The 57,671-nt window shown below is 36.5% G+C and carries 28 protein-coding genes (2 of these 28 only partly in view); 3 read left to right on the forward strand and 25 right to left on the reverse strand.

Features of this window, described 5'->3' with window-relative positions; translation table 11 throughout:
• The 12 genes from D7004_RS01660 to D7004_RS01715 all read right to left on the reverse strand — a co-directional run.
• On the reverse strand, nt 1–1,085 hold the beginning of the coding sequence (locus D7004_RS01660) for an alpha-L-rhamnosidase (RefSeq protein ID WP_123204133.1). It extends 1,690 nt beyond the left edge of the window; 1,085 of the gene's 2,775 nt are visible here — the first part of the coding sequence; the start codon lies at nt 1,083–1,085; its stop codon lies beyond the left edge, outside the window.
• A 27-nt stretch (nt 1,086–1,112) separates the two neighbouring features.
• A complete protein-coding gene (locus D7004_RS01665; RefSeq protein ID WP_123204134.1) occupies nt 1,113–2,798 on the reverse strand; it encodes an alpha-L-fucosidase in 1,686 nt (561 codons plus the stop codon).
• 38 nt (nt 2,799–2,836) lie between these two features.
• Nucleotides 2,837–5,290, reverse strand: a complete 2,454-nt coding sequence (locus D7004_RS01670) for a glycoside hydrolase family 95 protein (RefSeq protein WP_123204135.1) — start codon at nt 5,288–5,290, stop codon at nt 2,837–2,839.
• A 179-nt stretch (nt 5,291–5,469) separates the two neighbouring features.
• Nucleotides 5,470–7,176 (reverse strand): RagB/SusD family nutrient uptake outer membrane protein, encoded by a 1,707-nt coding sequence (locus D7004_RS01675; protein WP_123204136.1) that lies wholly within the window; start codon nt 7,174–7,176, stop codon nt 5,470–5,472.
• 25 nt (nt 7,177–7,201) lie between these two features.
• Nucleotides 7,202–10,288, reverse strand: coding sequence for a SusC/RagA family TonB-linked outer membrane protein (locus D7004_RS01680; protein WP_123204137.1), 3,087 nt, complete (start codon nt 10,286–10,288; stop codon nt 7,202–7,204).
• 109 nt (nt 10,289–10,397) lie between these two features.
• On the reverse strand, nt 10,398–12,545 hold the full coding sequence (locus tag D7004_RS01685; protein ID WP_123204138.1) for a glycoside hydrolase family 31 protein: 2,148 nt from the start codon (nt 12,543–12,545) through the stop codon (nt 10,398–10,400).
• Between the two features lie 4 nt (nt 12,546–12,549).
• Complete coding sequence (locus D7004_RS01690; protein WP_123204139.1) at nt 12,550–15,051, reverse strand: glycosyl hydrolase; 2,502 nt, start codon at nt 15,049–15,051, stop codon at nt 12,550–12,552.
• 308 nt (nt 15,052–15,359) lie between these two features.
• Complete coding sequence (locus tag D7004_RS01695) at nt 15,360–16,229, reverse strand: AraC family transcriptional regulator (protein WP_123204140.1); 870 nt, start codon at nt 16,227–16,229, stop codon at nt 15,360–15,362.
• Nucleotides 16,230–16,290: 61 nt separating this feature from the next.
• Entirely contained in the window at nt 16,291–17,721 is a 1,431-nt protein-coding gene (locus D7004_RS01700; RefSeq protein WP_123204141.1) for an arabinose isomerase, read from the reverse strand.
• Between the two features lie 30 nt (nt 17,722–17,751).
• Nucleotides 17,752–21,009 (reverse strand): family 78 glycoside hydrolase catalytic domain, encoded by a 3,258-nt coding sequence (locus tag D7004_RS01705; protein WP_123204142.1) that lies wholly within the window; start codon nt 21,007–21,009, stop codon nt 17,752–17,754.
• 229 nt (nt 21,010–21,238) lie between these two features.
• Complete coding sequence (locus D7004_RS01710; protein ID WP_123204143.1) at nt 21,239–22,711, reverse strand: RagB/SusD family nutrient uptake outer membrane protein; 1,473 nt, start codon at nt 22,709–22,711, stop codon at nt 21,239–21,241.
• A gap of 17 nt (nt 22,712–22,728) precedes the next feature.
• The gene (locus D7004_RS01715) at nt 22,729–25,845 is read right to left on the reverse strand and encodes a SusC/RagA family TonB-linked outer membrane protein (protein ID WP_123204144.1); all 3,117 of its coding nucleotides are present in this window, start codon (nt 25,843–25,845) and stop codon (nt 22,729–22,731) included.
• Between the two features lie 194 nt (nt 25,846–26,039).
• On the opposite strand from D7004_RS01715, the gene D7004_RS01720 reads away from it, so the two are divergent.
• Nucleotides 26,040–26,942 (forward strand): AraC family transcriptional regulator, encoded by a 903-nt coding sequence (locus D7004_RS01720; protein ID WP_123204145.1) that lies wholly within the window; start codon nt 26,040–26,042, stop codon nt 26,940–26,942.
• 15 nt (nt 26,943–26,957) lie between these two features.
• On the opposite strand, the gene D7004_RS01725 is transcribed toward D7004_RS01720, so the two are convergent.
• From D7004_RS01725 to D7004_RS01775, 11 genes are all read right to left on the reverse strand, one after another.
• On the reverse strand, nt 26,958–27,830 hold the full coding sequence (locus tag D7004_RS01725) for an aldo/keto reductase (RefSeq protein WP_123204146.1): 873 nt from the start codon (nt 27,828–27,830) through the stop codon (nt 26,958–26,960).
• A 140-nt stretch (nt 27,831–27,970) separates the two neighbouring features.
• The gene (locus D7004_RS01730) at nt 27,971–30,955 is read right to left on the reverse strand and encodes a glycoside hydrolase family 2 protein (protein ID WP_123204147.1); all 2,985 of its coding nucleotides are present in this window, start codon (nt 30,953–30,955) and stop codon (nt 27,971–27,973) included.
• 37 nt (nt 30,956–30,992) lie between these two features.
• Entirely contained in the window at nt 30,993–33,746 is a 2,754-nt protein-coding gene (locus tag D7004_RS01735; protein ID WP_123204148.1) for a glycoside hydrolase family 2 protein, read from the reverse strand.
• 86 nt (nt 33,747–33,832) lie between these two features.
• Nucleotides 33,833–36,679: a beta-galactosidase GalA gene (gene galA, locus D7004_RS01740; RefSeq protein WP_123204149.1), complete on the reverse strand. Its 2,847-nt coding sequence runs from the start codon at nt 36,677–36,679 to the stop codon at nt 33,833–33,835.
• A gap of 14 nt (nt 36,680–36,693) precedes the next feature.
• Nucleotides 36,694–38,358: an alpha-L-arabinofuranosidase gene (locus tag D7004_RS01745; protein ID WP_123204150.1), complete on the reverse strand. Its 1,665-nt coding sequence runs from the start codon at nt 38,356–38,358 to the stop codon at nt 36,694–36,696.
• A 6-nt stretch (nt 38,359–38,364) separates the two neighbouring features.
• Nucleotides 38,365–40,122, reverse strand: a complete 1,758-nt coding sequence (locus D7004_RS01750; RefSeq protein ID WP_123204151.1) for an alpha-L-arabinofuranosidase — start codon at nt 40,120–40,122, stop codon at nt 38,365–38,367.
• A gap of 166 nt (nt 40,123–40,288) precedes the next feature.
• The gene (locus D7004_RS01755; protein WP_123204152.1) at nt 40,289–41,503 is read right to left on the reverse strand and encodes a glycan-binding surface protein; all 1,215 of its coding nucleotides are present in this window, start codon (nt 41,501–41,503) and stop codon (nt 40,289–40,291) included.
• A gap of 29 nt (nt 41,504–41,532) precedes the next feature.
• Nucleotides 41,533–43,116 carry a RagB/SusD family nutrient uptake outer membrane protein gene (locus D7004_RS01760; protein WP_123204153.1) on the reverse strand — a complete coding sequence of 528 codons (1,584 nt, stop codon included), beginning with the start codon at nt 43,114–43,116 and terminating at the stop codon, nt 41,533–41,535.
• Between the two features lie 17 nt (nt 43,117–43,133).
• Nucleotides 43,134–46,298 (reverse strand): SusC/RagA family TonB-linked outer membrane protein, encoded by a 3,165-nt coding sequence (locus tag D7004_RS01765; protein WP_123204154.1) that lies wholly within the window; start codon nt 46,296–46,298, stop codon nt 43,134–43,136.
• A gap of 40 nt (nt 46,299–46,338) precedes the next feature.
• Nucleotides 46,339–49,182, reverse strand: a complete 2,844-nt coding sequence (locus D7004_RS01770; protein WP_123204155.1) for a TIM-barrel domain-containing protein — start codon at nt 49,180–49,182, stop codon at nt 46,339–46,341.
• Nucleotides 49,183–49,350: 168 nt separating this feature from the next.
• Entirely contained in the window at nt 49,351–53,472 is a 4,122-nt protein-coding gene (locus tag D7004_RS01775; protein ID WP_123204156.1) for a hybrid sensor histidine kinase/response regulator transcription factor, read from the reverse strand.
• Nucleotides 53,473–53,754: 282 nt separating this feature from the next.
• Between D7004_RS01775 and D7004_RS01780 the strand changes: the two genes are divergently transcribed.
• Nucleotides 53,755–54,114 carry a response regulator transcription factor gene (locus tag D7004_RS01780; protein WP_123204157.1) on the forward strand — a complete coding sequence of 120 codons (360 nt, stop codon included), beginning with the start codon at nt 53,755–53,757 and terminating at the stop codon, nt 54,112–54,114.
• Nucleotides 54,115–54,119: 5 nt separating this feature from the next.
• Here the strand turns inward: D7004_RS01780 and D7004_RS01785 are convergent, their stop codons facing one another.
• Nucleotides 54,120–54,851 carry a sensor histidine kinase gene (locus D7004_RS01785; protein ID WP_123204158.1) on the reverse strand — a complete coding sequence of 244 codons (732 nt, stop codon included), beginning with the start codon at nt 54,849–54,851 and terminating at the stop codon, nt 54,120–54,122.
• A 44-nt stretch (nt 54,852–54,895) separates the two neighbouring features.
• A complete protein-coding gene (locus tag D7004_RS20790) occupies nt 54,896–55,936 on the reverse strand; it encodes a GAF domain-containing protein (protein WP_123204159.1) in 1,041 nt (346 codons plus the stop codon).
• Nucleotides 55,937–56,210: 274 nt separating this feature from the next.
• Here D7004_RS20790 and D7004_RS01795 point away from each other — a divergent pair, with 274 nt between their 5' ends.
• Nucleotides 56,211–57,671, forward strand: the 5' portion of a protein-coding gene (locus D7004_RS01795; protein ID WP_123204160.1) for a cryptochrome/photolyase family protein. 87 nt of this gene lie beyond the right edge of the window; 1,461 of the gene's 1,548 nt are visible here — the first part of the coding sequence; it begins with the start codon at nt 56,211–56,213; the stop codon falls past the right edge of the window.

Below are 57,671 nucleotides of genomic sequence, written 5' to 3' on the forward strand. Positions count from 1 at the left end.
GCTTTAAAATTATTAAATAGTTTTAGAGGCTCTTGCGCCTGTACATCTAATTTTTCGGGCCCACCAACAACCGCAGCATTTCTCCAGGCTTTGTCGTCGAACCGCGGTGTATCCCATCCTATTGGAAGCAAATTTGCATCATAATCTTCGCCACCATAAATACTTGAAAAAGTAATTGGACCAGCGATTGTTTTCCAGGAATTATCACTTACAACATCTTCAGTTGAACCATCATTATATTCGAATGCGATTCTACAAATCATTTTTGGATAACCAAAAGCGCCAGTTAATTTTCGATACCTCTCTGATAAAACATAATAAAATCCATTACCTAACATCACCCCAAAAGCATTTGAACCAGATTTGATTTGCTTAGTGATATCGAAAGCAACATACTGCGCATGCTTATCATATTTTGTCCATCCTGGATCTAAAAAATGGTCTCCCACTTTTGTACCATTTAACGAAAGTTCAAAATGACCTAAGCCAGAAATAAAGACTGTGGCTTTTTTAACCTGTTTTTTTACAACCACTTCTTTTCTTAACAAAGGAAGAATGTTGTTTTTTCCTTTAGTTCCTAAGTCGCCCAGTTCGGGTTGAGCCGGAACGATGATTTCTGATTCAGGGAGTTTTTCGTAGCCAATCCATTGTGCTTTCTTCCAATCATCTTTAACAAATAACCCGGTTTGCCATGCCGAAATTTTGCTCCAGCTACTAACACCTCCGGTTTTATCCCAAACCATAACCTTCCAGAAATAATTTTTTGCGGGCAAAAGTGTTTTGCCGCTGTATCTAATTTGAATGGAACCATCTGAAGTTACTTTTTTTGTGTCCCAAATGTTACCCGTATTTTTAGCTAGTAAAAGCGAATCATCAGCTACTAAAATTCGATAGGCGCCTTGCATTACATTTCTTTTACTACTTTTTATCTGCCAGTTTAATATTGGTTTTGGCACATCTACACCAACTGGGCGTTTTTTGTATTCGCAGAGCAAATTGCCAACGGTTAAACCTTGAGCATTTGCATTTATCCCTGCAAATAAAACAAAACTTAGCAGGAAAAGTATTTTTGATTGGAATTTCATTTTATATATTTTATTAGGAAATATCTACTATTCGCTGCCATAAAGCTGCCATTCTAAAAGTGTTGGTTGTGTATTTTGATTGTGAATGGTTAGCTTGAAATACCTTGCTTTAACTGGTGTAAAATTTTTAATCATACCAATACCACCAGTAGTTACTTTTAGCACAGGTAACCAGTTGTTTCCCTGTTTGTACTCTAAAGTTATATCTTGTTTCTTATCTTCCCAAGGGTGCCAAGGTTCATCAACAATAAGCGTTGAAATATCAAAAACTGTATTTAAATCGATTTCCAAAACAGCATCTTTTTGTCCTTTAACAGCCTCCCATTTTGTTAATCTGTTACCATCCAAAAGGTTTTTAGCGGTGGCGTTTGGCTGTTCAGATGATGCCGTAATTTTTTTTCCTGATACCGGAGATGGAGCTACATTTGGTTCGCCAAGAAATTCTAAAACAACTACTGTATTTATTGTATCAGGAAGCTGCTTTGGCAACATCACCTCCATGTTTTTACCGATCCTTTTTGTCTGCAATAGTTTAGTAGAATCGCTCAATAAATAAGCTTTTGTAACTTTATTCAACATCGGAACTTTTAATTTTCCATCGGCAGGATTATCGAAAATATGCAGGTAAAGTTTTTGCTGTTTTCGGGTTGCTCTACCCCAAGATAGAAAAGGAAACGGACTAGCTGTTGTTCCATACACCGATTCTTTATTAATTTTAAGCCAGTTACCAATTTCAGCAAGGCGTGTTATACTTGCCTCTGGGATTTCTCCATGAGCATCAGGACCAACATTTAACAGAAAGTTGCCGCCCTTACTTACCACATCGGTTAGGTTACGAATAAGTGTTTTAGCGCTTTTCCAATCTTTATCGGTTGATTTAAATCCCCAGGTATCATTAATGGTCATACATGCTTCCCAATTTCTGCCGGGAAAACCTGTTGAAGGAACAAATTGTTCAGGTGTTTCCGTATCGCCATCAAAGCCACCACCTAACCTATTGTTGGTAATTAAGTTTGGATGTTGTTTTACTATTGCATCGAATTTTGCGGCCCGTTCCGGGGTCATATTTTGGGGTGTATCCCACCATAAAATATCGGGTTCGCCATAGTTTGATAAAATTTCTTTTACCTGAGGGATGGATATTTTATCTAAATACGCATCAAAACTTCCTTTTTGAGCTTCATCCCAAGAGCCACCGCTCGCTGCGCCACCGGGATGTACCCAATCTTGAGCCTGAGAATAATAAAACCCAATTTTTATTCCTGCTTTCTTACAGGCTTCAACCAAAGGTTTTAAAATATCTTTTTTATAGGGTGATGCATCCATAATATCCCAATCGGTTACTTTAGAATCAAACATCGCAAAACCATCATGGTGTTTAGATGTAATGATGATGTACTTCATCCCTGCATCCTTTGCCATTTTAACCCAGGCTTCTGGATTGTATTTATCGGGATTGAACTGTGGCGCATAACTTTGGTATTCTTTTACCGGTATTTTCGCTGTATTCATAATCCACTCTCCAATACCCTTTACTGGCTTGTCCTTATAAACTCCGGCTGGAACAGAATAAATGCCCCAATGGATGAACATGCCGAATTTAGCCTCTTTCCACCACTCCATTTTTTTATCATCCTTTGATGAAGGAATATTTTGCGAGAATACCTTTAAAAAGCATGCAATTGCGATGAAGGTTAAAGTCAGTTTTTTCATTGTGTGTTTGTTTTTTTTAGGCAGATTTAGCAAGAAATTTACAAGGCTGATAAATTCAAAACCTGACCTGCTTTTGTATTAAATTCGTATAAATAACCAAGTGCCATTTTTGATTTTTTAATAACTTTTACGCCATTGGTTTTTAATTGTTGGGCGGATAGAACCTTACAAATGCCAGATTTTTTAGCTACAATTTTAGTTGCTGCAAGTTTTCCATTTGCCCATTCAATATCCACAGTGTAGGCTCCACGGGCTATTAAACCATTAATTTTTCCGTTTTGCCATACTTTTGGCAAAGCAGGAAGCAGATGTATATAACCATCCTGACTTTGAAGAAGCATTTCTGCAAGACCAGATGTTCCACCAAAATTTCCATCAATTTGAAATGGTGGATGCGCATCAAACATATTCGGATAAATACCGCCACCGCCTCCATAATTTGTATCGTTTTCGCGGGTTATTCTGAATAAGTTTCGGTAAAGTTTATAAGCATGATCACCATCTAAAAGCCTTGCCCACATATTTACTTTCCATGCTAAACTCCAACCTGTACCATCATCGCCACGTAACTCTAATGTTCTTTTAGCTGCATCAGATAATTTTGGCGTACTTAATGGAGAAATTTGATTTGCAGGATACAAAGCATACAAATGCGAAACATGTCTGTGATGAGGATCCGGAGATTCATAATCCTTATTCCACTCTTGCAATTGGCCTTTGCTGCCAATTTGGTAAGGCAATAATTTAGCCTTCTTCGCAATTAAGGTATCACGAAAAGCTTTATCTATGTTTAAAATTTTGCTTGCCGCAATCAGGTTATCAAAAAGATCTTTTATGATTCCAAGATCCATGGTGGTTGCTACGGAAACCTGACCAACCTTCTTAGGACCATAAATAAAATCATTTTCTGGTGAGAAAGATGGTGCGGTTACTAAATTTCCATTCTTATCTGGAACAAGCCAATCTAATGTAAAAAGAGCAGCACCCTTCATTAGAGGATAAGCCGTTTTGGCTAGGAATTCTTTATCTTGAGTGAAGGCATAATGTTCCCATAAATGTCGGGTGAGCCAATCGCCGCCCATTGGCCAGTTCGCCCATTTCGGGTCGCCAGAACCAAGGTCGCCCACAGGATTTGCCAATGCCCAAATATCACTGTTATGGTGTGTTACCCAACCTTTAGTTTTGTAAAACGAATTTGAAACCTTACTTCCTGTAACAGAAAGATTTTTTATTAAACCGAAAAGTGGTGTGTGCATTTCTGACAGATTGCAATTTTCTGCCATCCAGTAATTCATTTGCACATTAATATTTGTGGTGTAATTAGAACTCCAAGGTGGTCGCATTTCTTTATTCCAAATGCCTTGTAAATTTGCGGGTACACCGGCAACTCTCGAACTGCTAATTAATAAATATCTGCCGTACTGAAAATACAGGGCTTCTAATTCCGAATCGGTTTCGCCTTTGGTGTAAGCTTCTAACCTTTCATCGGTAGGTATATTTGATTTAGATTTTTCGCCAGCATTTAGTTTCAGGCTAACGCGATTAAAATATTTTTGAAAATCTTTGAGGTGAGCAGCCAACAAATCATTCCAAGTTTTGGTTGTTGCTAAATCCAGCTTTTCTTTGGCAATTTTTTGTGCATCTAAATTTGGGCAATTGTTAAAGCCATTAAAACCAGTTGCAGCAGAAATAAAAATCAATACTTCAGTTGCATTGTTAACACTAATTCCTGCGGTATCCAATTTAACAACACCATCATTACTAATTGCTTTAACCAGTAATTCATAGGGCATTCCGGCACAATCCTGATCTGTTCCATATCGAACTGGGTCTTTGGTGTTGTTAACATATACCGGATCGGCATGTACTGGCGCTCTTCCACCTAAGGCTAAAATATTTCCAGATAGTACATTTTTAGCAAACCGAATTTGAGAATTGGTGCTAATGAAAAGGTTGAGCATTTTTGGTTTGCTTGCCGAAATCTTCATCACAATAACCTGATCTGGTGCGCTTGAAAAAACCTCTCTTTTATAACTAACGCCATTAACTTCAAAACTGGTGGTTGCTACGGCACGTTGAATATCTAAATCTCGTTTGTAAGCAGTTGCTTGTACATTACCAAAATTTTGTGCGATTTTTAAATCTCCCAAAGGCAAAAAACTTTCAGAATAAACACCTTGCATTTTCTGCGTGAGCTTTCTTGCCAAATCATAATCTTCTTTAAATAGGGCTTCTCTAACCTGAGCTAAATAACTGAAAGCATTTGGGTTTACGTTCTCTTTTACGGGTCCGCCCGACCATAGTGTAGCTTCGTTTAGTTGCAGTAATTCTTCGTTTACACCTCCAAAAACCATTGCGCCTAACCGACCATTGCCAATGGGAAGTGCTTCTGTCCATTGAGCGGCTGGTTTTGCATACCAAAGTTGCTGGGCAAATGTTTGGCTAGCATAAAAAACGAAAAGCAACAAGCTAAAGAAAGAAAATTTGTTCATAGGGTAATTTATTATATGATTATAAAATAAGCAGGAAAGACCTTAAGATATGATTTTTATGTTTAAATATTTAATTGGATTTACCAAACAACAGACTCAGGATTTAAACCTGAATCTGTTGTTTATTACAAATTAAACAAGCATTTTTCAACAATCTCGTTAAATCTTCCCGGCATATTTTAATAACCAGGGTTTTGAGGAAACGAGCCTCTATTTAAATCTATTTGTGTTTGAGGAATTGGCCTTAATAAATATTTAGCATCCAGGATGGTTTTACCTGCCTGGGCAGCTTTTAATTCATCATTGTACAATAAAGAGCGGGTAAGCAATTTATTAGTTGCTACACTTCCAACTGTTTCATACATACGTTTTAGTTCATACCATCTAAACTCTTCTCCAACCAATTCTTTGGCTCGTTCTTCTAATATTGCATCTAAAGTAACTGAACCAGTATATTGCATTTCTGTTGCGTAAAGTACACCTGTTAATGGGTTTGTTCCGGTTTTAGCAGCTCTTGTGCGTAACACATTCATGTAAGCTAAAGCTTTACCTTGATTGTTTAACTTCACATAAGCTTCTGCTGCAAGCAAATACGTTTCTGCCAGGCGGAAAACATACGTATCTCTAGCGCCACCATTATCTACATAACCACTTACAAAAGGATCTCGGAATTTCTTGAATTGTGGATAGTTGCGTACACCATTAAGAAAAGGTGATGTTCTGTATTCATCAGGATTGATTACAATGTATTTTCTTAAGGCTTTTTGAGCAGCCGTAAAAGGCACAGTTGGATAATAAATTAAAGTATCGCCAACGGCAAATGATTTTCCGTTAAACGAACCTGCTACCTGAGTTAATACGGCATCGTAAACTGTTGCCAAATAACGACTATCGCTGTTTTTATTAAATAAACTGAAAAAGTAAGGGTCTGGTGCTATAGCATTATTTGTTTTGCCATAAAATACACTTCTGCCTAAAAGTGCTGAGTTTTGCACATCCCAAAGAAACCATTGTTGCAATGTATTTCCACCACCGTTAAACAAAGCATTTGTACTGTATTGAACAGAAAAAATTACCTCATTATTGCTTTGATAATTGGGAACAGTTGGGTCAAACAAATCAGAAAATTTTGGTTTCAAGGCATAAGTACCCGATGCAATTACAGTTTCTGCAAGAGCTGCTGCCTGAGTAAAATCGGCATTGCCTCCACCGTAAGTTTTATAGCCTCTTGTTAAATATACTTTCGCAAGCAAGTGTTGTGCAAAACCTTTTGTAACACGACCAAAATCTGTTGTTGTAGCGGGTAAAACTGCAATTGCTTCGTTTAAATCTTTAATCACCTGGTCGTAAACATCTTTTTCTGGCGCTCGGGTGTATGCAAGTGTAACGCCAGTTGTCCTGGTAAGAACAATAGGCACATCACCAAAAGTTTCTGCTAAGTAATAATAATAAAATGCTCGTAATGCTTTTGCTTCTGCAACTCTTGTATTTACCGTTGCTGCACTACCATCAGTAACTTGTGTAGCCCAGTATATGGTATTGTTCGCAATATTTATGGCTGTATACATTTGCGCATAAAAAGCAGAATTCCCATTTTGGGAATTAAGGTTGATATTATACAGGTTTTCTCCACTATTATCATTAATATTAGCCGTACTGTAAGTATCCGTACCTAAATTAAAAAACGTGGGGAAATTAATTACACCTCTTAAAGTGGCGTAATTGGATTTTGCTAAATCTTCGAAACCAGCAAACTTGTTGTAATAGGTTTCGGCGGTGCGGTTTGCAGGATTGTATTCATCTGTAAATTTTTTACAGCCGGTTATGCTAAGCAGCAAGGCTGATGCACCAATGAGTATGTATTTTGTGCTTATATTTTTCATCATATCTTAATTAAATTATGACTGCTATTTATAGAGTTAATGTTAAACCGAACATGAAAGTTCGTGTTCTAAAATCCTGATTAAGGAAAGAGTTGCCACTTGGATTTTCAGGATCCCAACCAACAAATTTTGAGAATATGAAAGGATTGAATGCATTAGCGTAGACTCTAAGCCCTTGAATACCTACTTTATTTAACATTGTTCTTGGCAAAGTGTAGCCGAGCGTCATGTTACTGATTTTAGTATAAGAACTGTTCTGAAATTGCGCAACAGTTCTGGCATCTCCATCTGTTTCAATAGCCGTATTTGCCCAGGTGTTGCTTGGGTTGGTTGGTGTCCAGTAATCTCTGTCGAATGCACCAAAACGTGCCCTAGTTTGATCACCATTCATCACTTGCTCTAGGAATACGCTGTTTTCATAAGATCCCTGACGGGTGTAAAGTGTTATGCTGAAATCAAAATTTGCATAATTCATGGTACTCGTTAAACCACCAAACCATTTCGGCATATCACTGCCAATAATTTGCCTATCGCTTGGATCGATTTTACCATCTGGAACACCATTTGGTCCACTTATGTCTTCAATTTTATATTGTCCGGGAATTCTGCCATAGCTTTTAGCCGCAGCAAGTTCTTCGTTCTGCCAAACGCCTGTAATTTTATAACGGTAAACTACCCTTGATTTCTGACCTATGAAAAATCCATTTCCGATATCATCTTTTCCATCACCATACAGTTCAAGAAGTTTATTATTGTTAATGGCAAAGTTAAAATTAGTATTCCATGTAAATTTATCAGAGCGAATGTTTACTGTATTAATACCCACTTCAATACCTTGATTACGAATGGTGCCAAGATTGGTCGTTGTATTAGGGTAACCATTTGCATCAGGAATTCTTTGGCTCAACACGGTTCCATTTGTAGTTTTACGATAAAGATCTACCTGCAAACCAATTCTGTTTTTAAACATTTGCATATCTAATCCTAAATTGTATTCGTCTGTTTTTTCCCATGTTAAATCCTGATTTCCAAATGCGGGGGCAAATCCGTTAGCACCACTTCCATTAAAATCATATACCGTTTGGTTTAATTTAGATTGTGTTACGTATGGAAGAAAATATGGATCTCTTAATGAAGCATTACCAGACTTGCCATAAGACAATCTAAGTTTCAATAAATCTATTGCTTTTACATTGCTAAAAAAGTTTTCTTTACTAATTATCCAAGCAAATGCACCCGATGGAAAGTAACCCCATTTATGTCCTGGTGCAAATATCGAATTACCATCGGCACGAAAAGTTGCCGTAAATAGGTATTTATCATTGTAGGTATAATTTGCCCTGCCATAAACGGAGGTAATATTTTGCAGGCTATAACCACTACCTACGGTAATAACTGGTGCAATACCGTTAACCGTTGTGGCCGACTGTAAATTATACCATAGAGAATTAAATGGAAGCCCCGTCGCCGAGTTTGAAGTGAAATCCTGCTGATGGTATTCAAACGAATTACCAACAGTTACATCAAATTTATGTTTACCTATTTCGTTATTATAAACCAATAAGTTATCCCAGGTATAATTAACAAACTGATTTGCAGCAGTTGATGCACTATTAGGCAAAGTACCCAATCTGGATTTTGAAAACGTATCGTTAAACTGTCCTTGTTTTTGTATCGTTATATCCGGACTGAAAGAGGTACGAACTTTTAGCCCTTTTATAATATTTGCTTCTGCATAAACATTTGGTAAAACATGCAGGTACTGTTGCTGCCTGATTTCGTTTCTGAAATCAAACAATGGATTGGTAATTTGTGCCTCAGATTCATAAGCAAAAAAGCGTTCCGATCCATCAGCATTGTAAGCACTACCAGTTGGGCGAAGGCGATAGGCACTTCTAAACGCTTCACCACTACTTGGGTGTATATCGGCAAAGGTCGTATACATGGATGCGCCAGCTTTGAAAGTTTTGTTTATCGTTTTATCCAAACCAGCCTTTAAAGTATATTTCTTAGTACTTTCGGCTTTCATTGTTCCCTGATAAAGCTGATATCCCGCAGCAATAAAGTAATTGGTTTTATCATCGCCTCCGCTGATTGATAAATTTTGATTTGATGAAATACCGTTTCTTTTAATTAAATCTATCCAATCTGTGTAAGTACCATTAGCAATGTTACTTAATTCAGTTGCTGAAAAAATAGTATTGTCTGCAATAGGTGTTGTTGGGATGGGTTGATTATTCCTGATTGCCGTAGCTCTTGGTAATTCATAAAAATAATCACGAACATAATTTACAAAAGTTGGTCCATCCATCACCGGAGGCAAATTGTAAGGATTTACAATACCGATAAAAGCATCATAAGTTATTTTTGTAGCACCTTTAGAACCTCGTTTTGTAGTAACCAAAATAACACCATTCGAACCCCTTGAACCATAAATGGCAGTAGATGAAACATCTTTTAACACATCAATACGTTCGATATCAGCAGGATTAATGTCATTAATAGGATTGGTTGCGCTACCATTTTGCGCAACCGGAATTCCATCAATAACATAAAGTGGCTGTGTACTTCCTGTAATTGAATTTGCACCTCTAATTTCGATACTAAAATCAGAACCCGGCTTTCCTGAGTTACGCCTGATATCAACACCTGGTAGCCTACCTTGCATGGCTTCTTGAGCACCAGTAGCACGTGCCCTGGTAATTTCTTCAGATTGCAACGAGTTTACAGCACCGGTAAGGTCTATTTTTTTCTTGGTGCCATAACCGATTACTACTACATCACTTAGGTCGTTTTGACTTTCTGATAGTGATACATTAACCGTTGTTCTATTTCCAACAGTAATCTCGCTTGGGGTTGAACCTACAAGCGTGAATACCAAAACAGATGTTGGCGATGCAGAAATAACATATTTTCCATTTGTATCGGTAGAGGTTGCGGTTTGCGCTCCCTTTACCCGAACGGAAACACCAGGAATTGGTTCTCCTTTTGTATCGGTTACTTTGCCCGTAATGTTGGTTTGGGCAAAAGCATAACCGAGTAGCAGAAATAACTGCAGTGCCACTACAGCTGCCAACTTGCAGCCTCGGAAACAATAAAGTTTAAGTTTACTCATAATTATTATTTGGTTAGTTAAAAATTTAAGAAGATTAAATCGGGTTGTTAATTCTCATTTACCTGTATTATATTGGTTTAAATAGTCTTATTGTTCGGTTCAATTTGCCTTAAAGCGTCATCATCTTATAGGTTATTTTCTTGGTTGTGTTGGGTTTGCCTTTTTCAGCGTTGGTAATACTTCCAACACATTTACCTTTAACTTTTGAAATTTTGACTGTTCTAATCGAGAAATCACCTTTTTCATAATTATAGGTCTCACCATCATCATCGTAATACTGGTATGTTGCCGGTTTTGAGCCATAGTATCGAAATTCGATATCTACTTTTTCATCTGGTTTTGGTGCGTGAAGCAATGGTTTCATCATGGGTATAATTCCACCATCTTTAACATAAACCGGAATTTTATCTAAACCAGGATTTGTTGTTATTACTTCGCCATCGCCGACATACTTTCCGGTGTAAAAATCAAACCATTTTCCTTTAGGTAAAATAACGGTCCTGCTTTTTTGCCCGGTAAACATTGGTGCTACAAGTAGGTTTTCGCCTGCCATGTATTGGTCTTTAATCTCTTTTACCATTGCTTTTGCATATGGGTTTTCTTCCAGATTATCGTTTTTCTTTTCTTGTATAGGGGTGATATTTTGGAAACCATTTTCTAAATTCATGGCCCTGAAAGGTGGAATACCTTCGAAATGATATTTAGCAAATTCGCTGTACCAATAAGGCATCATTTGCATTCGTAATAGCGCAAATTCTTTAATTATTGGGGCAACTTCGGGGAATGTCCATGGTTTGGTACCACTTGCCCAAGCATTAATCATTGCCATTGGAGAAAAAACATTTGATTGAAAACGCCTTACCCATTCTTCAGGACTATTGGATGCCCTTACTTCGGGTGTCCATAAAACACCTGCGAAACCACTATTAATTAAAGCGGTGATAAAATCCTGGTGGTTGTAATAGTCGTTGTAGATAACGTAAGGAAAAGAAACGCCACCTGCATTCGAACCTCTAACCAAACCATAAGTTCGCAGATTTTTTTGCTGATACAATTCTGTAGTATATCGTTGCATTAACACGCCATAGGTTTGGCGCATTTGCTCGGCCGATGTTTGTGAAGGAAAAGTTGCCAAATCAGGCCATAAATAGCCATCACCACCATCTACTTCATCAATTTTATATCCGCTGATGCCGATGTCAACTTTGTTTTTATTTAATGCAGTAAACAAAATATTTTTGCCACTATCTGTATTTATATCTGGCACTACACCAGCCCAAACCGTGTGCGATGCCGTGTAAGGAAGCAGTTTTTTATAAAACGGGGCATCAGGCGAAACGTAGGGATTTATCCATAAATTTATGCGGATATTTTTCTTTAGCAAGTCAGCAACCATTTTTGCTGGCTCCGGAAACCTTTTTTTATCCCATTCGAATGTATTTGGATAAGATTTGCTTTGCCAACCAGGTTCAAGTCCGATAAAATCAAGCGGATAACCTCTTTGTTCAAAATCTGCAGCTTCTTTAAATACTTCGGCAGCATTGGTAAGTCGCTCCATACGTTGTGTAAAGCCCAAGCCCCAACGTGGCGGCAAACAACCACCGCCGTTAAAAAGATTGAAGCGTTGCACAGCATTCATAGGCGTTGGACCGCCTATAACATAAATTTCTACACCTTCTGCCGGCACAAGAATTTCAACACCATCAGAATATGGGTGAGGATTCCAATTCGGGTCTGTATTTCTATCCTGAACTTCGGGTGGATTTTTACTATCTCTTTGTACCGAAGCACCTGCGTAAACTTTTAAGTAGCGAGCACTATTTATAAAAATTCCGTAACCTTTCGATGAAACATAAAAAGGTGTTGGCGCATGCGTTCTACCATTATCAGTTCCGTTGTAATGATCTACATGAAGCTCGAGAATTTTACCTCTTTGGTTTACAGATTTGAAGTTTAATCCGAAGCCAAAAAGTTGCTCTGTTTTATCTAAAGGAAACTTTAAATAAGTTTTTCCATCAATTATTTTTGCTGTAATTTCTGATTTTAAAAGTGGAAATTTTGATTGCTCCAGCTTCATTAAACCATTATGATAAGGCGAAACGCCAGAAGCTGTTAACAGATTGTATTGCTCTGGTTTACCGACGGTTGCCTTCCAAATACCAGGTTCTACCTCCTGCCAATCCATTTTTTGTGCATGAAGTTGTGTGCAAACAAAACAGATTAAAATACTGTAAGAAATGTAACGCATTATGCTCATTTGATTACAATTTATTTTCTGAATGAATAATTTTTACCGGACCTAATAACCCTGAAGAAATTAATGGCGAATCTTTAGTGAAGTAATTCCAGGTGGTGAAGGTGAATCTTCCTTTTGATGGACGAGGCTTATTGTTCAAGAACCAATCTGGAAATTCTTTTAAAAACGAACCGCTGTTCATGTGACCAGGAAGCCATTCCATATCGGCTGGTTCCTGCTCATCGCCAATCAATCTATTCGCCCAAACATTTGTAACGGCAATTTCTAATTTGTTATTTGATTTTTTCAGCAGTCCGGCCGGAATTTGAATGTTCCACGGTGCCGTCCACACTACACCAAGTTCAACATTATTTAATTTTACACTTGCAATATGTTTTACTGTTCCTAAATCAATTAAAAGGTTTTTACTATTCTCTTTACTTAAATATGTGGCGTTGAAAACTTTTGTGTAAAGTGCAGTTCCACTATAATATTTAATGCCATTTTCTTCATTTTTAGTCCAGTCGGTTAAGCTATTAAAGCGTACTGGTTTTACTGGTCCACCCCATGCCGCATCAAATTTCACATCCCAACTTCCATCTAAAGTTGCAAGTGATTGTGATGCAGGAAAATTAACAGCGTTCGATTTTTTAACAGCTGGTTTCCTGAAAACGATAAAAAAGCTTTGAGAATCTTCGAAATTTAATTGAATGCTGGTAGCACCATTTTGCTCATCAAATTGAGGCAAATCTTTCATTTCTCCTGTTACCGGGTTCCATAATTCTGGCTGTTTGCCAACAACTTTAAAGCTGCATTTTGCAGCTCCCAAAGAACGATTTGTATTGGCTACGAAAAAAATATCCATATCACCATCGCTTCTTCGAATGTGTTTCAAATCAACGTTCCCGGTTTGCTCTGCTACGAAAAAATCATCTTTTGTATCATTGATATGTCCCCATTGCAACAAAGCCTGGCATCGTTTCCAATACTCAACCATTGCTTTACCAGGCTCCCACCAGGTTTGGGTACGATCGAAATGGGTTCCCCATTGCCCCATAGTTGCACCAGGCTTATATTTCTCATCCCAAGGTTGTTGCACAAAACGATGCAGTATTAACTGATTTACACCGGCACAAAACGCGGCATCGCCCATAGATTTTAACCAGGCAGGGGTTTCATCCCATTTACTATCTGTTGGGTCGCCGGTAAATCCTTCTGCTTCAATAATATTTTGCCCTGATTTTCTTAGCGCAGCAACAGTTGGGTCTAACTCGTACGGACTATATTTTCCTTTGTGCGTCCAAAACTCAGTCATCACCTTGCCCACATAAGGCATTACATCATCTTGTCGCCATGGTCCGCCATAAGGTTCGGCTAAGAAAGTAAGGTTAGCTGCCTTTAGTTTTTTTGCAATGGTAGCGAAATATACATCGCGGTATAAATCTTTAATTGTGGCACTAAAATCTTCTCTAAATTTTAAAGAGTCTTGCTTGCTTCCAATGGTACGTTTGGCAAAAGAAGCCAAATACGGAACCAAATCGTATCCTCTTCTTGATGAAAATTCTGACCTCATTTTTGGTGTCCAATTTGGTTCGCCAGCTTCGTAACTATCAAAATGAACATGAGTAAAACTACTGCCAACAAATTCGCCTATGTACTTTTTAATTTCTCCAACAACATGGTCGAGGTGAAAAGCCACAGCCTCTTCACTCATTTTATCGCATTCTAAACCAGTAGCTTTCCATTGCGATGGCTGAATAAGTGTACCGCTTGTAGTATGTCCGAATCGATAAATAACCCAATCGCCTGCGGGTGCATCCCATTCCAATTGCCCATCGACCTGCATTTTACTGGTTAAATCAATAATTTTATCTTTTGGAACAATACCTGAAGCCGGCAAAGCCAAAAGTGCAATATCTTTATAATAGGTATTTCTGGCTTTAATTTCTGGTTTTTCGACCTTATTGGTCTCCGGGTTATACATTGGAAAAGGACTCTTTCCTCTCGGATTAACTTTTGGCTTACCAATATTTATGCTGATATGTGTGTTCCCTTTAACTTTTACTTCGTTGTAGCAAATTTCTTGCATAGAAAGCTCGGGTGTAATCCAAGGACCACCGCTTGATTCGTATGATGGACCATTGAACATGCCAAAATCCATACCCAAACGCTTTGATTCACTAGCTGCATGTTTTACCAAATCCCACCAAGGCTCGGTCCAGGAAATTATTTCGGGCGTTGGGCTTTTATTTATTTCTCCTGCCCATGGTGTGGTTACATCGGCCAAACTAAACATTGTTGTTCTATTGAAACCTTCCTTCTTAAGCGCCTCCAAATCTTTAGTAATGCCCGATTTACTCAAATTAGCACCCATCCACATCCACAAAACACCAGGTTTTGCGCTTTCAGGCGGATTTAAAAACACTTGTTCAGGATTATCAGCACTTTTTACTTGTGCATGAACAGGTACAGTGAATCCAATAATTATGATTGATAAAAGAAGTTTTATGCGTTTAAGTTTACTCATAATGTAGCCAGGTATTGATTTTAAGCTTGAGGGCGATAATTTGAATTTTACACCAACAGATGTTTATCACTTTTAGAAATTTTTATAAACAGTATGTCCGAAATATATTTCAACAACCGCTATTTAACTTCTAGCTTAAGCAACCTAATTATTGGGATTAAAAGTTCCTTTTTAATGAGGTAAATATCTGGTTAGGTGTTATCTACTTTCAAAGAAACAAGATTTTAGCATCAGAAATTTGCTCAGATTGACTACTTATTAAATGATTTTACCATAAAAGCATATCAATATTAACATCTGTGTTAATTTCATTTGATATTATGCTGTTGCCTGTAATCTTTTGGGGTCATACCTGTTATGGTTTTAAAGTTTTTATGCAGGCACGAAAAGTTATTGAATCCAGATTCATGGCATATATTCTTCATATTCAGCTTATTATCTAAAATTAACTTACAGGCGTAGCCAACACGCATATCTGCCAAGAAATTCATAAAGGTTTTACCAGTTCGGGTTTTGAAATACCGGCAAAAAGAACTTACTGACATACCAGCAATGCTTGCTACCTCTTCCAGTTCGATTTTATTTTTGAAATTGCTGATTACAAAATTGTAGATGTTATCCATTCTTTCGTTTTCGTATTCTTTAAAATCTTGTTTAAAGCCTATGCTTGCCAAGATAGTATGCTCTGGCATTTTACTAATGGCGTTAAGGCAATCTAAAAGTTGAATAATCCTAACAATGCCTTGAGAATTGTAAACCGATTCAATTTTAGCAGCAATTGCAGTTGCATCTTTAGCTTTAATCAAGATACCTCTTTTTGCCAGCTCCATTAAAGAACGAAGACTGCTTGATTCTGGAAGCATTAAAAACCTATCGCCTAAAAAATTATCAAAAAAATGAATTACGGTAGAATATGGCTCATGATTTTCTTTATCATTTAAAAAACAGCTGTCATACTTCCAATAATGGGGCAAGTCGCTGCCAATTAAAACCACATCTCCTGGTCCAAAATTCCTGATGTTATCGCCTACAAACTGAGTACCGGTACCTTTATGAAAAGTAATTAGCTCGATTTGTTTATGGTAATGCCACCTGTTGTTGATGTTCGCATAAAAATCTTTCCTTACACTAAAAGATTGACTTTCTACATTAATTATATTTAAGTGTTGTGGTTTCATAGTATTTTATTTTATAAAAGTTTGGGTTTAAACGGCAAGGTTTTTAAAACCCAAACTGTTGCTAACAGACTTTTACAACGGGCATATTTAATAACTGACCAAGTTTTTCAATCTTATCAGCTATATGTCCTATCCCTACTGCACAATGGTGTGCTGGTCCGTTTTCATTCCATGCATTTACAAATTTTCTGGCGCCAATGCTAAATTTATACCGGCTGTTGGTGTTGCCAATTTGTAAAATTGGTCCGCTAACCGATTCGCCTTCGGCTACTAAAAGCATCAATTTTCCGTCCTTAGTTTCGGCAACGGAAAGCAAGGTTACCGGTCCGTTTTTAACCGACATTTCTACAGAAAGACCGCTGCCAACTTTACCATGATATACTTTTAATGGTTTAACTTTAGTTTTTCCTTCGGCAATGGCAATATGCCCTGGTCCATCATGCCCCATCAATACCACATCATCTTTAAAATCCATAGCATAATATTCTGTAAATGACCCACCTGCACCAAAACTATCCATGATTTTCATAGCCTGTGCATTTTTAATTTCATATTCGCCAGCAACCGGAATTCCTCTGGCTGTTAATAAAGAATTGCCTAAAATGATTGAGCTTATGGTATCTTCATTATCTTGATTACCGGTGCCTTTGTAGTAATAAGCCATGGAACCCAGCTTGTATTTTTCAACCAGTTTATCGAGGGCAACTGATGTTCTGGCTGCATCATTCAAAGCATGCAAAGCACAATCTTCTTCAATTTCGAATTGAGTTTTAAAGTGAGCAACCCTATCGCTAATCTCAATTTCGGTTATTGATTTTCTTAGTGCAGCCAATTCATCAACTTCTAAAAGTTCTATATGGCCGCCAAAGTGAGCGTATTGCTTAGTGATATCTGTATATATATCGAGCATACCGCTATAATAATGCCCCATGCAACCCAGCCTATTGTACGACATGATGTTGGCAACTCTTGCTGCCTCTATCCACTGAGCAACCTCTTGCCAGCATTCTTCATCATTATGCAGCATGCCTGTTACCTGGTAAAATTGAATACCTGTTCTATTAAACACATTTGCAATTTCGGGTACCGGGCAAGCCGAACAATAGGCCAACCACTCTGCGGTCATTTTTACCCTATCATCCATTTGATTAAATTTTTCATAATCAATAGCAGGTTCGGGAGAGATATTTAAAATTATTACAGGAACTTTAGCACGCTGAACAATAGGTAAAACGGTTGATGATAATGCGTAAGTACTTACATATAAGAAGATTATATCAACATTTTCTGTTCTAAATTTATCGCCGGCATCAAAGGCTTTATCGATATTATCAACTAATCCCAGGTTAAGAACATTAGGATGGATAGATGAAATCTTTTCTTCAACCACAGAAAGATAACCCTTTAAACGAGTTTCTAATCCTTCAAATTGATCCCAATAGGTATCTAAACCGATAGCAAATAAACCAACCTTAAACGTATTTTTATTCATGATAGATGTGTAATTCAATGGGTAGATAAATCAGGATTTATTTTTTATAAGAAAGTGATAGTTCCCTGATTTGGCTTCAAAAACCAAATTATCACCTTCTGATTTTATAAATTTTAATCCTTTAGCAGTGTTTACAGGCAAGCCGCCTTCAGTTAATAAATTAACATCGGTACAAGGAATGTAAATTGTGGCACTTGTATTAACAGGGATTTTAACATCGAGATTTATACCACCTGCATTGCGTTTCCAGCTGCAATTGATATCTCCGCTGATGGATTTGAATTCGCCGTTAACCCAATTAAGTTCATTTAACAAGGCTGGTTTAATCTGTATTTTTCTAAATCCTGGTCCGGTTTCATCTGGACTAATACCCACTAAATCGTTAAAAAACCATTCATTAATTTGGCCAGACATGAAATGATTTTGTGAGCCAAAATCGCCCACACCAGCATCCCATTTTTCGGTTAAGCTTGTTGCACCTTTTTTAATTTGGTAGCCATAACCAGGTTTATCAGATTGGTTGTTCATATCATAAACGACATCCGAACGACCACCATCTGCCAAAGCCCGCAATAAAAAGCGATAACCAATCTCACCAGAATTAAAACTGTTATTGTTTTTACGAATAGAATCTACCAAAGAATTAAAAAGTTTGCTACGATTTTCAGGTTCGACAATATTTAAAAATAAAGGCATAGCCGATGTTGTGTTAGACCCGGTAGCATACAAGCCAGTTTCTTTATTAAAAAATTTGTCGTTAAAAGATTTTCGGATTTGCTCGCTCGATTTCTTAAAATCAGTAGCATCTTCTTCTTTACCCAATTGTTTAGCAATATTGTACATAATTAGGTTATCATAATAATATATTGCCGTACCGGTAAAAGGTTCTGGCGTAAGTTGAGAACCCCAAGCAGGTTTTGGTCCGATATCATACCAATCGCCTAAACCAGTTGTGATGATATTATTTTTTGCTGTTGATGCTAAAAAGTTTACATAGCCTTTCATTCTATCGTAATAGCGCTCAAGCAGCGAAATATCTCCAGAAAATAAATATTGCTGCCATGGAACAATGATAAATGAGCTTCCCCATTCTGTTGAATTGCGAAAGCCATTGCTTAATTCAGAAGAACCTGCAATAAAATATTCAGGAGCAATGTTAGGTACAAAACCATTTTGTTCTTGTGCATCGGCCATATCGCTCATGGTTTTTCTAAAAAGTGGCGACATATCAAAATTGTATCTTAACGATGGTCCGTTTAAATGATTTTCTTCTAACCAGCCCATTTTTTCGCGGTGCGGGCAATCTGTCATCAGGCTTTGCATATTGCTTCTTTGTGCCCACCTAACCAAATCATATATTTGGTTAAATAACTGATTAGAAGTTGCAAAACTACCAGTTGGTGTAGATGATGAATGAACAATTAAATCTTCCAGTTCGATTACGGCAGGCAACTTAGTGCCTTTATTTGCAGGAAATAATTCAACCTGTACATATCTTGCTCCCTGATAAAAGAACTTTGGTTTCCATGATTCTTGTTTGCCACCTTTAAGTGTGTATTGCCACCAAGCCGGTCGGACACCATCTTGAGTAGCTGATTTTCTATCTACCAGCCCGTCGGTTCCTAAAAGTTCTGACGGAATCATGCGAACATAATCACCTTTATTTCCCGTAACAGTAAGTTTAGGCATCATGGAAGCGTTCTGCCCAAAGTCGTAAATCCATACATTATCTTTAATCCGGGTAACTTTAACTGCTTTCTTTGTGTCGATAACTTTAACCTGCGGTGCAGCAGATGATAAGCCTTTCAACTTTCCTCCCGGACCTCCAGTTTCAATAGCGCCTGTCCAATTGGTGTTGGTTTTAAAATTTGGTTTATTCCATCCGGCAATTTCCAGATTGGCATTGTAATCTTCGCCACCAAACATGTTTGAATAAGTAATTGGCCCAGGTGAAACCTTCCATGTTTTATCGGTGCCGATGGTTTTTACACTACCATCAGCATATTCTAAACGCAGCTGTGCTATGGCTTTTAATGGTCCATAAGCATTTAAAAATTTTACGTAACGTATAGAATCAGGTTGAATGTTGTACATCCCATTGCCCAAAATAATCCCGATAGCGTTGGTACCTGATAGAAGTTTGCTGGTGATATCGTATGTGTTGTACAGAATGGTTTTTTTATATTCTGTCCACCCTGGAGCAAGTAAATCGTTACCTACTTTGTTTCCATTAATGCTCAATTCAAATTCAGACATGCCACTAATAAAAACTACCGCTCTAAGCAGATTTTTATTCACCTGGAAATCTTTTCGCAAAGCCATTGATGAATAATTCGGTAGCGATTTGCGATCTTGAGGTTCATCGGTTAAATTCTTTTTCGACCAACCACTTTCTTCATTACTATCAGAAGCCTGAACTGCTTTATCAGCTGCAATATTTTTTCCGTTAGAGAACACTTCGATTTGCCTTAAAGCAAATTGATAATTTTTATCTCTACCCCATAATTTACTAGCAGTTAACCTGATAAATCTTCCTGACGCATTTTTTAAAGGGATTGAAACCGGTTTCCATCCGGGATTTCTAAAGCCTGATTCTGTATAATCTACTAAAGTTACAGCATTGTTAAATTTTTCGTTATCAGCCATTTCTACTTTAAAGTGAGATGGAAAACCATAACCCGCTCTATCTTCAAAAAACATTGGGGTTAGCCTAACCGCTGATATTGATGCAGTTTTGCCCAAATCAACCTGTACCCATTTTGTTTTTGTTTGCGATGAGCTACGCTCTGCCCGATAACCGAAAGGCGTAAGAGAAAATTTTTCTGCACCTTTTGCACTTATCCAGTTTGCAGACCAATCTTTATCATTTAAAATTCCCATTATCCAACTGGCTGGCAAACTCCATTTAGATACGTTTCCATGATTATCCCAAACCCTAACCTTCCAAAAATACTTTCTACCCGATTTTAAATTTAAACCCGCATATTTAATAAAAGCCATTTGGCTCGAAGCAACCTTTTCCGAATTCCACAAATCGCCATTGTTTTTTTCTAGGTTTTGCGCTGTGCTTGATACAATGATTTGATAGGCAGTTTGCTCAACATCTCTGCTATCTAAATCTGACTTAATGATATAGCTCAAACCCGGTTGTTGCACATCAACCCCCATTGGATTGCTATACAATTCGCATTTTAAATTTATGGGTTCTAACGTAACAGGTTTGGCAAAGCAAACAGCATACACCATTAAAAGCAGAATGGCTATAGAATATTTTCGAAGTTGATGCATTATAATATGTTTATGTTATTAAAATAAAAAGTATCGTGAGACTATACCATAAATCAATTTATCTTTAAATCTTGTCATGTTGAGCTTGTCGAAACGCCTCAAAAGCTAGTTTTTTAAGTCCTTCGGCAGGCTCAGGATGACAAGTCTTATCTATGATACAACCTCATGACGATAATCTTTATTTTTAAAATTTATTAGCCAAAGGCGACAATAACCCCTTTACTATTCACTAAAAAAACGGACTCAACGCTGCTTCAGAAGCTGGCAATGGGAACAATGTCCTGATGGTTGTGTATGAACCAGGTGATGGCGTTATACCTGCAGGAAAATAATAGCTTAATGGGTTTGCTTTAAATCGCACACCAAAAGCTTTCATTACTTCATCGGCTTTGCCTGTTCTTACTAAATCCAACCATCTTTTGTTTTCAAAAGCTAGTTCTACCCTTCTTTCGGCTAAAATTGCATCTCTAACAGCTGTTTGTCCGGCAGCAACACTTGGCGCTAAACCGGTACGAGGATTTGCTCTTACCTGGTTTAAATAAGTTAGCGCCTCGCCTGGTCTGTTTTGCTCATTTGCAGCTTCAGCTAAAAACAGTAATACTTCTGCATAACGGTAAACCGGCCAGTTATCATTTGTATTGTTGGTGTTTGCATGAGCATGCGCATATTTTTTAATGTATGGATAAGTAACTCCGCTTGCGGTTAAGAAACCGATTGAAGCATCTTTACGTTTATCACCTGCCTCGTAAGCAGCAATAATATCGGGTGTTGGTAGGTTAAATCCTTGTATGGTTCTTGGTACCTCTGCAATTCCCGTTACAGCAGTAATTTCGGCAGCAGAAATGGGCTGAATTAAGAAAGTATAAAAGAAGTTACTAGCTAAACCTTCTGGGCCTTCTTTAAACTGAACCTCAAAAACCGATTCGCTATTATTTTTTTGTGAAGGATTGAAAACATTGTTATAATCCGATACAAGGCTATATCCGGTTACTTCTTTCAATATCGCTTCAGCCTCTGCCCATCTTTTTAGTACGATGTAAACATTTCCCAGCAAAGTTTTGGCCGCACCAGATGTTGCACGACCTGCCTCTTGCGCTGCTTTATTTGGCAATAATGTAGCAGCTTGTTTAGCATCAGCAATAATTTGTGTATAAACAGCATCTACTGATGATAATGGAAGTGAAGTTTCATCTAAAGTTTTAACAGGTTTTAAATGCAGAGGAACCTGACCAAAATATTGTACCAAATCGAAATAAGCAAAAGCCCTTAAAAAATAAGCCTGACCTTTAATGTTATTTTTTGATGCAGCATTAAATTCTACCGCATCTATAGGATCCAAAACCTGATTTGCTCTTGCGATAATTGTATAATCTGTAAAGTATTTATTTGCGGTAACCGGACTATTGGCATCATCGGTAAAATCTTTAATGTATTCCGATTGAATAGAACCTCTATCATTTGGATTATATTTATATGTCGTATTATCCGAGCGCTGCTCTCCCATTGCCCAAGCCCCGTTGTTACCGCTATATAGACCTCTTAAAGGAGCATAAGCGCCATTTATGGCCTGTTGAAAATCACTCTCAGATTTAAAGAATGTTGTGGTACTTAATGCTGTTTTTTGAGGGACTTCTAAAAAAGCTTTCTTACATCCTGCCAACGCTATTAACAAGATGGATGATAAGATTATATATTTTTTCATGATTATCTGATTAAAATTTATTTAAGATTTACATTGATACCAAGCGTAAAAGTTCTTGGTACCGGATAAGCTGAATAGTCTAAACCTTGCTTTAATGAGCTTGGTGCATTACCATTTAGGTCGGTACCAATTTCAGGGTTTATACCATCGTAATTTGTAAATGTAAATGCTTGTTGAACACTGGTATATAACCTAACACTTTTTAACCAGGTGATTTTTTCTGTTGGCAAAGTATAACCCAGCGTTATATTTTTTATGGTTAAGTAACTTCCATCTTGTACGAAACGAGTATGAAATTGAGCACGATCATCTCCGGTTGAGGCAGTAGTTTTACCATATTTACCTGCTCCAGGATTTTGAGGCGAACGCCATCTATCTTTTACTTCTTTAAGTACATTAAATACACCATCTAAGTTGGTTGTGCCTTCGTCCATCATTCTGGCAATATCATTACCATAAGAACCACTAGCTACAATTGCTAAATCGAAGTTTTTGTAAGCAAAGCTATTGGTAAAACCAAAAACGAATTTCGGGAACGGATTTCCGATTACGGTTCTGTCACCTTCTGCATCACCATATTTTATAACACCATCGCCATTTAAATCTCTAAATTTTATGGTTCCTACTTGTGAGTTTACACTTTTTGGAGAGCTATTGAAATCTGCCTGATCTTTGTAAACACCATCCTGAATCAAGCCCCAAAACTGGCCAAGTCTTTCTCCAACTCTGGTAATTGTACGAGCCGTACCATCAGAAACATATAAATCGTTACTCAAAGAAGATAAAGCAAGTACTTTATTATCACTAAAAGCAATATTGAAATTTGTATTCCATTTAAAGTTGCCAACTAAATTGTTGGATGTAATCGCAAATTCATGTCCCCAGAATTTAATTGAACCAACGTTTCCGGTAAATGACGAAAAGCCTGATTCACGCGGTACTGGTAGAGAAAATAATAAATTTGAGGTTTTTTTAGTGTAATAGTCGTAAGTAAAATTGATTCGATTATTGAATAAAGCTAAATCAACACCAAAATCAAATTGTTTCGTCGATTCCCAGGCTAGTTCTGTATTTCCTAATCTGGTAACCGCAGAGCCACTGCTAATTGTAGAGCCGAAAGGATTATTTACACCACCAGCTACCGTTGCATATTGTTCGTAATTACCTAAATTATTATTTCCGGTTGTACCATAACTACCGCGAATTTTTAGGAAAGAAATTGGTTTAATGCCCTTTAAAAAAGATTCTTCACTAACTACCCAACCAGCAGAAACAGATGGGAAATTACCATATTTTTGATCTATTCCAAAACGCGAAGAACCATCTCGGCGAATACTCGCTGCGAATAAATACTTGCCTTTGTAGTTGTAATTAAATTTCGCTAAAAATGAAACTAAACTCCATTCCTGAATATCAGAAGTTGAATTGTTTTTCACCAAGGCTGCACCTATGGTTTCAATCCTGTCATCAGGAAAGTTAGAACCACTTATGGTGCTATAATCACTACGGTATTTTTGTTTGGTAAAACCACCTAAAATATCAAAATTATGATCTTTTATTTGCTTAGAATAACCAATGGTATTTTCTGACAGCCATGAAAGATATTGATAATTAGAATCGAATAAACTAGCCGTTAAAGAACTTGGAGAAGATGCAAAAGCTCTTGATGCTGTTGAAGGCTGAAACGAATGGAATAAGGATTGAGCAAAATCTACATTGATACTCGATTTTAAAATAAGCTTACTGATTGGCTCATATTCTACATAACCATTTGATAAAATTCTATTGTCTTTACTTTTATTGGTAATGTCCTGAATAGACCTAACCCAGTTTGGTGTAGGAAATGAGGTAATGCCAGGTGTTGTTACCGATACCGGATAGCTTCCATCTGGGTTTTGATAATTTAATATTGGCGGAGTTAGTAAAGCATTGTTAATTAAACCGCCACCACCAAAAAATGTTCCATCAGTAGATGGAGAATTGTTAACCGTATGTGTTGGTGCTAAGTTAAAACCTAACCTAACTTTATCATTTAATTTAAAAGTTGAGTTAATACGTACCGAAAATCTTTCGTAGTTAGAATTTAGTAAAACACCATCCTGCTTTAGATAACCAGCAACTATAGCATTGCTAAAATTTTCTTTATTGGTATTTATGGATACGCTGTAATTTGTTATTGGCGCAGAACGTAACATGGCATCGTACCAATCGTAACCTTCGCCATATTGCGCTGGATTTTGTAGTGCTGTAGGTACCGGCTGACCCAAATCTTCGAAATATTCTTTTTTGAATTGAGCCCATTCGGTACCATTCATCATATCAGGACGACCTTTTTGCGGCACTTTTTGTGTACCCGTGTAAGCACTTGCAGAAATGTTTGTTTGTCCTGATTTGGCACTTTTTGTAGTTACCACCACAACACCAAAAGCCGCTCTAGAACCATATAATGATGTAGATGCTGCATCTTTTAAAACGGTAATGTTTTCAATCTCATCGGGGTTAATGTTACTGATATCTCCGGCAATTGGAAAACCATCTACAACATATAAAGGTGCAGAACCTGTTGTAATTGAAGCCCCACCACGAATACGAACCTGTAAACCCTGCCCAGGTTTACCCGATGCCTGATTAATCTGTACACCAGCCAATTTTCCCTGAAGTTTCTGTGTAATTTGAGCAGCAGGAATATCCTGAAGTTCTTTTGAATTAACCGTTTGTAATGCTCCGGTTGAACTCCTTTGCGTGGTACTTCCATAAGCAACCACAACAACATCATCTAAAGATTGGCTCTGTTCAGTAAGTTTTGCATTAATAACGGTTTTGTTATCAACCTTTATTTCACTTGCTTTGTAACCGATAAAAGAAAACACCAAAACGGCATTGTTATCAGGAACAACAATTTTATAATTTCCGTTCCCATCAGTACTCGCCGTGTTTTGGCTACCTTTAACAGAAATACTTACGCCAGGTAATACATCACCCGTGTTAGAGGTTACTTTTCCGGAAACGGTAATGGATTGTGATTGCGCCCGTAGAGGCTCAGAAATTAGAAAGAAACACGCGGTTGCGCAGATGCCAATTAAGTAATTGAGCATAACCTTCCTAAAAAGGTTTTTAATTGTAAAAATCTCCATAAATTGTTTAGTATTTGGTTAGCAACTATTTGATTTAGTTATTATCATAAAATTATGAGTTGCGATTCCGGTAGAAATACACGATTTGATAATTCCGTTATAAATTTTGACTTTTACATATCATTTAAAAAGGAGTTCGCTAATTTGAGAAAATTATCGTTTGAAATAAGTTGCATTAATTCGGATTAAAGAATATGAATAACTACTTTAAATACCTTCCTGTAAGTGATGAGGAAAAAATTTGGGGCCTGTATGTATTAAATGCAGGCTGTACCCGAATCGAACCAGAACAGGCTTATCCCTATAAAAATCATCCTTCTCACCACAATTTTACGTGGGATAATGGCCGCGTATTAAACGAATTTCAGCTTATCTACATTACAAAAGGTCAGGGTACTTTCGAATCAGAATCTGCTGGTAAACAAGAAATTGCAGCAGGTAATATTATTCTTTTGTTTCCGGGAGAAAGGCATCGTTATAAACCAAATAGAGAAACCGGTTGGGATGAATACTGGATTGGTTTTAAAGGCGGAATTGTAGAAAATTTAATTTCGAACAACTTTTTTAATAAAGAAATACCCATTACAGATTTAGGTTTTAATGAGCGAATTTTGAGTTCGTTGCTGGAGATTATAGAACGATCTAAAGAGGAGAAATCTGGCTACCAATCATTAATTTCTGGAGCTGTTTTATATTTGTTAGGGCATATACACAGCAGTACCAAGCAAATTGGCTTTGATGGGAAAGAAGAATTGGTGAAAATGATAGATAAAGCCAGGTTAATTTTACGGGCTAACATCGACGAAAATATATCACCAGAACAAGTTGCCTGCGAACTTAAATTGAGCTATTCGTATTTTAGAAAAGTATTTAAAACTTACGTAGGCATATCTCCCGGGCAATATTTAATTCAATTAAAAATACAAAGAGCGAAAGAACATTTGTTAAACCCAGAGAAATCAATCAAACAAATTGCTTATGATTTAAACTTTGAATCTAACTTTTATTTCTCTAAAATTTTTAAAGATAAAACCGGACTTACGCCCAACCAATACCGCGATATGCAGAATATAAAAATGAAATCTGCAAAAGTTTGATCGCTAAAAAAACCGCTAAGGTACAGCTACGCCAGCACTAGCAGACCATAATGTAAACCATTCTTGCAATTCTAATTGTACTGAAGTTGCTTTCATTAATTTTGCAATTCGGCTTTTATCAGCAGTACCAAAAACTGGTAAAATACCTGCCGGATGATTTAAAATCCAGGCAAGAAATATAACATCAACAGGTACATCATATTTAACTGAAAGTGTTGTAGCCATTTTAATTAAACGTTGAGATTGCTCATTATCATTTTTAAACACCGAACCCAATGGAGACCAACACATTGGCGTGATATTGTTCGTTTGCATATGTGCTAAACTGCCATCAAGCATTGCATTAAAATCGGTTATAGAAAACTTGATTTGGTTATAGTTTATTTTAATTTTCGTGTTTATTAAATCAGTTTGTTCAGGTGTAAAATTTGAAACACCAAAATCTAAAATTTTACCATCGTTTTTAAGCTTTTCAATCGCCTCGGCAATTTCATCTGCCCTCATCAACGGACTAGGGCGATGAAGCAATAATAAATCAAGATAATCGGTTTTTAAGTTTTTTAAAGATTGTTCAACCGACCAGATGATGTATGATGCTGAATAATCGTAATGCTTTATTACATTTTTTCGGCTTGCAGATTCCATTTGAATGCCGCATTTAGAAATCAATTGTATCTTATTTCTTTCTATTTTACTTTCGTTAAGCGCTATACCAAATGCAGCTTCTGTTGTATAATCGCCGTAAATATCTGCATGATCAAATGTTGTGATACCATTTTCAATGCAACAGTTCATCAATTCTATCATCTGTTTGGTGTCGCAATCTTTACCCCAAACACCCCAAGTCATGGTGCCTGCAATTATTTTCGAAAATGGTGCTTTAGTCATGATTATTTATCCTTAGTAAAGAATTTTGATATCTTGTTTATTTCAAAATTCAAGTCAAAACTAATTAAAGAAAAGCTTCGAAGTTAGAATTTTTAAATAAAAAACTATCTAAGAAATAAAAACTTGGGCTATTGATGATTTTACTTAATTGCCAAACTCATCATATTTAAAACGTATTGTACCGCAGCTTCATCATACCTAATACCATAAAAACCATCTTCCCCATAACCTTTTGCCAACCTTCCGGAGGTAAGCAATTGAGATACAATTAGCTTTCCTTTACCCTTGCCAAAGCCAATAAGTGCTACAGGCGTTTGTGTAAGATTTTTTGCTGAATTGGCCAAAGGAATAAAACTATCGGCAAGCCCATTTTTTGAATCCAGGTAGTTTTTATTTAAATCTGTGATCAAAACCGGCGTATTTAAATTTAACGATGTTGAAAGTGATGGAGCATCTTGCACCAGAAAATAAATCTTATCCTTTAACTTCTTTTTAATCGTTTCATTATTCGGCAACATAGAAAATTCATAAAAACCCTGTAGTTCATAAGCATAATATGGCGCAGTTTTAACTTTTTGCTCTTCGGCCCCTCTTAATTTCCACTGGGTTACAAATGCATCGGCACTCAACCCTTTAAATTCCATATCGGCTGCAGGCACGATAAGCCCTCCACGTAAACCATTCCAAATTCTGGTGTAATCATCTGGCAAATTATGCCAGAGCGCATTATTTAACCTATCGGGATGGATGTAACTTTCGGGCTCAGCAGTTTCTTTAAATTTTAACGAAACGCCATTAAAAAGCTGATAAACATTCACCTTAGGATTATAAACACTAGCAACTCCTTGCAAAGGCCCAAGATCGCCAGCATTTTTTGGATATCCCTGTCCTAGAGGCCGATCACCAACATCAAGCATTACTACAGATTTTCCTTTGGAAATTGAATTTTCCAACACACCAGAAAACAAAGTATTACCGTTAGCAAATTCATCCCAATCTGCTTTTGAGGTTAAAAGTAAATTAGCAGAAGGATTGCTCAAATCAACAGTTTTTATATTTAAATGATTGAGAAAATGCTTCAGCTCTTCTTCTTTTTGAGAAATGCCGACAATTACATTTTTAATATTTTCTGGAATTTTAGCTTTAAAAACATGAATTTTCCATTTGGAGATTACCGGATATTTTATTTCTGGTGGTCTGTTTAACAACTCGGCTTTGATAATATAATCGCCATTAACTCCAGGCAAGTTTAAAGAAACTTGAATTACTTTCTTATTGAAGGCGCTTACTTCTGATTTTAAATTTTCTTTTAAAACAACTTTACCAGTTGTATCTTCAACAGTTATGGCAACAGCTAACATATTACTTTTTGCTTCATCATTAAACAAATAAATTGGCAATCTAATAGCTTGATTTGGTTCAAAATTTTTATCCCATAAATCGATACTAACACTTAACGGAGAGAATGAAGCTGTTAGAGCATCCCAAACAGGCTTAGGCTTACCATCTTTTAATGGCCCCAAAAACCAGGTATTGCCATCTTCGTAACTGCCCAAAGCACAAAAGGGTGCAAAACCCGCAGCACCAATACGCCTCCAGTATTCGGCAACCCGTGCATTCGATTCAGCCTGAAATTCAAGTCTTTCCGCTTTAGTGTTTTTTCTGCCCAGAAATCGAAGAAAACTTTCCTTTAGAGATGGATACCCGCCTAAATCACCATTTTCATTTAAATAGTTTCCTCCAAACTCATCAGCCATTATGGCTTTCGGAAAAACATTTGCATCGTCATAATACAATCCCAGGTTCTCAAACATGCTCCACCAGTATTTATGGATATGAATAACATCTCTGTCTTCTAAAACCAAGGCAGGATAATCTGGCAATAACTTATCGAGAGCTGCCCAAACTGTTTTCAGCTGGTCGCCCACAGTTTCATTATAGGGATGGATTAGCGAAACCGAAGGGTGCCGCATTGCTAAATCGAGCCAGCTTTTATACTGTATTAAAAGACTTTCTTCTGATGCAGGCATTCCGTGAAAAAAATTCCATTCATATTGCACAACCAGTCCAAGCTCATCACACATATCTAAAAACTTTTCGGGAGGTAAACCTAAATGGAAACGCAGATAATTTGCGCCATGATCTTTTGAAAGTTGAATAATGTTTCGTTTAAACCAGGCAGAATCATATCCTAATTCTCGCCCTTCTTTACTTCTTACCCAACGATGCCAAACCACAGTTCCTCCTTTAGCAACAAGTGGTTCGTTATTTAAATAAAATTTTTTATTTCTGATTTCGAATTTTTTAATGCCAAAAGGAATTTTATACCTATCCATTAATTGATTTTTGTTATCAAACAATGTTAACTGAACACGATATAAATTTGGTGCTTTCGGACCCCAGCTTTTTAATATTCCTTTGGTGATAACATTCACAGAATCCCGATTGCCTGAAATAAACTTAGATTGGGTAATTAGTATTTTCCCTTTGTTATCAAAAATTTGTAGTAATGCTTTGCCCTTAAAGTTTGTTTCTCCGTTCAAATCAAATTTAAAACTAACATTTTGCGCATTGTAATTGATAAATGGAATAACCCGTTCGATACTTACTTTACCATGCAAATTTAGTTCTACGCCATCCCACAAACTTGAGGAAACATCCGAACGCCATTGGTCGGCCTGAGGTGTATAAGAGGCATCTGTTGGCGAAACATTTTTAAGCGATGCTAATGCAATTTCGAGTGTGATGGTATTTCCGGGCTTGATATTTTTATTGTTTAACTGAAAGAAAACCGGAGCCATACCGCCTTCTTTTTCTTCAACAAATTCGCCATTAATGTAAACCTGTGGCTTAAACCGTGCTCCTTTCAGTTGTATTGTGGCATTTGTCCATTTACCTAAAGGCAATTTAATTTCCTTTTTGTACCATAAAACTTCGTTAGAAATTTTAGCCGGATCGTTATGAATTCCGGGAACATTAACCTTAGAAGTGTATTTTCGACCGAAGCCCATTTCCCATTCACCATTAAGCGAAACAAGCTTTTGGTTTAGGTTTTCTTGCGAAAAACAAAGCAATGAAAGCAATGAAAGCAACAATACCGAAAAAGATTTTTTGATTTTTAGCATAATTAAAATTTTGCCTTTCTTTTAGGATTTGTGTTCTTTATTTAAAATCGAACCAAAGGCTACCTTTATTCCATGAATAATTTAGCTGCATATTTTTTTGGCTCTGCGGACCAAGTTTTTCAGCAGCTTGAAACTTAGTTCCTATTGCACTAATTCCATCTAAAAAACCTAAATCGCCATCAGGAAATACAGGAGTGGTATTATTATTTGTCGCACCAGCTGCCTTTTGAGGTTTTAACATTTGAAAAAATGTGCCCTTTTTTGAGGTGTAAATTGTAAATGGTGATTGCTTATTCTTTACCGTTACCCAATACACATTTGAATAATAGCCTTTAAACTCTGGGTATTTCCAACTTTCTCCGGTTATGGTATTATTAAAATCGTTATTCCAAACACCAAAAGTTGTGCCTTTCAATCTATTTTTCCAAACGCGATAAGGACCATTTCCTTCCCATTTCATACCGGTGATGTTTTCTTCAGGATAGTTAAAAGTAATGCCCATAAAATCAACTTCACCGCTTACGCTATATTCATAATCGAGTTTAACAGTCTTTCCTGATGAAAAAATCCATTTTACTTTAAACTTTGCTTCATTATTATAAATAGGCTCGATAATGTAATCATCGCCCGAGGCATAATGCTTAAACTCTTTAAGTTCACATTTAACACCCGCCAAAGCTGGTCCGCCAGAAATTGAAATCTCTGATTTAGCATTTTTAACATTCTGAATGTAGCCTGTTTTTTTATCGAATTGATAAGAAATGCCATCAACAACAAGGGTTAAAGCCTTACCAGTTTCTGAAACATCCATTTTAGATTTTGAATTCGCATTATTTGTTATTGGAGCAGCAGGCATTTTAATTGCCCAACTCCAGGTAAAAAGTTCTTGTTTAAAAGCATCAAAAGCGGTTAAATACAAAACATCACTGCTTTTCCAGTTTGCAGGAAGTGGAATGCTTAAAAAACCCTTCTCGCCAGGAGATAAAGTGATGCCCTTAATTTTACCTGAGGCTACCAAACTTTGCTGATTATTTGCGGCCGGATTTGGCAGGTTTGATAATTTCCACTCGAAACTGCATTGATTCAAATTTGTGAAGCTATATTGATTTTCGACTAAAACCTTTCCATCAAAATTGGCAGGCAAATCTTTCATCGCAATTTGCACCGGCGACCAGATTTCTTTTATGGTATAAAAACTACCTTCCTTTTCTCGGTGTGGACCTAAAATCCCATCTGGTGCGGCATTGCCTTGAATATCCATTTCACCATTTCTATCCAAACGGATTACACCTTCATCGGCAAACGACCATAAAAATCCACCTGCCGCGTAAGGATGCTTCATCATCATACTCCAAAAATCATCTAAACCCGCACCATGCCCACCATCGTGCAAGCCATGCATAAACTCGGTTGGGAAAAACACGTCATTTCCGTGTAAAGCTGTATTAACTACATAATTATAATCTGGGTAGTGTTTGGTATCGGTGCCATTGAAGCGCTCCCAAGGATGAATAACCAAACGTTTCTGGTTATCGTATTTTGCATACAGGTAATCTAAATCATAATTGAAGCCTCCTTCGTTTCCATTTGCCCACATTACAATTGAAGGGTGATTAACATCTCTAACAACCAGTTCCTTAACTAATTTTGTACCAACCTCAGTATCGTATTTAGCCTGCCAACCAGTTAACTCGTTAATAACATACAAACCTAAAGAATCGCAGGCTTCTAAAAAGCTTGGATCTGGAGGATAATGAGACATACGAACCGCATTCATATTCATCTCTTTAATTAATTTTACATCGGTAATATTTAAGGTTTTGCTTAACGTCCTTCCAGATTCTGGCCATTCGCTGTGCCTATTTACACCTTTGAAAATCACTTTTTTATTGTTTACATAAAAGCCATCATGCGGACGAAGTTCTGCTGTTCTAAAACCAAATTTTTGTTTTGTGCGATGGATTAATTTACCACTAGCATCAGTTAAAGTAACCACAACCTGATATAAATTTGGCGATTCGGCGTTCCATAATTTTACCTCATTGAACTGACCTTTGAGCGCTGTTACAGGATTTTGACCGATAATTTTAGATGAAATTTCTACTCCAACTTTTTCTCCATTTAACTTTTGTACCTGCGCTTTTACAACCGACCCAGCAACTGCATTTTCGGTATAGGCATCAAGATTGAATGAACCATTTGCTTTTGCATCAATTGCAATTCTATCGATATGTGATTTTGGGTAAATTTTTAAATATACCGGACGAAAAATACCACCGAATAACCAAAAATCAGCTTTTCTCTCTGCATTATTTACAGATTTATCAGTTGATTGTTTACTTACTTTTACCTCAAGCAGATTTTCACCATCAAAATTTAGCAGCGATGTAATGTTGTATTGAAAAGTATAAAAACCACCTTGATGTATTGGTCCGGCTAATTTTCCATTAATTTTAACTTCAGCCTCTGTCATAGCCGCTTCGAAAACGATAAAAATCTCTTTATCGGCACTACTCTTCGGAACCCTGAACTTGTATTTATATTGCCCCGTTTCTTCAGGATTTTGGGTATCCTTGTAATAGTTATAGGTACCAAAACCTTGTTGTTCCCAATTTGATGGCACTTGTATTTTATCCCAAACGCCACTTTTCATTCCGGTATTTACAAAGAAATCCCAGTTTACGGTATGGTCTTTATCTTTTCCTGATAAGTATTGATATTGGGTATCCTGCGCTTCAACATTTAGTGCAAAAAACGCAGTCGCGAACATAAAAAACAGCTTCTTAATCATATAGGGGTTTTTGAAGTAAATTTGTATAATTTAATTTGTTATGACTGCGTTTTTGAGAATAATGTTAACATTAAGATAATATTTCATTACTTAATTTTAATGATCGCAGGCTTTAAACCATTTGATGAAGCTTTTAAAGTAACTGCTCCTGGTTCGCCGGTAAATTGTACAATAACCTGTACCAAGCCACTAAATAGTTTTCTTTTCCAGGTGGCAGCAGGTTTTAAAACCTGAAATAAACCCGGGTCTGCATTGATATTATCCCAGCTTTGAACTTTCAAAATTGGTGTCGCCAATATAGCGATTGTATTTTTGCCAGCTTTTAATACTGATTTATCAAGTACAAAAGCATTTCCTTTTTTATTTTCTGTAAGCTTATCGGCTATTTTTTTTCCGTTGATGTAAATAGACTGTTGTTTACCTAAGCTTTTGTAAAAAAATGTGATTTTAGTTTGATCATTCCAATCTTTCAAATCAAAGTTTCCTCTGTAAATTAATGCCTTAACTTTTTTACCAAATTCCTGAGTCCTTTCTTGTTTAAAGGCATAATCCCAACCTGTTAAATCTGTTGAAAGTTCGGTTACATCATCAACATTTGAAATAGGTTTTTCTTTAAAATCGTTAATTCGAATCACATCAATATGCTCAATAAATTGGTCGGGTTCTAACGAGGTTGGATTTCCATTACCAACACCAATAATTTTCGCCGGACCACTGATTTCAAAATCAATATCATTAACCGCAGTTGGAATAGCCTGATTAGAAGCATCTCTAACATCAACCTTTAAAATAGCTAAAGTTGATTTTTGTACAGGTATTGCTTCCTGTGTTATAGAAACATGGGTTGGATATGAGGTTGTTTTAACCACATCCGTTAATGTTTTTTTACCGTTTTTATACCCAACTGCTTCTAGTGTTCCGGGTGAATAATTTACGACCCAGTTTAAATGTCCGTTCTCCTCCATCCGCTTTTTACCTAAACTTTTTTTATTCAGAAATAATTCTACTTCATCGCAGTTGCTGTAGGCTTTAACTTCAATTGGCTTTCCATCGCTTCCTTTCCAGTTCCAATGTGGCAAGAGGTGTATCGTAGGTTCTTTCGTCCACCATGATTTTAAGTACCAGGTATTATCTTTCGGGAAGCCACACAAATCAACCATACCGAAATAAGAAACTACCGATGGCCATCCGAAAGGCGTTGGTTCTCCTCGGTAATCAAAACCGGTCCAAATGAACATTCCTGCTAAATAAGGACGGGCGGCATAGTGTTTCCAACCATCTTCTAAACTCAGGAAATTCTCATTTTGCCTGGTATCGTAAGCAGCAAGTTCATGCTTTTCCATATTATTGATGTACAAACCTCTACTTGCCACTGTTGATCCTTCTTCAGTTCCCCAGCTAAATTGCGCAGGAAATTTTTTATGCTGCTCATCCGTATTCTTGGTTGCCACATAATTATAACCCAGTACATCTATCGTTGTAGAAATTCCATTACCAATTCCTCCACTTACCGCAGCTGTAATAGCTCTTGTTGTATCTATTGTTTTAGCGAATGCCTGCATGGTTTTAGCAATTCTGGCACCTGTAATATTGCCTTCAATATTCCATTCTTCATTACCGATAGACCAGCTGATGATGCTTGGGTGATTGCGATCGCGTATGATTAATTTTTTAAGGTAGCTTAAATTCTGATCGGTAATGCCCATTAAACGGTTTTCATCAATCACCAGCATGCCTAATTTATCACATGCATCTAGCAATTCTGGTGTTGGTGGATTGTGCGAGCAACGATAAGCATTGCTACCCATTTCTTTTAGCTTACTGATTCTAAAATACTGCATTTCATCTGGTAGCGCAACGCCAAGACCTGCATGATCCTGATGGTTATTTGTACCTTTCACTTCAACTCTTTTACCATTTAAAAAGAAGCCTTTATCAGCATCAAACCGTATTGTTCTTATTCCGAAGTTTGTTTTGTATTCATCAATTACTTGCTCATTTTTAGTTATTATTGTTAGTAGCTGATATAAATATGGATTTTCCAAATCCCATAATTGTGGATTAATTACCGGAATATCAATGGTAAATTCCTTTTCTGCCAATGCATTCAATTCAATATTTTGAAGCGAGCCAGATGCGACAATCTTGCCTTTTGCATCAACAATACTTTGTTTGATATTAAATTTATCATTTTTAAGTGCATCGTTTTTTAAGGTAACACTTGCTTTTACAACTGCATTATTGTTATTGATTGTGCTGCGAACAAAGGTTCCGTTTGGTGTAACATGTAAAGGAGCAGTTTTATTTAGCCAAACATGGCGGTAAATTCCGGCACCTTCGTAAAACCAACCTTCTTCTATGGTTACATCAGCACGTACGGCAATTATATTTTCACCTCCGTAATTTAAATAATCTGTAATGTCATATTCGAAACCATGGTATCCGCTTGGTTCAATACCCAGGTAATGGCCATTAACCCAAACGATTGAATTTCTGAAAACGCCATCAAAAGCTATACTAATTTTACGACCCAAATCTTTAGCTGGGATAAATACCGATTTACGATACCAACCTACACTGGCATCAGGAAAATTACGACCAATAGCTTTAAAACCGTGACTTAAGCTTGCATTTTTATCAAAGCCTTGTTCAACTGCCCAATCATGCGGTACATTTAACTTCCGCCAGGTTCTGTCGTCAAAACCTGGTGCCGCAGCTCCATCTCCATAACCAGTTTTAGCCAGATAGGAAAAATAACCTGTTCCATTGTAAAAATCTTTTTTAACATCATAAGGATGCCCTAAGGCAAAACGCCAACCAGTATCTATCAGTATATGTTCACGTTTTAACTCAATTTTATTTTGGGCAAATGATGCTGTTGTTGGGCCTAATTTAATCAAAAGCAAAAAAGCCAATATTTTATATGATTTCATTTATGTGTTTATCCTTATTTAATTAATAGATATTGAACTGAAAAAGGAGCAGATTCAAATTTAATATTACCTGTAACTGAAGCCGATAATGCTTTTATTGCTGATGGATTTTCTGGTCCGCCAGCTGTAAATTTTGTAGTTTCTCCGTTTACGAAGACTTTTTGAGAGAAGGAACCATTATCATCTCCTCCGGTTAAAGTGTAGAGGTAATATTGTTTAGAAGATTTAAATTCGGATAAGGAAAGCTCAACCACCTGACTTGAATTACCTTTATTAACGAGCACAACGCCTACCGCTCCGTTATTAAATTTTGATGCATAAGTTAACACATCTGGATTTGTTGGGTTGCTAGCTTTAAGCAATTCATCGCCAAAAAAACGCTGAAAATAATACATGTAATAATAAACAGGTCTGGGGTTCCAAAGCGGAACGCCCGGTTCATCGCCTTTATTAAACATACCATGATCGTTACCCTTTGAGTAACCATTTGCTAAATCCCAGCGGCTAGCCATACCAAATTTTAAATTGGCTAACTCACCTAAAACAATCGCAGCATGCATACCATTAATAAAAGAACAGGAATGTTTAGAGCCCGTTGCAAAAATATTCCATTCTGTAAGTGCCAAAGGTTTCTCCGGAAGGTTATAAAGTTTAGCCAATTCTTTCATATAACTGGCCATTTTGTTGGTTTCTGTTTTGGCTGTATTTAAAATGATTTCTGGTGATGAATTTTGCTCGTAAGGTGTGTAATAACTATGCAGAACATAATAATCAATAAGAGAACCTGCAGCTTTTAATAATCCATCATTCCAGTTTTTTGTGATTCCACCCTCCCAGGATTTTTCTTTGGCTGTTTCTATAACTACTGCACCAATAAAGATTTCGGAGTTAATTTCTTTTGCGGCAGCTCTCATCGAATCGGCAAAAACTTTTAAGTGTTCGCCATAAAGTTTACCGGATATCAGTTCGGGCTGATTATCCTTATTTTTTGAAGTATCTATTTTATAGCCTGCTTGCCAGGTGCCATAATTTTCGTTACCTATTTCCCAAAATTTGGTTTTCCCTTTGTCGAAACGAACCCAATCGGCTGCTAAATGAGCAGCTTTTTGAACAGGATTATCGCTGGTACCGTATCGGGCATAGCTATAATTTACACAGATGATGCCTGTACTATTCGTTTCATTAAGTAGTTTGTAATAGTTTGTTAAAGAAAGAGATGTTGGACTATCGTTAATCCCATACCATAAACGCTCGGGTTTTGGTACTCTTTTATCACCATATAAAATAATTTCGGGAACATCAGCGGGGCGTTTATCTCTGGATAAATTCCAAAAATAAACATTGCTCAAATTTCCACCCGGAAAACGAATGATGTTTGGAGAAAGTGCTTTAATGTGATTCATTAAAGCAGGTTGATCAACAATTTGAGTCATGTAAGGATTTGCGTTATTTCCGTACAAAAACTTTGAAACCTTACCTAAAGTATCTTTGTAACTGATGTTAACAAAAACCGATGACTTACTTACAGGGATAGTATGTTTTTTATAATCAGGTATTTGTACATCTTTTTTATTAATACCTTTTATAAAAAAGCCTTGCGTGCTTTGGCAAAACGAATTTTGACTGAAAATAACTGAAAAGAAGAGAATAAAGATGTAGAGTACTTTTTTATATAACATGAAAAACTATTTTTTATCTACTGCAACGAAAACAACTGAACGTGGAGGTAAGGTGATTTTTATGCCGCCATCTACCAATGCAGATTTTGCTGTTATGGCCTGATAATTTGCCGGGCCGCCAGAAACGCCAGTTGGACCATTATCATTTACAAATACCTTTGCCGAGAATTCTACATTATCATCGCCACCGGTTAAAGTGTAATAATAATATCGTGTACCGGCTGCAAAATTTGAAAGATTAATGTTTGCGGTTTGAGTGGATGTACCTTTATTTACAACTACGATACCAGCAGCGCCTGATGCAAAACCTGAAGCATAACTCACAACATCTGTAGAGCCGGAAACACTTGAAGCAATCATCCTGTCACCAAAAAATTTCTGGAAATAATACATATGATAAAATGCCGGTCTGGGTGTCCACTTCGTTGTTCCGTTGCCTTCATCGCCCAAACTAAAAAGGCCATGGTCATTTCCACCAGCGTAACCGTTAGCTAAATCCCATCTGCTTGCCATGCCATAGTTATTTTTTATTAATTCGCCCAAAACCATTGTGGCATGCATACCAGCGATGTGAGACACTTGCTGCTTTGACCCTTCTGCAAAAATGTTCCACTCGGTCATTGCAATTGGTTTTAAAGGCGCACCGTTATCCTGCGTTGTCTTTTTCATAAAATCCATGATGCTTTTAGATTCTGTAGCGGCTGTATTTAGAATAACCGAAGCTGAAGAATTTTGAGCATAAGGTGTATAATAAGTATGAACAATATAAAAATCAGCAGTATTACCAGAAGCTGTGAGAAAACCCGAATTCCAGGTTTTATCTACCGCATTGCTGTTACCGATGGATGCATCGTACTGAATAAGTTGTCCGCCAATTTTGATGGTTACACCCAACTCTGCAGCAGCCTTACGCATTGAATCGGCAAAAACTTTAAAATGTTTTCCGTATAAAGCACCATTAATAATTTCTGGCTGACCATCTTTATTATTTGCTGTATTGATTTTGTAGCCCGCCTGCCATGGTCCGGCATCTTCATTACCGATTTCCCAATACTTGGTTTTGCCTTTATCAAAACGAACCCAATCTGCGGCTAAATGTGCGGCTACCTGATCTGGATGCGCACTTGTACCATAACGGGCATAGCTATAATTTACAGATATAATTCCTGTACTGTTTGTTTGTTGCAGAAAACTATAATAGTTGTCGACAGAAAATGTCCAGCTTGCTGTGTTTTTACCATACCAATAACCTGCGTTTACAGGGGCTCCAGATTGGTTGTAAAGCATATCAGGCGCATCTGTAGGTTTCTGTCCGGGGCCGCTGTTGAAGAAAAAAGCACTCGAAATGTTTCCACCCGGAAAACGCATGATATTTGGGGAAAGGTTTTTAACATGATTAATCAGTAAGGGTTCGTTACCTAACTGACCAATATATGGATTGGTATTGTTTCCGAAAAGGTATTTAGAAACCTTACTTATTGTTTCACTATAATCGGCGTTTATAGTTACACCAGCTGATGCCGTTGGTTTAGCTACATCAGCAAAAGCAGGTGCGCTAAAACTTCTACCCTCCCAGTTATCCAGAAAAAAACCTATAGTTGTTGCTGTGCTTACATCTTTAGGCGGAATGATGGTGCTTGTACCAGCTGGATTTACCTGCGGTGTTTCAGGCATTGGCGCCTCGGGACTTTTTTTACAGGCTGTAAAAGCTAAACAAATTAACAGCATCCATCTGCTTGTATTCTTATTGTTTACAATTTTCATTTTAAGGAATGATTGAATTAATAAAATCAGGCTGTATCATAAATCAATTTATCCTTGGATCTTTGTCATGTTGAGCTTGTCGAAACGCCCCAAAAGGCAGTTTATGTAAGTCCTTCGACAGGCTCAGGATGACATTTTGTATTTATGATACAGCCTACTAAGAATACTATCTTCTAGCTTTAACAATTCTGATATTATCAATTGCTACATCAAATCTGGTAGTTACTGGCGTAGCGGTATCGTTTATGTACATAAAAGTCATTGGTCGTCTGCCGGTAGCATTTATAAGTTCAGTAAGCGTTGGAGACGAATCACCAGTACCTTCACCATTATTGGTTTTCTTTTTAAATTGAGTTAGCGGAATGGTTACGGTAAACCAAGTGTCTGATTTAAAGATTCTTGTTGCATCCGCTTTCCAAGGCTCATAACGAGCCAAATAAATCCAACTGCTTTCATCTCTTCTTATCATTATTGTACCACCACCCCATGGTTCTTTCACAAAAATTTCAAATTTAATTACATAACTCGAAACAGGATCTTGCAGGTTGGCTAATGGAACCCATTGAACAGCAGTTAAGTTAATAGACCTATTATCAGCCTGGTTATAGTTAAATGCAGAGATTGGTCCCGTAAACATTCTACCATAAAAACCTTGCCCACCCGGATACAGCACTTGATCATTTGTTCTAGAACTTCCAAATGAGTATGTGTTAACATCATCAAAATTGCATAACATACCTGTAACCTTATCATTATAAGAACTATAGGCAGTAGAACCACCCTGTGTTTTAACAATAATATCGCCCGAAGTTGCTGATGGAGGAACAGTTACGGTACAAGAAGTTCCATCGGATTTAGACACAATATTAGTTCCATCGGCACCGCCAGGAAAAGTTATATTGGTAATTAAGTATAAATATTGGCCATATAAAGTAATGGTTTGACCTGGTAAAGTATATTCGTTACTAACTGAAGAAACCACAGGCGGAGGTGGCGATATTGGAAAGGTAAAACTGGTCTCGCCAAATTTAGTTACCAATCTTATGGTGTTTTCCTGTCCTTTTGGTATGCTTGAAAATAAAATTGAAGGCACGGTTACTACAAAATTATCATCACCTACCAAAGCTGAATTAAATGTTGCCGGAAAACCACTAAAGTAAACTGCAGAAACTGTTTTTAAATTAGAGCCCTGAATAACAACATTTTGCCCAGAACCTACTTTTGTTAATGTAGAGTCGTTGGGAGCCGGAGTGATTGCCCTTAGTTTTGTAATTACAGGAGGTTGCTCATTATCTGTTTTTTTGCAAGCAGTTTGCAAGGCTAAAACCACCATCAATAACAGAAGGGTTAAGCTAAATCTGCTTTTTATAAGCTTTTTCATTATGATTTAATTTAAAATTAAATTAGCGGTTATTTATAATATGGTACAGCTGGCTGACTTAACAAAGGATTTGTAGAAACATCGGCCAAAGGGTATGGAAGTTTAAAAGAAGCATCAGTCGGAGTAGAAAACTGATCTTCGTTAACCCGCACGTTTGTTGCCGAGTTAAATGTTAACCTACCTCGATTCTGAGCCGCAATTTTAGCTATTGTTTGCGATGGATTAATATCATGCTCTCTTAATAAATCGAACCAATATTGTCCTTCAATAGCTAACTCCAACTGTCTATCTACCAAAACATCCGCTTTAGAAATTGGAGCAACTTTGGCTTCTACCCCAGCTCTGGCACGAACCAAATTATAATATTTAACGGCATCAGGATTAGAAGTGGTAGCTGAATTACCCATAAGTGCTTCTACATAAATTAAATAAACATCGGCAAGCCTAAGCATGTATGCTGCAGAACTTGTAGAAAGCGAATAAACCTGACCAGGATTATCTTCATTGGTACCTACAACGTATTTTTTAACGTGTGGTCTTTCATCAGTAACCTTGTAACCTCCATCCTTTTTTAACAATTCGGGATAGAAATCTCCATTTTGCATAAAGGTAGCTTTGCGGCGTAAATCCTTAACATCGTATTTATTGTAAATATCTATACTTGGTGTGTTCGCTGCGCCATACCCATCGCCGGCATTGGTTAATTTACCTTCGGCAGCATAATATCCTTGTGTGCTATTTCCAAGCCCGTAAGCATTCGGACTAGCAATAAACTGTAATGCAAATAAAGATTCTTCGTTATTATTGTTTTCAATTTTAAACAAATCGGCATAATTGGTTAATAATTTCAAACCGCTATTGTTGCAAACATCACCAGCATATTTTTTAGCACTATCTAATAAAGCAACATCTCTTTGTCCGTTTCCGGTACCTGTTCCATCATCTTTCAAACCAGATCTGGTTAAGTAAATTTTGGCAAGCATTCCTTCAGCAGACCATTTATTTACTCTTCCTTTATCTGGTACGGAGCGAAGATTTTGAGCAGCAAATTTCATATCCTCGATGATGAAACGATACACATCTTTTATCAGGTGTTTGTTTACCTGAGGCTGTTCTGCAAGTGTTCTATTATCGGTAATGATGGGGATTTCACCAAAATATTGCACCAGATAAAAATAGGCTGTTCCCCTCAAAAACCGAAGTTCGCCAATGGCATTGTTTTTGGCTACCGCACTTACTGAAGCATCTGTATTTTGATTGATGTAGATAATGTTCAAATTGCAATAGGCAATAATTTTGTAAAGTGAGCGCCAGGCTTCGTTTATTCTGGCATCAGAATTATTAACCGCAAAAGTAGAATACGCTACAAAGTTTGTTCTGGATAAGTTACCTGACAAGGCATCGCCCAAAACTAAAACAGACTTATCGTTAAAATCGAACCATGGTGTACCGTAAAGTGCACCTGTGGCAAGACGCAAATCGCCTTCAGATTTAAAAAAACTTTCTAGCGTAACTTTATCTTGTGGCGTTCTATCCAGAAAATCTTTTTTACACCCGAAAAATGAGCTTATGCCGATCATCAGGGCTATTGTGAAATATATTTTATTTTTCATCTCTATAAGTATTAATGTTAAAAGCCGGCATAAATACCAAATGTGTACGTACGTGATGATGGATATCTTCCATTATCAACCCCAGCCGATTGTGCGTTTTGAAACCGTGAACCAACTTCAGGATCGTAACCTGTATAATCGGTAATGGTAAATAAATTGGTTACGTTACCATAAACTCTAAAATAGCTTAGCTTAATTTTTTGCACCAATTTTGAAGGAAAACTATAACCTACAACCAAGTTTTTAAGACGTAAGTATGAGCCATCTTCGATGTATCTGGTAGAAACCCTGTTGTTATTGTTTAACGTTGAGGTAGAAATTCTTGGTACGGTTGTATTCGGGTTGGTGATAAACACATTATTAATATCTGCTGCACTTCCAGCTGGGTTTCTCAAGCCAATACGGGCGTAATCATTAACCGATTGCAACAAGCCAAATCCGCTTTGCAAATCTTCGTTTGTTCTTTTTAATTGATTGAAGATTTTGTTACCATAGTTTCCATTGAAAAATACAGTGATGTCAAACGCTTTATACTTAAATGTATTGCTAAAACCATATTGAAATTTTGGTAGTGGAGAACCTAGATAAGTAAGGTCTTTATTGTCGATGATTTTATCTCCATTTAAATCTCTAAACTTGATATCGCCAACCCAAACACCATTTACACCTATAGTTCCTTGACTTGCACTGTTAGTTAAATCTGCACCATCTTTAAAAACGCCATCTGCAATGAAGCCGTAAAATTCGCCGATTGATCTGCCTACAGTAACCTGCTGAACAATATCAGTTCCTAAATACTGAGGTAAGTTTGTGTTTTCTGTAATTAAACTGGTAACCTTATTTAAGTTTCGGGATAAAGTAACATTGGTTGTCCAGGTGAAATCTTTGCCTTTAACATTTACCGAATTTATGCTGAATTCAATTCCTTTATTAACAATCGAACCGACATTTTTGGTTGGTGCATTTAATTTTGCTACCGTAAACTGATCTTGTGGTGTTGTACCCGAATATAACGGCAGTGATAAACTGTTTAGCAGGTTGTTTGTGTTTTTATAATATGCATCAACTGTAAATTGCAACCTATCTTTAAAAAAGCTCGCATCAATACCTACGTTGGATGATTTTGTAGTTTCCCATTTAGCATCGGGATTTGGAACATTATCCAATAAAACGCCTAAGCCAAGTGCTGTTTGCGTTGTTCTGTAAGAAGTACCATAAACATAATCGGAGATATTTTGATTATTTACCAAGCCATAACCCAAACGAAGTTTAAGGTCGCTTATAAAATCAACTGATTTCATGAAAGTTTCTTGCTTTAAACGATAGGCTAATGCAAATGCATAGGTAAAATTCCATCTGTTTTCTGGTGAGAATTTAGATGAACCATCATAACGCACAGTAGATGTTAAGGTGTATTTATCATCATAAGTAAAGTTAAACCTACCGTAATATGAATCTATTGCCTGTTGGCTTTTACCACTTGTTGAGGTAGCTTTAGTTGGGTCGCCAAGATTAAGCTCAGAGTTTGTGGTTTGGAAATAGCCAGTAGCCGTTGCATCAACAAAGCTGCTTGTATTTAAACGTGATTCGTGTCCTAATGTTCCATTCAATTTATATTTTGAGGCGAAAGTATGGTTATAAGATAAGTAGGTACGAAAGGTATTGTTGTTGTAGGCTGTTGTACCTCTCCTGCCAAAACTGTTTGTTTTAGGAAATTGCCCAAACTGATATGCTGGCTCGAATTGTTCTATTTGCCCGAAATTATAGTTTACAGCAATCTCATTTCTTAGTACAAAATCTTTCAAAAAAGTTATATCGGCATAAGCACTACCATACACCTCACTCCTGGTTCTAGTATTGGTGTTAATTTCTGTAAGTGCAAATGGGTTGGTAAGCGTAAACAACGAACTCGAGGGTCCGCCGTAGGTTCCATCCGGATTGATAACAGCAATATCTGGCGATTGCCTAATGGCCAATTGAACTAAATTTCCATCCTGGTTATTTATATTTTCGTTAATGCGATTACCCGAGATATTGGTAGCCAATTTTAACCAGCTTGTTGCTTTGGTTTCTACATTTAACCTAACATTGTATCGTTTAAAGTCAGATTTAATAGCAATACCATCCTGAGATAAATAACCCACGTTAAGAATATAATTGGTTCTGGTATCGCCACCATTTACCGATAGGTTGTAGTTTTGAACTGGTGCCGTTCCGAAGATTGCCTTTTGCCAGTTTGTACCCTGCCCTAAAACAGATGGATCTGCAAATAGTGGATTAGGAACAGCACCATTTAGCACATCTCTTACATTTCTAAATGCTGCATATTCTGGCAATTCCATTACAGGCAAGTATTTTGGCAATTGCTGGATGCCGTAAGATGCATCGATACTTATTTTTGGCGGACCGGATTTTCCTTTTTTGGTGGTTACAATAACTACCCCATTACTAGCCTGGCTACCATAAATTGCAGTTGCAGATGCATCTTTTAATATATCAATGCTTTCAATATCTGATGGTGAAATGGTTGCAAGCGGGTTTGTACCCGGACTACCGCCTGTGTAAATGGCGCCGTTAACATCGCCGCCATAAAACACACCATCTACCACATATAAAGGCTCTTGATTGCCACCCAAAGTAGATACACCTCTAATTTGAACAGAAATACCTCCTCCAGGCTGACCAGAATTGGTATTGATAACTACACCGGCTACTCGACCTTGTAATGCCTGATCGAAAGTTGTAGCTGCCGATTTTGCAATGTCTTCAGCTTTTATGGATGATACAGAACCGGTTAAATCTTTACGCAAGGCAGTACCGTAACCAACCACTACAACATCGTTTAGGTTGTTAACTGCCATTGATAAAGTAATGTTTACCACGTCTTGGTTGCCTACAGTAATTTCTTTTGGCTGGGCACCAACGTAAGTAAATACCAATACATCGCCAACCGAAGCTCTTACCGAATAGTTTCCGGCAGCATCAGTAACGGCTAACTGCGTTTTTTTTGCTTTTAGTGAGATGCTTACCCCAGGTATAGCATCTTTTGAATTGTCGTCGCTTATTACTTTTCCTCGAATAGTTTTTTGAACTGCCTGGCTATAAGCTTCAGGAATTGTAAGTACAAGCGCTGTTAGGAAGAACAAGTAAACGATCCATGTTTTGTTTAGTAAGTTCTTCATCCTTTTAGTTTTGTAAAAAATTGTCTCATAAATGGTTAGTTTAAAATTTGGTTATTGTCTGTTTACCATCGTATCTGATGGTTTTATTTGGTTTTTGATTAAAATTTAATGGATTCGATTTTTTAGGATTTATGTAAATGATATTAAAAATTCTATTGCTTAACATTCCCTTGTATGAGCCTTTTCTATCTGCAATGGTTAGCGTTTTTAAATTATCGTTGTAATTGAAGGTTATTGTAGAAAACTCGCCTTTTTCGTAGTTATAATTCAATCCCTCATCTTCATATAAAGTAAATGTTCCGTCTTTACCTGCGTAAACTTGTAGCGTAATTGCATCCGCTGGTTTTTCATCAGTATATTGAATTTCCGGACCGAATGGTATAATAGAACCAGCTTTTACATAAATTGGCATTTGATTATATGGCGCATCTGCAGTAATTGTTTGGCCGCCTTTTACATATTTTCCGTTGTAGAAATCGTACCATCCGTTACCTTCAGGCAAGTAAACCTTTCTGCTTGTTGCACCATATTTATAAACCGGATTAATAAGCATTGATGGACCAAACATGTATTGATCGGCAATGGATTTGATTTTCGAATCGGTGCCATAATCCATAACTAAACCACGCATTATGGTATAATCATTTTGATAACTTGCACCAGCAAGCGAATATATATAAGGCATTAAGCGATAGCGTAACTTGTTGTAAAACAGCATACTTTTATATGCAGGATGACTTTCTGGTGCAATGTTGTATATTTCACGAAATGGAAACTGACCATGACTTCTAAATAATGGAACGAATGCCCCGAACTGATACCATCTTGTATTGAGTTCTCTCCATTCTTTTAAATCTTCAGTATTTGGGTCTTCATACCTGCGTTCTACCGAGAAACCACCAATATCCATTGTCCAATAGGGTAAGCCAGACAATGAAAAATTAATTCCTGCAGAAATTTGCGACTTCATATCTTCCCATCTTGATGCAATATCACCACTCCAGGTAGCAGCAGCATAACGTTGTAAACCCCCATAAGCCGAACGGGTTAAAATAAATACACGGCTGTTTGGGTTTTCCTTACGTTGACCTTCATAAACTCCTTTTGAATTTTGTAATGGAAAGGCGTTAAAATATTTTGTACCCGAACCGAGATAAGTTGGTGTCATATTTTGTTTTCTTTCCCAAATTGGCAGGTTAGAATGTATATCTGGTTCTGTTGCATCCATCCACCAGGCGTCAATTCCTTTTTTGTATAAAGATTTGTTCATCAAATCCCAAAAAAGGTTTCGAGCTTCAGGATTAAAAGCATCGTAAAAAGTAGAAGGATATCCCAACCAATCTTTTCTTCCATCAGCAATGTTGCGTTTATACAAAAAGCCGTTTTTATTCATCAGATTGTAATTGGCATTGCCAGAATAAAATTTTGGCCAAACAGAAATCATTAATTTCGTGTGATAGGTATCATGAAGTGTTTTGATCATGCCATCAGCATCAGGAAAACGGCTTTTTTCAAATTCATGTGTTCCCCAGCTATCTGGTTTCCAGTACTGCCAATCGAGTACAATATTATCGATAGGAATTTTACGGTCTCTAAATTCTTTTACCACACCCAAAAGGTCATCCTGGGTTTTATACCTTTCTCGACTTTGCCAAAAACCCATAGCCCATTTTGGCATTAAAACGGCTTTACCTGTTAATGTTCTGTAGCCGCTAATTACCTCATCGGCATTTGTTCCTGAAACGAAATAGTAGTTAATTTGATCGCCCGATTCCGATGCGAAAGCGTACTGATTTTCATCAGCTTCGGGTATTGGTGTTAGTGCTTTAATTGATAGATAGGATTCATTGCCATCAGGAATCCATTCTATTTTGATATCATATTTTTTGTCTTTCGACATTTCCGTTTCTACAACTGCAGAACCAGGATTCCATGCTTGGCGCCATTTATCAACCAACATTTTACCATCAATCCAGATTTTGATATAACCAGCATACTTAACATTAAAATGTTGAAGACCAGTATATCCAGAGGATATTTTACCTTCATAAGTTACTTTTCCGTTAGCCATTTTAAAGCTATCGGGAAATTTTTTCATATCACTTAAAAAGGAATAATCAATATCCGATTCGGCTCTGGTAATGCCCACCTCACCCGTTTTCTTATCGACATAACTTGCAGTTAACCAACCTTGTTCGCCATTTTTAGAAAACAGTTTAAAACTAGAAAGTGGCTGATAATCTCTGGTATCTCCAACCTTCGTAATGGAATAGTTATCCCATAGGATACCATAATTTTTATTGCTTAGCAGAAAAGGAATGGCAACATCGGTATTGTTTTGAAGCAATAAAACCTGCTTGCCTTTATAATCCATCATATCATCTTGATGCTGCCCTAATCCGTAAATGGCTTCATCATCAGGTGAATTAAAAACCTGCTCAATTTGATAGCTTGCTTCGCCATCGTTAGAAACTGCTTTAAAACTTCTGGCAGAAAAGGATTTCTCTTCTAAAATGCTTTTGCCTGCAACATCTTGATAAATGATTTGCCCGGTATTAATATCAACCTTTACTGTAAGTGCCTTGGTTTTAAGTTCTACATTGTTACCATTTTCAGAAATAGAAAATTCGGGTTTAGATTTTACCGGAATAACCATTAAACTAGGTTCTAAAGAAAATTTATCGGCAACGGTAATTACTGCGTGGATGATTTTTTCTGTAACGACTTCTAATTTGATTTGTTTACCAATACTAGCATTATTTATGGTTGGCTTAACAATAATACCATTATCGGTTTTTTGATAATGAGTGTTCTGTGAAAGACAAATAATAGGAAAGGCTAATAAAAATACTGTCGTATTTAAAAGGGTAGAAATTTTTCTCATAAAGCTTATCGTAAACCGCAGCATGCGATTAATAAATATTTGGTTATTGATAAGCTAAAGGTAGGTGCCTACTAAAATTTGCCGGGTATGCAAATGTTTAAAAATAGGTATGCAAATGTTAACCTGATAAAAATTAGGCTTCATTTGATTTTAAAAGCGGTTTTGATTTTAATTTTTCTTGGTTTTTTGCAAAACATAAGCCGATGGCAGCATATTAAATTCTTGCTTAAAATATTTGGTAAAATATTTAGGGTTATTAAAACCTACTTCGTAAGCAATTTCGGATATGGTTAATTGAGATTTCTCCAGCAGTTGAATTGACTTTTTTAAGCGATAAAAACGAATGTATTCTACAGGCGATTTTCCTGTTAACAACAAAACTTTTTTATATAAGCTTACCCTGCTCATATTCATTTCTCCGCTTAACTGATCTACTGAATATTCGGCGTTGGAAACATTACTTTCTATAAATGAGGTAAGCTGACGCATAAATTTTTCATCTACCGATTCTATCTCATCAGTTTTCGGATTAATATCAACCTGTTTTTTATATTTTATTTCAGAGGATTTAATTTGAGTAAGTTGATTTTTAATTTTAAAAAGCAAGATTTCAAAATTAAAAGGCTTCATTACATAATCATTTGCACCAGTTTCTAAACCCGAAATCTGCATTTCTTCGCCAGTTAGTGCTGTTAATAAAATTACGGGCGTATTTGCCGTACGTTTATCGGTTTTAATTTTTTTGCATAAATCTATTCCATTCATTTCAGGCATGCTTACATCACTAACCACCAAATCAGGATGGTGAGACAAAACTTTTTGCCAGCCTTCCTTTCCATTCGATGCCTCGAAAATTAGATAGTATTCATTCAAATTATCTTTCAGGTAAAACCTAAAATCATCATTATCTTCTACCAATAGTAAAACTGGCTTCTTACTAAACTCTGGTAATGTGGCAGCATGCTTATCTTCAAAAACAGCATTTAATGGTGATTTTACGGTAAAGCTAAGCTTGCTATTTTCATCTATGGTTACCTTAGCTTCATTAAAAGGTATCTTAACAATAAATGTAGAACCAATACCAACGCTACTTTCGGCTGTTACATCGCCCCCATGCAAACGAACAAACTCTTTGGTTATGGATAAACCTATTCCACTACCCTGATTTACTAATGACCCTGGAATATCACTCTGAAAAAAACGGTCGAAAATTCGATTTAACTTGTCGTTTTCTATCCCTATACCACTATCGCTAACACTTATCAGTAGCAAGGTCTCTTGATATTGATTAACTTCTGAACCAAGTTGAACCTCTACTTTACCACCTTCTGGTGTAAATTTAAACGCATTACTTAGCAAATTAAATAGAATACGTTCAATTTTATCATAATCAAACTCGGTAATAAAGTTAGTCAAATCAGATTGGAAACTAAATTCGATGTTCTTTTTTTCAGCGATATCAGAAAATGAATGTGTTAAATCTTTAATAAAATCTACAATGTCGCCCAGTTTAAAATCCAGTTTTAATTGTTGGACTTCCATTCGCCTAAAATCCAGCAATTGGTTAACCATATTTAGCAAACGCCTTCCGTTTCTGTGAATCATTTGCATTTGTTGCTTTCTGCCACTGTCCTCAGTTTGCTTGATTAGCTTTTCCATTGGCGTAATAATCAACGACAATGGCGTTCTAAATTCATGACTGATATTGGTAAAAAATTTAATCTTCATTAAATCCAGCTCATGCATTCTTTTAGCTTCACGTCGCTCCTGTTCTATTGCAAATTCGGTTTTTAGCTTTCTGATGCCTCGTTGCCTAACTAAAAATAGTGCACCACCAATTGTAGCTAAATATAAAACATACGCTAATGGAGTTTTCCAAAATGGAGGCAATATCTCAATCGCTATTCTTTTTTCGTTTGCTACCCAATCTCCTGCAGCATTTGTGGAATATACTTTAAAGGTATAATTTCCGGGGTCTAAATTGGTGTAAGTGGCTCTTCGTAAATTTCCTGTTGGTTCCTGCCATGTTTTGTCGAATCCTTCCAACATATATTTATACTTAATCTTATCCGGATTGAAATAATTCAAAGCAGTAAATTCTATCGAAACCACATTGTTTTGATGATTTAATGATAGCTCAGTAGTACTATTCAATGTTTTTTCTAAAATTACATCGCCATTTAATTCTTCATCAACAGCAATGCTTTTGTTGGCAATTTGCAAATCAGAAAGTGCAATTTCAGGTTTACTGTGGTCGGTTTTTATTGCTTCGGGTTTAAACATGTTAAAGCCGTTTGCGCCACCAAATATTAACTCACCCTTTTTGGTTAAATAAGCAGAGTTAACATTAAATTCTTTTCCTTGCAAACCATCTTGCTGGTCGTAATTTCTAAAAGAAAAACTAAAGCTTTTACCATTGTTTTTGACTTTAATAAACGTTAAACCCTTGGTAGAACTTACCCAAAGATTTTTGTTTTTATCCTCTACAATGTTAAGCGTTGTATTATCAGGCAAACCATTTTCAATCCTAAATACATCGAAATGTTTTGTTTTCGGGTTATATCGATTTAGCCCATCTCGGGTAGTTATCCAAATGTAACCGTAACTATCTTCCAAAATATCGTAAACGTTGCCATTGCTTAATGAATTTTTAAGTTGAGGATCGGCATTAAAATGTGTGAATTTATTGGTTTTCTTCTCCCAAAAATCCAATCCTACAGAAGTACCGATATATGCATTTCCGTATTTATCTTTTAACAAAGCGGTTACGAAATTTGATGCAACACTATTTTTTGACTGGTATGCTTTATAATGGGTAAATATCCCGCTAGTTCTATCCAATACATCAATACCTGCACCTAAGGTGCCAATCCACAATTTTTTATCATCGCCTTCGATGATATCCCAAATCCTATCATCACCAATGCTATTTGTATTTTTTGTATCGTGGCGATAATGTTTAAAGTTTTTACCATCGAAGCGATCTAAACCTCCAAAATAAGTACCAATCCATAATTTCTTTTCATCATCAATAAATAAGCTCACCACAATATCATTGCTAATGCTATTTACATCATTAGCATTGTGCTTATAAGTAAGGTATTTCTGATTTTTTCTATCGTAATAAATTAAGCCATGACCATTTGTTCCAATCCAGATATTGCCCTTATCATCCTCGATAAATCGGTTCACATCATCATAAGGCAAACTATTTTTATTTGATGATAAATGCTTGTACAAAGGGAATTTAATTATATTTTGATGGTAATAACTTACTCCCTTTTTAAAAGTTCCAACCCAAATAATGCCTGTATTATCTTTATACATACTTACAACACTATTCTGACTTAATGTTTTCGGGTCGTCTTCCCTACTTTCTACATAGTTTATTTCGAAGTTTTTCTCATCTAAAATATTAATACCGCCATGGTCGGTTCCTATCCAAATTGCACCATTATCATCTTGTATAATTCCGGTAATTAAGTTGCTATTTAAACCTCCAGCTTTTTTACTTAAAAATTTAACCTGATTAGTTGAGATAGCATAATAAGTAAGATTTTCCTGATCGTTAAAACTCCAGATAAATACACCACCATCTTTATCGATAAAAAACCTAAGCGGCTTAAAATCTATTGGCTCTTTAAATTTTAAAGCAATAAAGCGCCTTTTTAATTTTAAACTAAAAGCATCAAATTGTTCGAAGGTTTTATCGGTATGTAAAACATATATATTTCCATTTGTATCATTTTGTATATCCGAAACTGGTGCTTTGCCAAGTATGCCATTATCTGAACATTTTAAATGAACAGTTTTTTTATTGTCTGTTTGATAAATGTAGATTCCATCATTACCGGCATTAAACCAAAAATTACCTGTTTTATCTTTTTTTACATTGAGAATAGCACTTGTACTAATACCTAAAGATTTAAAATATGGATTAACATTTTGTACAATGCTCTGCTTTTCTAGGTCGAATATATTTAAGCCTGCTCTGGTATCGATTAATAGTTTTGAATGAGGTAATTCGGCTACATTGTTGATAAAATCATCACTAAGTGTATTTGGATTTCTAGAATTATGTTTGAAAACTTTAAATTGATATCCATCATATCGGTTCAAGCCGGCCATAGTACCAAACCACATATATCCTTTTGAATCTTTGTGTATTGCGGTTACCTGATTATTTGAAAGGCCGTTAGATAAATCTAGTCTCGAAAACTGCAGTTGAGTTTCTTGAGCGGATGCATACCCACAAAAAATAAATAAAATACAGAGAATTTTGAGACGCATCTTACAATAGAACAATATTTGGATTAGAAATGATGTACAATGTAAGCATAAAAACAGAAAATTTTAAAGCTGATATGAACGAAGTATTATGGCAAATTGACGTTGTCGTCGTTCGATTATGATACCTCTAAAAGTAACTTTTGCTTAGAGATATGAAGTATTATTGTTTGGGGGAAAATACGTGTTTTATGCAATACAACTATTTTTGATGGCTTATTAAAAACAAACGAATTGATTAAAGGTTCTTAGTATGGATGCTATAGCATTATGATTGAGAGATATATGAAAGGGAAAAAAATAAGCGTCTTGGAGGATGATGAAGGAATATTAGAGGTAGTAGAAATGATATTATCTGCAGAAGGTTATGAAGTTGATGGCTTTGCTTGCGTTAATGATTTTATGATTGGAAACGCTACCAGCATACCTGATATTTATTTATTAGACGTAATGTTACCAGATGGTGATGGTTTACGAATTTGCAATCAATTAAAAAATCAACCAAAAACCAGCCATGTTCCGGTTGTAATGATGAGCGCCCATGCCGATATCTCTATTATGATGGCGCAGTGTAAGGCAGATGGTTTTATATCTAAGCCTTTTGATCTTAATCACATTATTAACTTAGTCGGCAGTTTTAGATAAAAATTTTATGATTCTTCCAGTTTAGTAATTGAAGATTCAGTTGGTATAGAAAAGTAAAACGTGGAGCCTTTGCCCAGTTCGCTTTCTACCCAAATTTTCCCTGCATGTGCCTGAATAATTTCATCGCATAAATAAAGCCCGATACCGAAACCACTTATAGTCTGAATTTCTTTTCTATCTACCCTGTAAAAACGTTCGAATAGTTTCTTTAAATCGTGCCCTGCAATGCCAATGCCTTGATCTTTTACGCTAACCACAGCATTTGTTTCTTCCGTAACGCAAGCAACATTAATGGTTGTTCCTCTTGGCGAATATTTAACCGCATTGTTTATAAAATTGGTAATTACCTGACCAATTTTATCTCTATCGGCTTTTACGATAGTACGTTCTACCGGTGCAAATATTACATTATGTGAAGAAATAGTGGCTTGCGATTCTACTTCCGACTCTTTTACCAATTCGGCCATATCAAAAACAGTAGTATTCAAAGGGATTTTTCCTGTTTCTGCCCTTTTCATATTCAAAAATCCATCGATTAATGAAACCATTTTTCGTACTTGCAGAAGTGCTCTACCAAGCACTCCGCTACTAAAATCGTCGTCATTTTTGGCAGCTTTTAACTGTAGAACCTGAATATAACCACTCATTGATGTTAATGGAGTTTTAAGTTCGTGGCTAACAATACTGATGAAGCCATTTTTACGCTGGTCATCTTCTTTACGTTCCGTAATATCCATTATGGTACCTGAAAAGTAAGATCTTCGACCATTATCTGCAGGGTTTAATTTTCCAGTTGCCCTAACCCATCGTAATCGATTGTCTTTTTTTTGGATATAATTGGATACTCCAAATCATAAGCTTCTCCTGACGCTATTGCTTCCTCAACTTTAGCACCTACAATACTCCTGTAATCTTCACGAATGTGATTAAGGGCAGCATCATATGCCATGGTTTCACTTGGTTCATAACCGAAAAATTCTTTTAGTCGGGGCGATGGTATAAACTCCCGTGTATCTGCATCGATATACCAAATACCCAATTCAGCCTGCTCTATGGCAAGATTTTTTATCTCCTCACTTTCTGCAAGTTTAGCATTGCTGAGGTATAAACTTCTTTGGCTAACCTTTAGCGAATGATTGAGCGCAATTAATTCTTCATTTGCTGCCAGGATTTCTTCATTGGTAGTCGAAAGTTCTTCATTCAACTCTTCAACCATCCTTTGGCTGTAAAACAATTCGTCATTTGTAGCCTTTAACTCTTCATTAACGGCTTCGGCACTTTCAGAAATCATATGCTGCTTTTCAGCCTCTTCTATCGATGAAAGCCTAAGCTCTATTTCATCCATCACAATTTTAGCTAAACTTTCTAAAATCACACGACTCTTTTCATCGAATGTTCTTGGGGTTTTATCTATGATGCAAAGCGTTCCTATTCTGAAACCATCGGCAGTTGTAAGCGGTGCACCTGCATAAAACCTTAAGCCAAAACTACCAGCAACATTAGGGTTAGTTAATAAACAGGGTTCTGTTGGAGCATTTTCAAAAACCGTTACGTTTTTATCTAATATGGAAAGTGAACATAAACTCACACCTCTTGATGTGCTTTTAACATTTCCCATACCGATATTAGCTTTAAAATAAACCTGTTCGGCATCTACAAGGGAAATTAGTGAAACTGGAACATCAAAAATTTGAGTAGCTAATTTGGCAACATTGTCGAAAGCATTTTCTGGTGGTGTATCGAGTATTTTATATCGCTTCAAAGCCTCAATACGCAATTCATCATTATCAGGAATAATGTTTTTTCCAAAAGTGTTATCCATTTATCTTTTTTTAATGTGCGTTATTTTGAAAGCGTAAAATCTATTAGAAATATGCTAGAGTAGGAAAAAACAACCGAAGGCATCAATAGTTTTATATTTATACATCATTCGCTATTGCAAAAAAAGCAATTAGGTTTTTCTATCTCTACTTCAAAAATTATATACGTAAATTTCCGTGGTTGAATTTTGTTATTGGTTTTGAATAATACATTTTCTAAAAACAATACAAAACATTATCTCTTTTAAATACGATACCCAAATCCGTAGTCGCTAAATGAAAAATAAATACAAAAAATTAAGGTTAATTCTAGGCGACCAGTTAAACCGAAATCATTCTTGGTTTCAGGAGAAAGACTCATCTATATTGCATGTTTTGATGGAGGTTAAAACGGAAACCGATTATGTTTGGCACCACATTCAAAAAGCTTGTGCATTCTTTGCCGCAATGGAAGATTTTGCTAAAACCTTAAATGCCGATGGTTTTGATACGATTTATCTAAAATTAGATGATGAAGACAACCAGCAGAGCTTTTCTAAAAACATCATTCATTTGATTAAAAAGTTTGAAATTGAAGTTTTTCAATACCAAATGCCTGATGAATATAGACTTGACCAAGAATTAAATGGTTTATGCGATGGACTTACCATTACATACAAATGTTTTGATACGGAGCATTTTTACACAAGCAGAAATGAATTAGGCGATTTCTTTGCCGGTAAGAAATCATTGCTTATGGAAAGTTTTTACAGGGCAATGCGTTTAAAACATAACATCCTTATAAATAATGGTGATGACCCGGAAGGTGATAAATGGAATTTTGATACTGAGAATAGAAAAAAATTACCCAAAGGACATAAACCGAATGCTCCATTATTATTTGATAACGATGTTAGGAAACCGCACCAACGTTTAGTTGCAGCTAAAATTCGTACCATTGGTAGCATTGAACCTGAGTATTTGCAATGGCCGATAAATAGAAAACAATCTTTAGGCTTATTGGATTATTTCTGTAAAAATTGCCTTCATCTTTTCGGAACTTTTCAAGATGCGATGCATACCGACGAGTGGTCGCTCTACCATTCACGACTTTCATTTAGCATGAATACCAAAATAATTTCGCCCATGGAAGTTGTAAAGGCTGCCATAACTTTTTGGAGAAATAATAAGAAAACAGTTGCACTAAATCAGGTTGAAGGCTTTGTTAGGCAAATTTTAGGTTGGCGTGAATATATGCGTGGCGTTTACTGGATGAAAATGCCCGAGTTTGAAAACTTAAATTATTTTAACCACACAGAAAAACTACCGGATTGGTATTGGACAGGCAAAACAGATATGAACTGCCTTAAACATTCCATAAACCAATCTTTAAATTATGCTTATGCACATCATATTCAACGATTGATGGTTACTGGAAACTTTGCTTTATTGGCGGGAATAAACCCTGATGAGGTAGATTTTTGGTATTTAAGCATTTATATCGATGCTATACAATGGGTTGAAATTACAAACACCAGGGGTATGAGCCAATACGCTGATGGTGGAATTGTTGGTTCGAAACCATATACGGCTTCTGCTAATTACATCAATAAAATGAGTAATTATTGTGAGCATTGCAAATACGACAAGAATGATAAAATTGGCGAAAATTCTTGTCCCTTTAATAGCTTGTATTGGAATTTTCACGATCAGCATCGAGAAAAACTTCAACGCAATCCACGCCTTTCTATGGTTTAC

This window comes from Pedobacter jejuensis (genome assembly GCF_003725795.1).
Classification (GTDB): Bacteria; Bacteroidota; Bacteroidia; order Sphingobacteriales; family Sphingobacteriaceae; genus Pedobacter; species Pedobacter jejuensis.

Excerpts from the sequence above, each read along its gene's own strand:
- D7004_RS01665 (WP_123204134.1), bottom strand. The coding sequence starts at position 2,798 with ATGAAAAAACTGACTTTAACCTTCATCGCAATTGCATGCTTTTTAAAG.
- D7004_RS01670 (WP_123204135.1), bottom strand. The coding sequence starts at position 5,290 with ATGAACAAATTTTCTTTCTTTAGCTTGTTGCTTTTCGTTTTTTATGCT.
- D7004_RS01675 (WP_123204136.1), bottom strand. The coding sequence starts at position 7,176 with ATGATGAAAAATATAAGCACAAAATACATACTCATTGGTGCATCAGCC.
- D7004_RS01680 (WP_123204137.1), bottom strand. The coding sequence starts at position 10,288 with ATGAGTAAACTTAAACTTTATTGTTTCCGAGGCTGCAAGTTGGCAGCT.
- D7004_RS01685 (WP_123204138.1), bottom strand. The coding sequence starts at position 12,545 with ATGAGCATAATGCGTTACATTTCTTACAGTATTTTAATCTGTTTTGTT.
- D7004_RS01690 (WP_123204139.1), bottom strand. The coding sequence starts at position 15,051 with ATGAGTAAACTTAAACGCATAAAACTTCTTTTATCAATCATAATTATT.
- D7004_RS01695 (WP_123204140.1), bottom strand. The coding sequence starts at position 16,229 with ATGAAACCACAACACTTAAATATAATTAATGTAGAAAGTCAATCTTTT.
- D7004_RS01700 (WP_123204141.1), bottom strand. The coding sequence starts at position 17,721 with ATGAATAAAAATACGTTTAAGGTTGGTTTATTTGCTATCGGTTTAGAT.
- D7004_RS01705 (WP_123204142.1), bottom strand. The coding sequence starts at position 21,009 with ATGCATCAACTTCGAAAATATTCTATAGCCATTCTGCTTTTAATGGTG.
- D7004_RS01710 (WP_123204143.1), bottom strand. The coding sequence starts at position 22,711 with ATGAAAAAATATATAATCTTATCATCCATCTTGTTAATAGCGTTGGCA.
- D7004_RS01715 (WP_123204144.1), bottom strand. The coding sequence starts at position 25,845 with ATGGAGATTTTTACAATTAAAAACCTTTTTAGGAAGGTTATGCTCAAT.
- D7004_RS01720 (WP_123204145.1), top strand. The coding sequence starts at position 26,040 with ATGAATAACTACTTTAAATACCTTCCTGTAAGTGATGAGGAAAAAATT.
- D7004_RS01725 (WP_123204146.1), bottom strand. The coding sequence starts at position 27,830 with ATGACTAAAGCACCATTTTCGAAAATAATTGCAGGCACCATGACTTGG.
- D7004_RS01730 (WP_123204147.1), bottom strand. The coding sequence starts at position 30,955 with ATGCTAAAAATCAAAAAATCTTTTTCGGTATTGTTGCTTTCATTGCTT.
- D7004_RS01735 (WP_123204148.1), bottom strand. The coding sequence starts at position 33,746 with ATGATTAAGAAGCTGTTTTTTATGTTCGCGACTGCGTTTTTTGCACTA.
- galA (WP_123204149.1), bottom strand. The coding sequence starts at position 36,679 with ATGAAATCATATAAAATATTGGCTTTTTTGCTTTTGATTAAATTAGGC.
- D7004_RS01745 (WP_123204150.1), bottom strand. The coding sequence starts at position 38,358 with ATGTTATATAAAAAAGTACTCTACATCTTTATTCTCTTCTTTTCAGTT.
- D7004_RS01750 (WP_123204151.1), bottom strand. The coding sequence starts at position 40,122 with ATGAAAATTGTAAACAATAAGAATACAAGCAGATGGATGCTGTTAATT.
- D7004_RS01755 (WP_123204152.1), bottom strand. The coding sequence starts at position 41,503 with ATGAAAAAGCTTATAAAAAGCAGATTTAGCTTAACCCTTCTGTTATTG.
- D7004_RS01760 (WP_123204153.1), bottom strand. The coding sequence starts at position 43,116 with ATGAAAAATAAAATATATTTCACAATAGCCCTGATGATCGGCATAAGC.
- D7004_RS01765 (WP_123204154.1), bottom strand. The coding sequence starts at position 46,298 with ATGAAGAACTTACTAAACAAAACATGGATCGTTTACTTGTTCTTCCTA.
- D7004_RS01770 (WP_123204155.1), bottom strand. The coding sequence starts at position 49,182 with ATGAGAAAAATTTCTACCCTTTTAAATACGACAGTATTTTTATTAGCC.
- D7004_RS01775 (WP_123204156.1), bottom strand. The coding sequence starts at position 53,472 with ATGCGTCTCAAAATTCTCTGTATTTTATTTATTTTTTGTGGGTATGCA.
- D7004_RS01780 (WP_123204157.1), top strand. The coding sequence starts at position 53,755 with ATGAAAGGGAAAAAAATAAGCGTCTTGGAGGATGATGAAGGAATATTA.
- D7004_RS01785 (WP_123204158.1), bottom strand. The coding sequence starts at position 54,851 with ATGGATATTACGGAACGTAAAGAAGATGACCAGCGTAAAAATGGCTTC.
- D7004_RS20790 (WP_123204159.1), bottom strand. The coding sequence starts at position 55,936 with ATGGATAACACTTTTGGAAAAAACATTATTCCTGATAATGATGAATTG.